Annotated in this window: 47 protein-coding genes and 2 pseudogenes; 24 read left to right on the forward strand and 25 right to left on the reverse strand. The window is 40.6% G+C overall.

Annotated features, from left to right (window positions below; translation table 11 throughout):
* Positions 1-110: 110 nt before the first annotated feature.
* Together RMY32_RS27160 and RMY32_RS27165 are read right to left on the reverse strand one after the other, a co-directional pair.
* Positions 111-881 (reverse strand): SIMPL domain-containing protein, encoded by a 771-nt coding sequence (locus RMY32_RS27160; RefSeq protein ID WP_322710564.1) that lies wholly within the window; start codon positions 879-881, stop codon positions 111-113.
* An 81-nt stretch (positions 882-962) separates the two neighbouring features.
* Entirely contained in the window at positions 963-1,112 is a 150-nt protein-coding gene (locus tag RMY32_RS27165) for a hypothetical protein (protein WP_322710565.1), read from the reverse strand.
* 153 nt (positions 1,113-1,265) lie between these two features.
* Between RMY32_RS27165 and RMY32_RS27170 the strand changes: the two genes are divergently transcribed.
* The 4 genes from RMY32_RS27170 (at position 1,266) to RMY32_RS27185 (ending at position 5,438) form a co-directional block, all read left to right on the forward strand.
* Positions 1,266-1,865, forward strand: a complete 600-nt coding sequence (locus tag RMY32_RS27170; RefSeq protein WP_322710566.1) for a cytochrome b/b6 domain-containing protein — start codon at positions 1,266-1,268, stop codon at positions 1,863-1,865.
* Between the two features lie 97 nt (positions 1,866-1,962).
* Positions 1,963-3,396, forward strand: a complete 1,434-nt coding sequence (locus RMY32_RS27175) for a bifunctional orotidine-5'-phosphate decarboxylase/orotate phosphoribosyltransferase (protein ID WP_322710600.1) — start codon at positions 1,963-1,965, stop codon at positions 3,394-3,396.
* Positions 3,397-3,516: 120 nt separating this feature from the next.
* The gene (locus RMY32_RS27180) at positions 3,517-4,617 is read left to right on the forward strand and encodes an AI-2E family transporter (RefSeq protein ID WP_322710567.1); all 1,101 of its coding nucleotides are present in this window, start codon (positions 3,517-3,519) and stop codon (positions 4,615-4,617) included.
* A 119-nt stretch (positions 4,618-4,736) separates the two neighbouring features.
* Positions 4,737-5,438: a serine/threonine protein kinase gene (locus RMY32_RS27185; RefSeq protein WP_322710568.1), complete on the forward strand. Its 702-nt coding sequence runs from the start codon at positions 4,737-4,739 to the stop codon at positions 5,436-5,438.
* On the opposite strand, the gene RMY32_RS27190 is transcribed toward RMY32_RS27185, so the two are convergent.
* The 4 genes from RMY32_RS27190 to RMY32_RS27205 form a co-directional block, all read right to left on the reverse strand.
* Entirely contained in the window at positions 5,427-5,555 is a 129-nt protein-coding gene (locus RMY32_RS27190; RefSeq protein ID WP_322710569.1) for a hypothetical protein, read from the reverse strand. The genes RMY32_RS27185 and RMY32_RS27190 overlap by 12 nt on opposite strands.
* Before the next feature lie 64 nt (positions 5,556-5,619).
* Entirely contained in the window at positions 5,620-6,600 is a 981-nt protein-coding gene (locus RMY32_RS27195) for an AbiJ-NTD4 domain-containing protein (RefSeq protein ID WP_322710570.1), read from the reverse strand.
* An 82-nt stretch (positions 6,601-6,682) separates the two neighbouring features.
* Positions 6,683-7,057, reverse strand: a complete 375-nt coding sequence (locus RMY32_RS27200; protein WP_322710571.1) for a DUF5615 family PIN-like protein — start codon at positions 7,055-7,057, stop codon at positions 6,683-6,685.
* Positions 7,054-7,371: a DUF433 domain-containing protein gene (locus RMY32_RS27205; RefSeq protein ID WP_322700173.1), complete on the reverse strand. Its 318-nt coding sequence runs from the start codon at positions 7,369-7,371 to the stop codon at positions 7,054-7,056. Before RMY32_RS27205 ends, RMY32_RS27200 begins: the two co-directional genes overlap by 4 nt.
* A 224-nt stretch (positions 7,372-7,595) precedes the next feature.
* Between RMY32_RS27205 and RMY32_RS27210 the strand changes: the two genes are divergently transcribed.
* Both RMY32_RS27210 and RMY32_RS27215 read left to right on the forward strand, forming a co-directional pair.
* Entirely contained in the window at positions 7,596-9,506 is a 1,911-nt protein-coding gene (locus RMY32_RS27210; protein ID WP_322710572.1) for a GTPase family protein, read from the forward strand.
* 321 nt (positions 9,507-9,827) lie between these two features.
* The gene (locus tag RMY32_RS27215) at positions 9,828-11,507 is read left to right on the forward strand and encodes an ATP-binding protein (RefSeq protein WP_322710573.1); all 1,680 of its coding nucleotides are present in this window, start codon (positions 9,828-9,830) and stop codon (positions 11,505-11,507) included.
* Between the two features lie 382 nt (positions 11,508-11,889).
* Here RMY32_RS27215 and RMY32_RS27220 read toward each other — a convergent pair whose 3' ends face one another.
* The 8 genes and pseudogenes from RMY32_RS27220 to RMY32_RS27255 form a co-directional block, all read right to left on the reverse strand.
* Positions 11,890-12,162: a type II toxin-antitoxin system RelE/ParE family toxin gene (locus tag RMY32_RS27220; protein WP_322700176.1), complete on the reverse strand. Its 273-nt coding sequence runs from the start codon at positions 12,160-12,162 to the stop codon at positions 11,890-11,892.
* A complete protein-coding gene (locus tag RMY32_RS27225; protein ID WP_322710574.1) occupies positions 12,149-12,361 on the reverse strand; it encodes a hypothetical protein in 213 nt (70 codons plus the stop codon). Before RMY32_RS27225 ends, RMY32_RS27220 begins: the two co-directional genes overlap by 14 nt.
* Positions 12,362-12,461: 100 nt before the next feature.
* Entirely contained in the window at positions 12,462-13,139 is a 678-nt protein-coding gene (locus RMY32_RS27230) for an MAE_28990/MAE_18760 family HEPN-like nuclease (protein ID WP_322710575.1), read from the reverse strand.
* A complete protein-coding gene (locus RMY32_RS27235; protein WP_322710576.1) occupies positions 13,139-14,227 on the reverse strand; it encodes a DUF262 domain-containing protein in 1,089 nt (362 codons plus the stop codon). The genes RMY32_RS27230 and RMY32_RS27235 overlap by 1 nt, the downstream gene beginning before the upstream one ends.
* A 262-nt stretch (positions 14,228-14,489) precedes the next feature.
* Positions 14,490-14,618, reverse strand: a pseudogene (locus RMY32_RS27240) (element excision factor XisH family protein); the annotation flags it as partial.
* A 55-nt stretch (positions 14,619-14,673) separates the two neighbouring features.
* Positions 14,674-17,304, reverse strand: a complete 2,631-nt coding sequence (gene acnB, locus RMY32_RS27245) for a bifunctional aconitate hydratase 2/2-methylisocitrate dehydratase (protein ID WP_322710601.1) — start codon at positions 17,302-17,304, stop codon at positions 14,674-14,676.
* Positions 17,305-17,591: 287 nt separating this feature from the next.
* Entirely contained in the window at positions 17,592-18,500 is a 909-nt protein-coding gene (locus RMY32_RS27250; RefSeq protein WP_322710578.1) for a DUF4351 domain-containing protein, read from the reverse strand.
* A 159-nt stretch (positions 18,501-18,659) separates the two neighbouring features.
* Positions 18,660-19,055, reverse strand: coding sequence for a hypothetical protein (locus tag RMY32_RS27255; protein ID WP_322710579.1), 396 nt, complete (start codon positions 19,053-19,055; stop codon positions 18,660-18,662).
* Positions 19,056-19,576: 521 nt separating this feature from the next.
* Here RMY32_RS27255 and RMY32_RS27260 point away from each other — a divergent pair.
* The 7 genes from RMY32_RS27260 to RMY32_RS27290 all read left to right on the forward strand — a co-directional run bounded on the left by RMY32_RS27260 (position 19,577) and on the right by RMY32_RS27290 (position 23,881).
* Complete coding sequence (locus RMY32_RS27260) at positions 19,577-19,885, forward strand: type II toxin-antitoxin system RelE/ParE family toxin (RefSeq protein ID WP_322710580.1); 309 nt, start codon at positions 19,577-19,579, stop codon at positions 19,883-19,885.
* Between the two features lie 22 nt (positions 19,886-19,907).
* On the forward strand, positions 19,908-20,201 hold the full coding sequence (locus RMY32_RS27265; protein WP_322710602.1) for a hypothetical protein: 294 nt from the start codon (positions 19,908-19,910) through the stop codon (positions 20,199-20,201).
* Positions 20,202-20,493: 292 nt separating this feature from the next.
* Positions 20,494-20,814, forward strand: coding sequence for a 2Fe-2S iron-sulfur cluster-binding protein (locus RMY32_RS27270; RefSeq protein WP_322692296.1), 321 nt, complete (start codon positions 20,494-20,496; stop codon positions 20,812-20,814).
* Positions 20,815-20,961: 147 nt separating this feature from the next.
* Positions 20,962-21,141, forward strand: coding sequence for a hypothetical protein (locus RMY32_RS27275; protein ID WP_094351499.1), 180 nt, complete (start codon positions 20,962-20,964; stop codon positions 21,139-21,141).
* Positions 21,142-21,268: 127 nt separating this feature from the next.
* Positions 21,269-22,324 (forward strand): DUF3326 domain-containing protein, encoded by a 1,056-nt coding sequence (locus tag RMY32_RS27280; protein ID WP_322710581.1) that lies wholly within the window; start codon positions 21,269-21,271, stop codon positions 22,322-22,324.
* 114 nt (positions 22,325-22,438) lie between these two features.
* Positions 22,439-23,035 (forward strand): CPBP family intramembrane glutamic endopeptidase, encoded by a 597-nt coding sequence (locus tag RMY32_RS27285; RefSeq protein ID WP_322710582.1) that lies wholly within the window; start codon positions 22,439-22,441, stop codon positions 23,033-23,035.
* Positions 23,036-23,260: 225 nt separating this feature from the next.
* On the forward strand, positions 23,261-23,881 hold the full coding sequence (locus RMY32_RS27290) for a CP12 domain-containing protein (protein WP_322670905.1): 621 nt from the start codon (positions 23,261-23,263) through the stop codon (positions 23,879-23,881).
* A 273-nt stretch (positions 23,882-24,154) separates the two neighbouring features.
* Here the strand turns inward: RMY32_RS27290 and RMY32_RS27295 are convergent, their stop codons facing one another.
* From RMY32_RS27295 to RMY32_RS27320, 6 genes are all read right to left on the reverse strand, one after another.
* A complete protein-coding gene (locus RMY32_RS27295; RefSeq protein ID WP_322710583.1) occupies positions 24,155-25,270 on the reverse strand; it encodes an LptF/LptG family permease in 1,116 nt (371 codons plus the stop codon).
* 482 nt (positions 25,271-25,752) lie between these two features.
* The gene (lptB, locus tag RMY32_RS27300; protein ID WP_322670907.1) at positions 25,753-26,481 is read right to left on the reverse strand and encodes an LPS export ABC transporter ATP-binding protein; all 729 of its coding nucleotides are present in this window, start codon (positions 26,479-26,481) and stop codon (positions 25,753-25,755) included.
* Between the two features lie 30 nt (positions 26,482-26,511).
* Positions 26,512-27,009, reverse strand: a complete 498-nt coding sequence (locus RMY32_RS27305; protein ID WP_322670908.1) for an LptA/OstA family protein — start codon at positions 27,007-27,009, stop codon at positions 26,512-26,514.
* Positions 27,010-27,389: 380 nt separating this feature from the next.
* On the reverse strand, positions 27,390-27,782 hold the full coding sequence (locus tag RMY32_RS27310; protein ID WP_322710584.1) for a DUF309 domain-containing protein: 393 nt from the start codon (positions 27,780-27,782) through the stop codon (positions 27,390-27,392).
* Positions 27,779-28,144, reverse strand: coding sequence for a ferredoxin thioredoxin reductase catalytic beta subunit (locus RMY32_RS27315; RefSeq protein ID WP_099100573.1), 366 nt, complete (start codon positions 28,142-28,144; stop codon positions 27,779-27,781). The genes RMY32_RS27310 and RMY32_RS27315 overlap by 4 nt, the downstream gene beginning before the upstream one ends.
* Positions 28,145-28,350: 206 nt before the next feature.
* Positions 28,351-29,511 carry a DUF58 domain-containing protein gene (locus RMY32_RS27320; protein WP_322710585.1) on the reverse strand — a complete coding sequence of 387 codons (1,161 nt, stop codon included), beginning with the start codon at positions 29,509-29,511 and terminating at the stop codon, positions 28,351-28,353.
* A gap of 210 nt (positions 29,512-29,721) precedes the next feature.
* Between RMY32_RS27320 and bchM the strand changes: the two genes are divergently transcribed.
* Entirely contained in the window at positions 29,722-30,408 is a 687-nt protein-coding gene (gene bchM / locus RMY32_RS27325) for a magnesium protoporphyrin IX methyltransferase (RefSeq protein WP_322710586.1), read from the forward strand.
* A gap of 196 nt (positions 30,409-30,604) precedes the next feature.
* Here bchM and RMY32_RS27330 read toward each other — a convergent pair whose 3' ends face one another.
* Positions 30,605-32,026: a WGR domain-containing protein gene (locus RMY32_RS27330; RefSeq protein WP_322710603.1), complete on the reverse strand. Its 1,422-nt coding sequence runs from the start codon at positions 32,024-32,026 to the stop codon at positions 30,605-30,607.
* Positions 32,027-32,569: 543 nt separating this feature from the next.
* On the opposite strand from RMY32_RS27330, the gene RMY32_RS27335 reads away from it, so the two are divergent.
* Positions 32,570-32,992 (forward strand): hypothetical protein, encoded by a 423-nt coding sequence (locus RMY32_RS27335; RefSeq protein WP_409884109.1) that lies wholly within the window; start codon positions 32,570-32,572, stop codon positions 32,990-32,992.
* A gap of 261 nt (positions 32,993-33,253) precedes the next feature.
* Here the strand turns inward: RMY32_RS27335 and RMY32_RS27340 are convergent, their stop codons facing one another.
* Positions 33,254-33,436 carry a hypothetical protein gene (locus tag RMY32_RS27340; protein ID WP_322710587.1) on the reverse strand — a complete coding sequence of 61 codons (183 nt, stop codon included), beginning with the start codon at positions 33,434-33,436 and terminating at the stop codon, positions 33,254-33,256.
* Positions 33,437-33,697: 261 nt separating this feature from the next.
* Between RMY32_RS27340 and RMY32_RS27345 the strand changes: the two genes are divergently transcribed.
* From RMY32_RS27345 to RMY32_RS27375, 7 genes are all read left to right on the forward strand, one after another.
* Positions 33,698-35,056, forward strand: coding sequence for an APC family permease (locus RMY32_RS27345; RefSeq protein ID WP_322710588.1), 1,359 nt, complete (start codon positions 33,698-33,700; stop codon positions 35,054-35,056).
* A 139-nt stretch (positions 35,057-35,195) separates the two neighbouring features.
* On the forward strand, positions 35,196-35,855 hold the full coding sequence (locus RMY32_RS27350) for an SAM-dependent methyltransferase (RefSeq protein WP_322710589.1): 660 nt from the start codon (positions 35,196-35,198) through the stop codon (positions 35,853-35,855).
* Positions 35,856-36,391: 536 nt separating this feature from the next.
* Entirely contained in the window at positions 36,392-37,795 is a 1,404-nt protein-coding gene (locus RMY32_RS27355; RefSeq protein ID WP_322710590.1) for a glycoside hydrolase 100 family protein, read from the forward strand.
* A gap of 515 nt (positions 37,796-38,310) precedes the next feature.
* Positions 38,311-38,613 (forward strand): hypothetical protein, encoded by a 303-nt coding sequence (locus tag RMY32_RS27360; RefSeq protein WP_322710591.1) that lies wholly within the window; start codon positions 38,311-38,313, stop codon positions 38,611-38,613.
* A 103-nt stretch (positions 38,614-38,716) separates the two neighbouring features.
* Complete coding sequence (locus RMY32_RS27365) at positions 38,717-39,184, forward strand: hypothetical protein (protein ID WP_322710592.1); 468 nt, start codon at positions 38,717-38,719, stop codon at positions 39,182-39,184.
* A gap of 346 nt (positions 39,185-39,530) precedes the next feature.
* On the forward strand, positions 39,531-39,866 hold the full coding sequence (locus RMY32_RS27370) for an NUDIX domain-containing protein (RefSeq protein WP_322710593.1): 336 nt from the start codon (positions 39,531-39,533) through the stop codon (positions 39,864-39,866).
* A gap of 231 nt (positions 39,867-40,097) precedes the next feature.
* Positions 40,098-40,742: a DUF938 domain-containing protein gene (locus RMY32_RS27375; protein WP_322710595.1), complete on the forward strand. Its 645-nt coding sequence runs from the start codon at positions 40,098-40,100 to the stop codon at positions 40,740-40,742.
* Positions 40,743-40,912: 170 nt separating this feature from the next.
* Here the strand turns inward: RMY32_RS27375 and RMY32_RS27380 are convergent, their stop codons facing one another.
* Entirely contained in the window at positions 40,913-43,171 is a 2,259-nt protein-coding gene (locus tag RMY32_RS27380; RefSeq protein WP_322710596.1) for a glycoside hydrolase family 10 protein, read from the reverse strand.
* A 378-nt stretch (positions 43,172-43,549) separates the two neighbouring features.
* Here RMY32_RS27380 and RMY32_RS27385 point away from each other — a divergent pair, with 378 nt between their 5' ends.
* Complete coding sequence (locus RMY32_RS27385; RefSeq protein ID WP_322710597.1) at positions 43,550-44,017, forward strand: DUF3592 domain-containing protein; 468 nt, start codon at positions 43,550-43,552, stop codon at positions 44,015-44,017.
* A gap of 6 nt (positions 44,018-44,023) precedes the next feature.
* On the opposite strand, the gene RMY32_RS27390 is transcribed toward RMY32_RS27385, so the two are convergent.
* Positions 44,024-44,296 carry a Precorrin-3B methylase gene (locus RMY32_RS27390; RefSeq protein WP_322710598.1) on the reverse strand — a complete coding sequence of 91 codons (273 nt, stop codon included), beginning with the start codon at positions 44,294-44,296 and terminating at the stop codon, positions 44,024-44,026.
* Positions 44,297-44,612: 316 nt separating this feature from the next.
* Here RMY32_RS27390 and RMY32_RS27395 point away from each other — a divergent pair, with 316 nt between their 5' ends.
* On the forward strand, positions 44,613-46,139 hold the full coding sequence (locus tag RMY32_RS27395) for a glycosyltransferase (RefSeq protein ID WP_322710599.1): 1,527 nt from the start codon (positions 44,613-44,615) through the stop codon (positions 46,137-46,139).
* A gap of 197 nt (positions 46,140-46,336) precedes the next feature.
* Here RMY32_RS27395 and RMY32_RS27400 read toward each other — a convergent pair.
* Positions 46,337-46,454 (reverse strand): annotated as a pseudogene (locus tag RMY32_RS27400) (IS630 family transposase); the annotation flags it as partial.

Consider the following 46,454-nt stretch of genomic DNA (forward strand, 5'->3'; position numbering starts at 1 on the left):
TGTCGCCTGACGATAATGAGCCAGTAGTTCTTCCGTACTCATGTGGTTAACGATCGCAATCCGTTTCGGCATAAGACGTAGATAGATACACTGCAACGATCCCAGCTTTATTATAAGTATTTATCCGAACTTGATATTAGAGGTAGATCGAGAATCACTCCTGAATTTGGAGAATAACTGATATCTAGAGAAACACTAGCTTTTACCGTCTGAGAACCACCAATTATAGGAGTTGTACTAGCTGTTGCAAAAGTCCTATCTGCTGTTAAATTAGACACCAAGGGAGATGGTCTAGGATTATCATCTGAGTTGATATCAATATCAATAATCTGTCCAGGGGTTAACTGCAAGGTACTAAAAACAGCCTGAGCTTGAGCTTTAGCATCTTTGACAGCTTCGCTGAGAACTTGCAGACGTGCCTGCTGCAATACTTCGTCTGAGGCAGTGAAGCTGATATTTTGTATGATATTTGCGCCTGCTTGAATAGCTTTGTCAATTGCTGCCCCAGATTGATTTGTTGGTAACTCAAACTCAAGTGTGTTCAGACCTTCAAAACCTGTTAGAGTTTGAGTATTATTTTCATAACTATAAACAGGATTTAGTTGAATAGATGTAGTTTGAAGTTCTTGCGCCCCAAGCTTTTGCAGGACATCAACTACCGCACTTGAACGTTGAGCAACAAGTTGTTGAACTTCGGTTGCAGTTTTTCCCTGTACTTTAATCCCCAATTCTACATCAGTTAAAGTGGTCGCAACATTGACCTCTCCTTGACCAGTAACTTCTAATATCTGAGGAGTTTTTGGAGCAGTGCTACCAATCAAAGAATCGGCGATCGCAATACCCAAATTTCTCACACCGATGAGATTATCTGTGTTAGCCATCTTATTCTCCTTGCTTAAAGGATGTTTGATACCTGTTGATGTTTTAATCTTAAATGATGTCTAAAAAGTAAACCGCGTTTATCACCAATACATACTGGATAAAAAACGCTCTCGCATTCGCCAGCCAAAATCCGATCGTTTGACAACTCTAGGGTCGTCAGAAAACCTCATTCCACCAAGAAAGAGCAATCCTGTACTGCTGCGCTGCTGATTTAGGTATTGGATTGACATCGGTCTACTGGTAATCAAACAGCAGATGGTAGACCATTAATGCCAAAATACTGAATCTAAATGATGGGAAAATAAAAGTGAGTAATACTCACCCAAGGTTGCTGGGCTATTTACCCAAGACAGATAAACAACAAATTTTATCAGTCAAAATTTATGACTTCCAACGTTCCCTCTCCAACTCGAAAGCGACCCACTCAAGCAATAGGAGCCAAAATTTTCCACTGGTGTAACATCATTAGTCTATTTATCATGCTCACCAGTGGACTACAAATTTACAACGCTAACCCTGTTTTTGGTGGACGCGCAGGTTTGCACATTCCTCCAATATTTACTTTAGGAGGTTGGCTTGCAGGAGGTAGACACTGGCATTTTGCAGCAATGTGGCTATTCTCGCTGAATCTGTTGTGGTATGGAATTTACATTTTAATTACCCGACGCTGGCGACATCGCTTTGTTGGTGCTAATGATTTGAAAGCATTACAAAAAACTCAAAATTCCCAACGCCTGATTTATGCTTGGCATCGGATTGCTTATACAGCAATTATTCCTATTTTGCTGCTGGCATTATTTACAGGGATAGGAATGTATAAACCTGCTCAATTTTCTTGGATTGTGGATTGCTTTGGCGATTGGCAAGCATTGCGAATTGTTCACTTTGCCTCAGTGCCGATGGTTATCTTATTTGTAGTAATTCACTATCAATTAGGGAAAAAAGCTGGAGGTACTCAACTAACAGAATCAATGTTTTTGTAAACAAACTATGTCAGGGAGATAAATAAACGAAAAGACAAATGACCAATGACTAATGACTAATGACTAATGACTAATGACCAATAACTCTTTAAAAAAAATGAACTTTTTTGATAAATTGAATAGAAATATCTTACAAAATCAAAGCTTACTATTTGTAGGACTCGATCCAAATCCAGAGATGATGCCTGAACGTTATGAATCTGAAGAACTTATTGCTGGTTTGGAAAAGTGGTTACAATTCATTATTGCGGAAACGTCTGATTTCATTTGTGCTTATAAACCGACACTTGGCTTTTACGAAGCATTAGGTATTCCTGGTTTAGAACTACTGTACAAAACTTTAGCAGCTATTCCAGCCCATATCCCAGTAATTTTAGATGCCAAACACAGTGACTTAAATACTAGTAGCATCTTTGCCCAGACTGTGTTTACAAAATGGCAAGTGGACGCAATCACTCTCAGCCCCTATACAGGACAAGATCACGTAGCACCTTTTTTAGTCTATCCTGATAAAGCGGTGTTTATTTTATGCTGTACTTCTAATTCAGGTGCAGAAGCTCTACAGCAATATCCGGCAAACGAATCACCCCTTTATTTACAGGTAGTAAAAGAATCAAAAACCTGGGGAACTCCAGAACAATTGGGTTTGGAAGTGGGAACTACAAATCCTGAAGTTTTAGCACTTATTCGAGCAGTTGCACCCGAACGAATTATGATGGCGCGTAGCATCTGGGCGGAGGCTCAAAACCTGAAACAAATTCTAGAAGCTGGCTTGAATAGTAACGGTGATGGTTTACTCATTCCTGTTCCTCAAGATATGTTAGTAAATATCGAATTATCAAAAGAAGTCCAGTCACTAAGTGCAGAAATCAATCAAATCAAAACTGAAATTATTTACGAAAATTCTACTTGTTCTGTGTGGTTTCCTGATGTTTGTTTTCTAAATCAGCACCCACACCAAGATTTGATTTTACAACTTTATGATATTGACTGCATTATGTTTGGCAGCTTTGTCCAAGCATCAGGAGCGATATTTCCTTATTACATCGACTTACGCAAAATTATTTCCAATCCCCAAGTTTTTAATCAAGTTCTCACAGCTTATGAGGATATTTTGAAGAATCTGAATTTTGATAGATTAGCAGGTATTCCCTACGGTTCATTACCGACTGCGACTGGTTTAGCTTTGCGCCTTCATTGTCCGATGATTTTCCCGCGTAAAGAAGTGAAAGCACACGGAACTCGGAGAGTAATTGAGGGTAACTTTCATGCTGGTGAAACAGTTGTAGTGGTTGACGATATTCTCATTAGCGGCAAAAGTGTCATGGAAGGAGCAGGAAAGTTGGAATCAGCAGGGTTAAAGGTTAATGATATTGTGGTATTTATCGACCACGAACAAGGAGTGAAAGATAGGTTACAGCAAAATGGTTATCGTAGCCATGCGGTTTTAACTATTTCGGAAATTACTAATACTCTCTATCAAGCAGGGAGAATAAATGAGGAGCAATTTTCAGCTTTTGCTGAAAGTTAATCATTGAAATAATGGGAAGTGGATCGTCGGGAAATATTTTTATTGTTTATTTCCTATTGAGCAAATTTAATTACTCGGTTCAATCTAGTAACTAGAATAATTTTCGTTTTGAAATTAATTATGAATTTTTCACTGAATCAATTACTTAGATGGTTAATTTTTACTTTGTTATTTCCTCTAGTATTTCTCAATGGTTGGCTAGCATTTTTGCTGGTGAAAAACTTTCAACCTGTCGTCACAATTCTTGTCTTGGCTACCTTGCTTGCATTTATTTTAAACTATCCTGTTTCGATTCTCCAACAGCGTCAAGTTAAACGCAGCTATGCAGTAGCATTAGTTTTTATATTAGCATTGGTAATTGTTGTGGCTTTGGGTATCATTTTAATGCCCATTGTTTTAGAGCAATTTAATGAAATGGTTAAAGTCTTTCCCCAATGGATTGATTCTAGCGAAGAAAAGCTTCAGATTGTAAATGATTGGTTTTTTAGGCACAAATTAAATGTGAATTTCAGTCAGTTATTAGCACGAATTAATGACCAACTACCAAATGAAATAGAGTTTATTTCAGATAAACTTTTAAGTATTATTATAGATACAATTGATAGTATTTCTGAGGCGTTAATTACAGTAGTGCTGACTTTTTACTTGTTGTTGGATGGCCCAAGAATTTGGGAGGCGATATTTAAGAAGTTACCTGGAAATATTGCCCAGCAGATAAGCCTGTCTATTCAGCAAAACTTTCAAAATTACTTAATTGGTCAGGTAAGTTTGGCTTTGTTGATGGGTGTTTCAATAACATTATTGTTTTTAGCTTTTCAAGTCCAGTTTGGTTTACTCTTTGGTTTGGGAGTTGGACTTTTGAGCTTAATTCCCTTTGGTGATGTCGTCAGTCTGGTTTTAATAACTTTAATAATAGCGTCACATGACTTTTGGCTAGCAGCTAAAGTTTTTGCGGTAGCTGTTGTTATCGATCAGTTAATCGATCAGGCGATCGCACCCCGTCTTTTAGGCAAATTTACTGGCATTAGACCAATATGGGTATTAATTGCTTTGCTTGTAGGAACCAATGTTGGCGGAGTCTTGGGTTTACTAGTTGCGGTACCTGTAGCTGGTTTTATCAAAGATGTAGCAGATGGTTTTTCTAAATCTGTTAATTCTGATAACCTGGGTGAGGGTGAAGCAGCATCAGAATTGTTGGTAGAAGAATCAATATCGCAATGAGTTGTGAATAAAAATTGCCATCTCTACTCTTAACGGGAAGTTACAACGATATCATTTAGGTCGTAATTCACTCAAGTCAACCTTATTCCCAAACCTCGTAAATTGGCTAAGGAATTAATATGGACAAATTGCTCCTAAAACAGTTAGTCAAAAACATTTATCAGGAACTACTGCCTAGATTACAGATTGAAAGTGTCAATCCCTATAATCCAATTAAGGTCAGTTATCTTCCGCAACCTTGGCGGCTGCTTGGCAAAGGAAACTACGCCGCAGTATTTTATCACCCCGATTCCCCTGACTGTGTAGTTAAGATTTATGCCCCAGGACGGCCAGGTTTTGAAGAGGAAGTAGAAGTTTACCACCGTCTAGGTTATCATCCAGCCTTTTCTGAGTGTTTCTACGCCAAGGATGGGTTTTTAGTCTTGAAACGGCTTTATGGAACAACTCTCTACGATTGTATGCACTTTGGTTTACTAATTCCCAAGCAGGTAATAAAGGACATTGATGAAGCTCTTGACTATGCGCGAAGTTGCGGACTCCACCCTCATGATGTCCACGGGCGTAATGTCATGATGTACCAAGGCAGAGGATTAGTTGTAGATATATCAGATTTCCTGCATCAAGAAGCTTGCTCAAAGTGGAATGACCTCAAAAAGGCTTACTACTGGTTATATTTGCCCGTGTGTTACCCACTGCGACTGCGCGTACCATACTTTGCCTTAGATATCGTCCGCAAATTTTATCGTCTGGGAATTTCTGTTAAAACTTTTTGTTACCAACTATCTCTAAGATTAACTAATATTAAGTATTTAAAACGTTAAGAGCGATCGCCAGAAAATTTTGTGCCGTCCAATTTTTGCTATTTTGGCACTTTCGTCATCAACACTTCGTTGATAAATCTTATTGTTGCTTGCGATCGCTGAATGTATCGAAGACAATTGCGTAGACAGCCAAAGGCGATCGCTCCTTATCTCCCAAATCTAATTAAAAAGTGATCGCACTCTAAATCTTCGATTTCAGGTAATTTATGAAAGACGTACATGAAAGTAAAAAGAACTTTGCATCAGCAATAGTTAGATCAGGCTCAGTCAACATAGCATGTCTGATACCTCCCTCATCACTTGTATATCCATACAGAGTTAAGAATGAATTTTTTAAAGCGGGATGTAAATTGTGAGAAACATCCAGAACCTTCAGAGCATCTGCTAAAGTTGCCTTTGGTTTTCCAGTAATGGCTTTTGCAAGACTTTCGACTGCGGAAATAGATTCTTTTATAGAGTTTCTGTAGTCAGGATTTTCCTTGTCGCTCATCAAAGCAAGGGAGCGCTTCAAATGGGTGGATACAGCAGGAAAGTTTTTATCATCTACTGCTTGCTCAAGCATTTCAATTTCTTGCTCATTGGTGATATCTATGAATACACCTCCGACAAATCTATAACCTGCCAGTTCTCTTTCTAATATAGAGTTTATCTCTTTTACAAGTTTTGGAGATTTAAAATAATTTATAGTTATTTCAAGAAAATCGTAAACTTCATACCATTGGCATTTTTGAAAATAATTTAATAACCATTTGACAGATGCTCTTGAGCTTGCAGGCAAGTTATCCAAAAGATACTTAAAATATTTTACCCAAATATATTCAATAAAAACATCTATAAGTTTGCCCGAATATGTGATAACACCTTTATATATGGAATTTGAGTATTCTGAAAATAACTTTGCACTTAATACATTCCAAAGAGAATTGCGTAGAGCATCATTCATACTATCAATTTGGATAATCTCAGATATTGGCTTCAAGCCTCGTCGTTGGCTAAAAGTCTTGGCTGAAACCTCAACTGCGAACATTTCAGGTAAATGTTGTTTTGCTTCGTATTCAGCAATTTTTTTAGGAGCATGTATATGACAGTATCCAGAAGAATTAGCTTTGAGCTTACATTTTTCTCTAGATTTAGTTATTGCCTTACAATTAGCTGATGACATACGAGATCACTTCAAAGATATCTTTATTAAGATAGCAGCCTTACCAATGAAACCTAGTATTAATTAAAACGCTGACAGTGGTTTAATAGCTTTTATCAATATAAGCACTCAAAAATACTAGTTGCTTTACCATCTCCTCAGCCGAACGAGTAGTAACCAACTTGAGTAACCCTTGTAACTGTTGCCCTACGGAATAGCGTTGTTGCTGCAACAAGATAATGCCAGCATGATTTCTTTCTGTGGCTAAAAACTCGTTATGTAAGCAGCAAAAGTCTCTTCGGTTGTAGCTATAGATAACACGCCCTTGCTCTGTTGCCCAAATTAGCTGCTCATCATCAGAATAGCTCTGCCTGCTCACATCGGCCACTGTCACAATATCCAAGTTTGCATTACAGAAAGCTTTGATTAGGGACTTCTCAACACTGTCCTCATCTAAATACAAACGAATTTGGCTCACTGTCTCTTCGCCGTATATTCAACTTCTAAACGGTCGTATTCTTCAATTTCTGCGGCAATCTCCGTGTCAATTACTTCCTGGTTAGCATAGTAGTAAGCTAGCGCTGCATAAACTTGTGCCAACATTAGCTGTGGTCTTTGGACAACTATCTCTTCTGGTTTCATGCCTGCGTTGAAATCGATCGCAATATTATGTACCGTAATCCGGTGTCCTGCAATCCGAGGGCGACCACCACAGGTTCCGGGTGTGCTGACAATCAGCGTGCCAATGTCGGTAATTGTTTGCATAGCTTGTTTACTAAATTTTGCTCTCATAGACAACTGAGCAATTTTAAACTTCTTCTAATCTAGAATATAAATATCCAGTTGTTTATTTAGCTACCTACAGCAAAATCAAACATTTATCCCTAATAATTAGGAGTCTACCATTAATCCCAGAAAACCAAACATCCTGCCTGCATTGGAGACGATAGACTCTTTATAAGAGTAATTTTGACAAAAACTCGAATTTCCCAATATTTCAAAGCAGGTATGGGGCAATGGTGCGGTTAAAACTGTGGCAGTGGGTAGTCTTAGCAATTCCGATCGCGTTTATCATCATTTTCTTACTGGTGTCTGCCGGTTCACAAATTCATGCGTGGGGCATTAATTGGATTTGGGGTATATTCACCGTTTTATTTGTTGGTTGGCGTTGGCTGCTAGTCAAATGGACTCAACCAGCTGTTAACGAGGTGGAAGCTGTATTAACTGAAGTCCGTGAAGAACTGGAATCGACAGCAGAGGATACAGCAGCGCTACCTGTGGGAAGTGACACCACAAAACTTGCACAAACCGCCCTTCAAGAAATTCTCCAAGCAGCACAAAGCGATCGCCCGATTTGGGAAGACTGGCAAACTTTTTGGACGCGATGTCAGGATTTAGTTGTAGCGATCGCTCATATCTACAATCCTGAAGTTCAATATCCCTTGTTGAATATTTACGTCCCCCAAGCTTACGGGCTGATTCGGGGAACGGTGGATGATATGGATCGGTGGATGCAAAAGTTATCCCCTGTCCTCAATCAGGTAACGGTTGGACAAGCATACCAAGGATATGAAGTCTACCGAAAGTTGGAACCATCGGCTCGGAAATTCTGGAAAGCTTGGAACTGGGCACAGTGGATCTTAAATCCGGTGGCGGCGGTGGCAAAACAAGCCAGTCAGGGTTCTAGTAACCAAGCAACTCAGCAATTATTGGGGAATTTGAGCCAGTTATTCCGGGAAGCTGCCTTGAGAAACTTATGCCGACAAGCGATCGCACTTTACGGACGTAGCACCTTACCAGTTCCAGCAACCGTAGTTTCTACTCCAACTTTACCCCAGGCAAAAACTCAAACACTCCGAGAAATCCTGACTCAAGCTCAACCAGCCGAGGCGGTTGAGCAAAAACCCGTGAATATTTTGCTGGTGGGGCGCACGGGATCGGGAAAAAGTAGCCTGATTAATACGCTATTTCAGGCGGATCTCGCAGCCGTTGATGTTTTACCCAGTACCGATCGCATTCAGAGTTATCAATGGCAGACTGAAAGTGGGGAAACTTTGACGCTTTTAGACACACCTGGTTACGAACAAGTCAACCGTGCCGAACTCCGAAATTTGGTGCTTGATTATGCCATCAATTCAGATTTGCTGCTGTTAGCTACTCCTGCCCTCGATCCTGCCCTGCAAATGGATGTAGACTTTTTGCAAGACATCAAAGCAGAAATTGCAGATTTACCTGCGATCGCGATCGTCACCCAAGTAGACCGGCTGCGTCCCATCCGCGAATGGCAACCGCCTTATGATTGGGAATGGGGCGATCGTCCCAAAGAAATTGCCATTAGAGAAGCCACTGAGTATCGCGCCAAACAGCTAGGAAACTTCTGTAATCTCGTTTTACCAGTGGTTACAAGCGACAGCAAAACAAATCGAGTTGCCTGGGGAGTAGAAGCGCTATCCTTGGGATTAGTGGATGCGATCGCACCTACCAAGCAACTCCGTCTTGCCCGCTTTTTGCGTAACCTAGAAACTCGCATCGTCGCCGCCGCCAAAATCATCGACCATTACACCTTCCAAATGACGACAACACAAGGATTAACGACATTGCTCAAAAGTCCCGTCCTTCAGTTTGTTTCTACCCTCTCAACCGGCTCTCCAGCTCTTGCGTATATGCTGGCAAAGGAAATTCCTGTGGAACAGTTACCGATTGTCATTGGTAAACTGCAAATGGGATATGAGCTTTTCTCACTCTTAAACCCCAACTCGGTCAACTTTGAGTTGCTAGCCCTTTGGCCGCTACTGCTGGAAAATTCCGCTGCACCCGATCGCAATGCTTGGGCATTTGGTCACGCTCTAGTGGAGTACTGGACTCAAAATCTGACGGTTGAACAACTCCGGGAGCGATTTGAGTATTATTTAGCGATCGCCAAATAATTTGTCTGCAATGGCGATGTCTACGAAGGATTGTGACGCATCTTCGATTTTGTTGCAAATACTACGTCTAAATAACGAGTTTAAGCTGTTACGTAACCACCGTCGATAAACACCAAAAGTTGCATTAATAAATAAAAGTAAATTACGAATATTTACTTAGCACTTTTGAAGAATTTCATACTATATAAGGAAAAGTAAAAATGCGGTAACAGATTGTACTCCCAATATCGAGGTTAAGATTACGATTAAAAGTAGGTGTCTGCTGAACCTACCCGTTTTAGCTAAGTTTTTATACCGATATCTTTTTGTTCGGAGTTCTTTATGAAAAATATATTACAAACCTCCATTTCTCAAGAACAGAATTCAGATCGGAGCTATAGCATTTCTTCTTACAACAGGCTGCTTTTGGTCGTGAAGGATTTGGCTTGTGTGCGGACTATTGAAGAAATTATTGAGATTGTGCGTTTGGCTGCTCGCGATCTCACAAATGCTGATGGAGTAACTTTTGTATTGCGGGATGGTGAATGTTGCCACTATGTCGATGAAAACGCCATTGGCCCGCTTTGGAAAGGTATGCGTTTTCCCCTCAAGTCTTGCATCTCCGGTTGGGCAATGCTCAATAAAAAAGCAGCCATAATTGAGGATATTTACCAGGATGCACGAATTCCGATTGAGGCGTACAAGGTAACTTTTGTCAAAAGTTTAGTGATGGTTCCGATTCGGGTTTCCGATCCTTTGGGTGCGATTGGAGCTTACTGGAGTACACCCCACTTAGCCACATCTGAAGAGATCGGAATGCTGGAGATTTTGACTGATACTACAGCAGTTGCGATCGCTAACGTGCAACTTTTCCAGAAATTGACGAACCAAAATGCCCTAAAAGACAAATTTATTGCCATGCTGGGTCACGAACTGAGGAATCCCGTTGCCCCCATCTCCAACGGCGTTCAGCTACTGAAGTTGAAGCTAGGACAGACTGGTGCAGTCGGAGAAACAGTTTTAATGATGCAAAACCAGATTAAGCACCTCTCGAAATTGATCGATGAGTTACTTGATGTGTCGTCCATCACTTATGGGAAGATTTCATTAAACCTTGAGAAGGTTAATCTGGTAGAATTAATTCGCCAAAGTCTCAATGACCATGCACAAGCAATCAAGAGATGGAACCTTAATGTAGTAGAAGACCTGCCAAACACGCCCGTGTGGGCTTATGTTGATTCCACTCGCTTCTTCCAAATCTTTGGGAACCTTCTTGATAACGCCTTAAAGTTTTCCCAGCCAGATGGAACGATCTGGGTGGATTTTTCAGTTATTCCAGGAGAAAATGGCTCAGGTAGTATCGCGGCCTTATCTGTAAGAGACTTAGGCATCGGCATAGAACCGACAATATTACCAGAACTTTTCGAGCCGTTTACCCAGGCCGATCGCAGTTTAGATCGTTCGCGGGGCGGGCTAGGTTTGGGACTTTCGGTAGTCAAAAGTCTTGTAGAACTTCATGGTGGTAATGTTGAAGCCTCAAGTAGAGGGATAAATTTGGGAGCAGAATTCAAAGTCACTCTCCCTATATGCGAAGAGATTACAGCCTCGGACGACGACCTAGAGATTACAGAGGCGGCGAAAAAATCGTTGAAGATTTTAGTTATTGAAGATAACGAGGATTCAGCCCTATCCTTACAAGCAGTACTTGAGTATTTTGGGCATGAAGTTGCCATTGCCAAGAATGGAATTTTAGGGGTAGAAACTGCAAAGAAGCTTGAGCCTCATGTGATTATTTGTGACATCGGACTTCCCGAAATGGATGGATTCGCCGTTGCACAAGAACTAAGTAAAGACTCCAAATTTACTCGCTCAATTCTGATTGCGCTTACCGGCTATGGTAGCCAAGAGGATCGGCAGCTTGCGCTGAAGTCTGGTTTCAAATCCCACTTAACCAAGCCTGTAGACTTTGACATACTGAAAGCAGAAATCGATCGATACTTTGATGAAGTATTATCAAGTTGACATTATCTTAACCGTCGATCTCCCCTCATAAGGTTTATTACATACATACTTAATACAAATCCGTTGCCTTGTTTTGGAACATACGCGATCGCATAGATTGACCTCTCCCCCAACCCCTCTCCGAAACGGAGAGGGCAGCCAGATTTCTCCCCCTTCCCTTGTAGGGAAGGGGGTTGGGGGGTTAGGTCTGTGTGCGAAGTGCAAGGGTGCGATCGCGCTGATAAAATGGTCAATTAGGTAAAAACATTGTTATCTTTGTACTCTTAAAGCTTGACTGTAAATGACATTTATAAAATCAATAAATTGTTGTCACACAGCATTTGCCGCTTTACTGGTATTAGGGTATATATACAGTAATGATGATAACAAGTTTTACAGTGCTTCAAGGAAAAATTCTGTAGATGTCTTTGCGGTGAGCAACTCGTTGGCAAATTAATGTTTTTGTTGCTTGATCGAGAGTAATGCCAATACGATAATCACCAACTCGAATCTTATATTTATCACTATAGCCTTTCAGCTTTTCAAGATATCCTAATTCAAAGGGATTCTCTGATTCAAGTTCTTGAAAGACAATAGGTTCTATGCGGCTTTGGATCTCAACTGGTAAAGCAGCAAGTTCTTTCAAGAACCTTTTGGTATATTCAACTTGCCACATTTTCTTCTTTTAGTAATTGATAATATTGTAGTGCTTCATCTTTTGATAATGGTTTTTCTTCCTCTACTTCATCAATGAGTTTTGCTAACCCATAATCTTCAAGAATTTCTTCAATTTTTTCAAATTCAGCGATAGGAATTTGTACGGCAATAGGTTGTTGATTGTCATCAATAACATAGCTTTTGTGAAGTTCAAGCATTTTAATAACTCCTATGTGTAGAAATCCATACGCTTACTATAAGCTGTAGTAAGGAAGCGGTTTTTTATATCTTATTTTCCACAAAAATCACCTGAACTAACTATTTTAAATATTCTTTGTTAGATAGATAACTCTCTATATTCTCTAATATTGCCTTTAAATAAGAAATAACTCTTTTTTTTATTTCCAATAATTCGTCCGCAGTAGCATCTCTACCAACCTCCTCAAATGATTTAAAACCATGTGCCAAATCATTTCTATTAGTCTTAACTGTTAGTAAATCGCTACCGTCTTTAGTTTTCTTAGAATTTGTTTTACACGAAAAACCATACATCTCAGATGTTTTTCGTATTTTTCTTGCATCAATATTACCTGAAAATAATTTTTCTTTATCAAAACTGCTAGATATTATATCACATGAAATATTGTTTATACTTTGTAAAAGAGTATCAGAAGAGTTGTTCTCCTTAAAATTCTTAATAATAATTTTTTTAATTTTATCTGTAGCATCATCAAAAGAAATATTTTTATTTTTAAATTCATCAAAAATTGTTGTAATAGCATTACGCATTGTGGATTCGACTAGATTATAGAGCAATAAAAATCCTGTTGCTTTAAGAGTTTTTTCTAAATCATTGTTTATTGATTTGGTTTTTGTATTCTTAGCATTACCCATACTTAATTTAATTGAACCTTGCTCTAGATTTTTCAACAATAAAAAATACCTACTAACTTCTTGAGCGCGTTCATCAAAATCTTGAAATAATGTACTTTTCATTAATTGCCTAGAAGCTGATCGCGAACATAATGAATACGCTTATTGACCTTATTTTGAGAACTATTTGCATCAGATTGAGTACAATCTTTAAATGCTTGAGAATCTAAAAAGCCAGTTGATTTTGGTACTAGATTTGGGTTTTCTCTTAATGCTAAGGCAATACCTACAGAGATTGATTCAAACTTGATTCGAGTTGTCGGTTCATAGCGATTTTTTATTTTTCGATAAATATGTAAAGCATTAGGAAAATGCTTTTCCACAAATTCTAACATCAAATAAAACTCATTTTTCATTGTATCAATACTTAGAGAACTAGATTTATTTTCTTGTTCTAAATAGTCATCCAAGAACTCATGAACTTTTCTGCCAGAGTAATTTTTATAATTATTTAAAAATGCAAAAAAACGTAAGACAAATTCTTGTGGATCTCTTTTATCAATTTCAGGTTTAGTAAATGAGCATAAATCTTGAAATTTTTTATTTATTGATAGTTCCTCAATTAAATCGAGAAACTTTCCTGGTTTACTTCCCCTGCGTTTCTCCATTTCATTTAATTCAACACTACCACTATTAATTCTCTCAAAAAGATCCCTTCTGACTTCTTCATCTGCTTCTTCTGTTAATTGAATCATTCTAATAGTAGTTCTGTTAAAACGCCTTTGGCGTTGTGGCGGTAAATCTTCAAAAGTAAACCCATTAAGAGTTTTTAATTTTTCAAGATTTTTTAATCTAAGTTCATTGTTAATAAACCTAGTTAAAGTGCGAATACGTTGTGTACCATCTATAATTTCTAAACGTGCTAAATCTTCTGATTCTGATATATCAGCAACAAAAATATAAGGTATCGGTAAACCTAAAACTACAGATTCAATAAATTTTGATTGTCTATCTTCATCCCAAGCCATTTCTCGTTGATAGTCTGGAATAAAGAATTCATTTTCATCTTCATCTTTGCCATATAAATATTTTTGAACAATTACTTCGATAGGGTATTCTAAGGTGTTGTAATCAACACGCTTTCTTTTATCACGAATTTCTTCTTCAGCCTTTTCTTTGCGTTCATCTGTAATTTCTAATTGAGTTACCATAACTTGACAATTTGTTTTCGTTAATGTTTAGTCTTAGAGATTTTTTTATTGATTTAACTAATTTGACCAAATTTTATCAGTTGGCTAGGTTAAAGGTGAATCTCGAAAAAAACATTTTATATGATCTAATAATTATACTAAACCCTAACTTCATTAAGCTTAGGTATCTTCTCCCCAAAAATCATATCATTTCCTAAAGTCACAACTCACTTTAGCTAAATTATACCAACTGTTGGTTTTCTCTACTTACAGACAGGATTTATTCACCAGCCATATCCGCAAACAGTTTAACTTCAGCATATTTGATTAGATAGGGATCAACTGTAATTGTTGAGCTATCTTTAATTAAGGCATTTTTTACGGCATTCTGGTAGATATCTTTTGCTGGCATTTTTACCCAGATAATAAAAATTAGGTGGGCATAACACCCACCTAATTAAACTATATTAAACTAACAACGCCTGCTCCTCTTTAGAAATCACGCGCCCTTCATCCTCAAAACCAGCAATTTGATCGAAGTTCAAATACTGATACAAATCATCTGCAAAAGGATGAATTCTACTCGCCACAATATCCAAATATTCCTGCACTGTCGGCAGCCGTCCCAGTAGCGCACAAACTGCGGCTAATTCTGCTGAACCAAGATACACTCGCGCATCTTTACCCATGCGATTATTGAAGTTGCGGGTAGAGGTAGAAAATACTGTTGTGCCATCAGCAACTCGCGCCTGATTACCCATACACAAACTGCACCCTGGCATTTCTGTTCTAGCACCCGCAGCCCCAAAAACGCTGTATACACCTTCTTCTTTTAATTGGTGTTCATCCATGCGCGTTGGTGGTGCTATCCACAAGCGAGTTTTCACTTCACCTGCGCCTTCCAAAACTTTCGCTGTTGCCCGATAATGACCGATATTCGTCATACAAGAACCGACGAATACCTCTTGCACTGGATCGTTAGCAACTGACGATAATAACTTAACATTATCGGGGTCATTGGGAGCAGCAACAATTGGTTCTTTGATTTCGTTCAAATCAATTTCAATGATTTCGGCATACTCTGCATCGGCATCGCCTTCTAATAACACGGGATTTGCTAACCATTCTTCCATCTTTGCCACACGGCGCAGCATGGTACGCGCATCTTGATAGCCGCGTGCGATCATATTTTTCAATAGCGCTACGTTGGAACGCAGATATTCGGAAATTGTCTCTACACTCAGCTTAATTGTGCATCCGGCACAAGAACGTTCGGCGCTAGCATCGGTGAGTTCAAAGGCTTGTTCAACTTTTAAATCTGGCAAACCTTCGATTTCTAAAATTCGCCCGGAGAAAACATTTTTCTTATTCTGTTTCTCTACTGTCAGCAAACCTTTTTGAATTGCTACGTAAGGAATGGCATTCACGACATCGCGCAGAGTAACACCTGGTTGCAATTCACCTTTGAATCTTACCAAAACTGACTCTGGCATATCTAAAGGCATCACACCCAAGGCGGCTGCAAAGGCTACCAACCCAGAACCGGCAGGGAAGGAAATACCCAAGGGGAAGCGGGTGTGAGAGTCGCCGCCAGTCCCCACGGTGTCGGGTAACAGCATCCGGTTTAACCAAGAGTGGATGATACCATCACCGGGACGCAAGGCGACACCGCCACGTTGGGCAAAGAAATCGGGTAGTTCGTGATGGGTTTTAATGTCTACTGGTTTAGGATAAGCTGCTGTGTGGCAGAAACTTTGTATCACTAAGTCTGCACTGAAACCAAGACAAGCGAGTTCTTTTAATTCGTCGCGGGTCATGGGACCTGTGGTATCTTGAGAACCAACGGTAGTAATGATGGGTTCGCAGGATGTGCCGGGACGCACACCAGGTAATCCGCAAGCTTTACCGACCATTTTCTGTGCCAAGCTGTAGCCTTTACCTGTATCAAAGGCTTGCTGGGGACGGGTAAAAACTGTGCTGTGTTCTAAACCTAGTGCAAGACGAGTTTTATCGGTAAGGGTACGTCCAATAAGTAGGGGGATGCGTCCACCTGCACGAACTTCATCGAGGATGGTATCAGGTTTGAGGTCAAAGGTGGAAATAACTTCGCCTGCTTCGTTGGTGATTTCGCCTTTGTAAGGATGGATGGTAATTACCATACCGGTTTCAAGTTTGGTGACATCGCACTGAATAGGCAAAGCACCGGCATCTTCTGCTGTGTTAAAGAAAATTGGCGCGATCGCACCACCTAAAACATAACCCCCAGCGCGTTTGTTTGGCACAAAAGGTATATCATTTCCCATGTGCCACAATACTGAGTTGATGGCAGATTTACGCGAGGAACCTGTACCAACTACATCCCCTACGTAAGCTACAGGATGTCCTTTTTTCTTCAATTCGGCAATGGTTTTCAAACTTCCCGGTTGCCGTGACTCTAACATCACTAAGGCGTGTAAGGGAATATCCGGGCGAGTTGTGGCGCTTTGGGCGGGCGATAAATCGTCGGTATTGGTTTCGCCAGGAACTTTAAAAACGGTGACAGTAATCGCTTCTTTTACTGTGGGGCGACTGGTAAACCATTCAGCTTCCGCCCAAGAGTCAATCACCCGTTTGGCGAAAGGATTGGTTTTAGACAACTCTAAAACATCGTGGAACGCGTCATACACCAAAAGGATTTTGCTTAAAGCGTTGGCGGCGTAAGCGGCGATGGGTTCCTTTCCTTGTCCGCCCATTACTAGAGGTGTTTCGGATGAGTCGGAGAGGGATACGGTGGGCCATTGCAGCAGTTCGATTAAAGATTGCACATTGTAACCACCTACCATCGTGCCCAGCAATTGCACCGCTTCTATGCGCGAAACCAAAGGACTGGTGATTTCCTTTTTAGCAATGGCGGTGAGAAATCCAGCTTTGACATAAGCTGCTGGATCGACACCAGGAGAAACGCGATCGCTCAATAAGTGTAATAATATCTCCTCTTGACCCTTTGGTGGATTTTTCAGTAATTCACATAATTCTGAGGTTTGCTTTGCATCCAATGGTAAAGGGGGAATACCGAGTGCTGCTCTTTCAGCAACGTGTTTACGATATTGTTCTAGCATTTTTATGTTCTCCATTGGGATGTTCTCCCTTCAATTATGAAATATTTTTAGGCAAGACTTGGCTATAAGAGTTTAGCTTATTTTTATGATGAAAGCCTTACTGGTAATTGGTTATTAGCAACTTTTTTATACTGAAATTTTGGAAAATATAAGGCAATAAAATTCGCTACTACACAAACTTTCGTCCATCTCCGTGGACTAAGAGTAAATCAAGAATTTTTAACCCACAGAGGTGGATTTTGTTTGTATAGCCGCAACTTCTAGTCGCTAGGTGTAGTAATAATAAATTAGATTGATTGTTGGTTTAACCAAGTTTCTAAATCAGCAACACTAGAAAAATCTAGCAATGCCTCTCCTAAATTTTCTAATTGTTCAATGGATAAGCCTTTAATTTTCACGATTAATGATGCATCAATTTCACCAATACGGCGATTTAGTAGACGCAGTATTAAGTCTTGCCTTCCTTCTTGCCTTCCCTTTTGCCTTCCTTCTTCTTTGGCTTGTTCTCTGTCTCTTTGATAAAGTGGTTCTAGCCGCATAATTAACTCCCTATCATCTGCTTCTAATTCTTGATTTACTCTCAAGTTTTCGCGCAAGTTGTAAACTAATTCGAGAGTTGCTTTTTGGTATGGATAATCTAATGGTAACGCTTGCAACTCGATAATCGCTTGTGACTGCACGCTTCCCCTACCTAAAAGCCTCAACCATAATGTCTCTGGTGTTTGGGGTAGTTGGTGTATTGCTACAATTGCTGTCCGTAAGGCATCTGGCAGAAAATGTACTCCTGATAACCAACTTGCTTGTTGCATAGTTCCAAAGCTAGACAACCTAGTTTCAGATACGGTAGGTGTCAGAATCCACAATTTAGGAATTTCCGAGTTTTGAAGTTTGGTTTTATTAGTTTTAGCTTCTCGTCGTAAAAGAGCTTTTACTTCTAATAATTTTAGAATACAGTCGCATATTTCATCGGTAGAAGCTGGATTACGGAAGGGTTCTATGAGTGCAGGATATTCCGCAAATCTTCCTAGCAAACCTAGTATTTCTATATTAGAGCTTTGCTGTTTGGTAGGAGTGAATAAAACATCTATTTCTTTTATCTCTCCTGAAACTTTTTCTGATGCCTTGACTTCACCGTAATTTTTTAATAATTCTTCTAGATAGTCTTTGGCGAATTTATCGTGTATAAAACGGGTCATTCAATTTTAAGATTGCGGAAATTTTGGGTTTAGGCAATTTTTTATTATATAGTAGTTTCGATCCATTTATTAAAAAATAGATCCCGAATTCATTAAAGAAGTCAAGGATCTATACACGATGATTTTTCAAAAAATTGTTGAAAGGAGCGTGCAATTTTACTAGGTAGTTATTGCATTTTCATCTGATGTTTTATTTTGATTAGATTTTAACCGTGTCAATCTGCTTTTCCGAATCCGTTCGCTGTCTCGAACCCCACCTGAAAGTTCATATTCATTACTGTTTTTGCCGTACTTGAAACCAACCCCTGCCAGCATTTTGTCTGAAATATGACTTAAGGTTTTTTCCATTTCATCTAGCTTTTTTTTAGAAGAGTCAATCATAGCTATAGCAGCGTTATAATTATCAAGCATATTATGAAACTGCTTTATTAATTGAGTCAGGTTTTGCAGGTTGTAAGTATCATCGAAATTGATATTTGGATCGACCGCTTTTAGTCCGGCAACTCTAAACTCAGCTTTTTTTAGAACCAGGGAAGTACGTTTTTTTCGAGTCATCAATTTACAATTTTCAAAGCTTTACAAAACTATTTTGTCTCAACTGACCTGGATTTTGGTTCAGCAAAAAGCGCATTTTTTAGTAAAAGTTTTTATTTATGTCCGTGATTTCTCGGAATTTAATCATCAAAGGTTGATTTTCAGCAAAATATATTACGTTTAAGCAACAGACAATAGGGCACAGCATTGCTGTGCCCCTACAAATGGTCTGTCTTCTATGTCAACTGCGATCGCTGTAACCTCAAGCCTTAATGTTGTAACCTTAAGGCTTAATGTTCTAGTGTTAAGGCTTAATGTTGTAATCTTAAGCCTTAATGTTGTAATCTTAAGCCTTAATGTTCTAGCTTTAAGGGTTAATGTTGTAACCTTAAGGCTTAATGTTGTAACATTGATGACCAAAGTTTGTTTGTAAGTGCAATCTTCGATACATATAGTAAAATTGCTCATCATAGCTGCAAAATCAGCCTTAAATCATATTGTCGCAGCAACGGACGCGATCGCGCATTTGGGAAAATTTCAACATGGAAGTTCAACCAAAAGAAATCAGGAATTATTTAAGATTTGATGGTATAGATATTTTTTCTGAGTGGTTTGACTCTCTGCGGGATAGAAAAGCAAAGGCTAAAATCCGAGCAAGACTTGACCGAGTAGAGGAGGGTAATTTAGGTGATTGTAAATCAGTTGGTGATGGTGTTTTTGAACTTAGAATAGACTATGGTTCTGGCTACCGCATATACTTTGGGCAGGAAGGGTCAATAATTATTATTCTTTTGTGTGGTGGCGATAAAAGCACTCAAGATAAAGATATTGCTAAAGCTAAGGAATATTAGAAAGACTATAGGAGTAGAGATGATGCATAGAAGTACCAGCTATCACGAAAAACTGATTCAAGACTTAAAAAATCCACTAGAAGCAGCAGTTTATATTGAAGTTGTTTTAGAAGAAAGCGATCCGAAAATGTTAAGTAAGGCATTGAAAAATGTTATAGAAGCGTATGGTGGCGTCGAGCGGCTTTCTGCACAAGTCAAGGAACTTTACAATAAACTTGACCAAATGCTATTAGAGAAAGGCGAAATTGAGTTTTACAGTTTAAATTCTTTGTTGGATGCTTTAGGGTTACATTTTGCAGTAACAGTAAAGCCGTAACCTTAATGTTGTAACATTGATGACCAAAATTTGTTGGTGAGTGCAATCATCGATACATAAGTGTATATTGTTGATTTACAGCGATGCCTGCGGCGGGCTTTGCCTACGCGCATATTATTTATAGTAAATTTAACTAATAATTAAATTAATTATAGTAATTAATGTGACTAGTCTAGAAAATATTTGCTATGCAACCAGGATTTAACCTAATATCTATGGTAAATATCTAGATATTTTTAACTAATTCAGATAGAATAATAAATTTGTCTGTTGCGTCACGCTTTCTTTGTCTATGCCCAAAACTTACACTGTAGAAATTAATCATCAAGGCAAAATTCATACCTTGCAAGTTCCCGAAGATGAAACGATCTTATCAGTTGCCGATGCTGCTGGTTTGGAACTGCCGAGTTCTTGCAATGCAGGTGTTTGCACAACTTGCGCCGGTCAAATAAGCCAGGGAACCGTGGATCAAACTGATGGTATGGGCGTTAGTCCAGATTTACAAAAGCAAGGTTACGTATTGCTTTGTGTTGCCAAACCCCTTTCTGATTTGAAAGTTGAGACAGAAAAGGAAGACATAGTTTATCAATTACAATTTGGTAAAGACAAATAATCTGTGAACAGTTATCAGGATATCGGATAATTATTCCTAACTGAATAACTGTTTGCTAAGATTACCAAATCCGATAAATTACATAAGTATTTCATCGTAGATGAAGTCAGCTATTATAGAAACTACAAATCAACAGGATTTACCAAAATGACGACTCATTTTATTACCGCAGAAATTGATTTACAAGAAACTCCCGCAGAGTTACTAGAAGTAATTGAAACAGAGTTAAAGAAACAAGGCGAACCTCTGCGTTGGGCAGTTACTTCTGTGGATGCTGACGAACAAAAAGCTACAGTTGAAGCCGTTGTTACGACAGTTAAGAGTTAGGAGTAGAGACGCGATTAACCCTTGTCTGTACAAGAGTTAGGAGTTAGGAGTTAGGAGTTGATGGCAAGTGAATCATAAACTCATCACTCATTACTCATTACCCATTACTCATTACTCATTACTCAATATGTACACCGCTATCTTAATTGTACCAACTGGCGTTGGGGCTGCCATTGGGGGTTATGCAGGAGATGCTTTACCTGTTGCCAAAGTTATAGCACAGGTTTGCGATCGCCTAATTACTCACCCCAATGTCCTCAATGGCGCAAGTTTGTATTGGAATCTCCCCAATGCTTTTTATGTTGAAGGTTACGGACTTGACAAATTCGCCTCTGGATGCTGGGGATTGCGTCCAGTCCGCACTAATAAAATAGGTTTGCTTTTAGACCAAGGCATTGAGCCAGAGTTACGGCTACGACATATACAAGCCGCCGATGCAGTTAGAGCAACTCTGGGATTAACCTTAACAGATTATGTAATTACAGATGCGCCATTAAATGTAGAATTACGGACTACAGCATCGGAAGCTAGTTGGGGAACAATTGGCAACCCGGATAGTTTGTTACGGGCAGCTGAGATATTAATTAAAAAAGCGGGGGCAGAAGCGATCGCAGTTGTAGCCCGTTTCCCCGATGATATGGATGAGGAGGCAGTACAAAAATATCGTCAAGGTGAAGGCGTAGATTCTTTAGCGGGTGCAGAAGCCGTAATTAGCCATTTGCTAGTGCGAACCTTTCAAATTCCTTGTGCCCATTCACCCGCCCTTTTAAGCGAACCTCCGCAACCAGATTTATCTCCCCGTTCCGCCGCCGAAGAATTAGGTTATACCTTTTTGCCCTGCGTCCTTGTAGGATTAAGTCGTGCCCCACAATTTATAATAGAGAGAGCGATCGCATCAGAGAAAGGAGATATTTGGGCTGATGAAGTGGATGCTGCGATCGCACCTGCAACTGCCTGTGGTAGCAGTGCCTTACTGAGTTTAAGCCAAAAACGATGCCAAATAATTACAGTAGAAGAAAATAAAACTCTAATAAAAGTTCCTCCCCAACCGTTGGGGATCAAATCTATACAGGTAAACTCATATTTAGAAGCAGTAGGTGTATTGGTAGCACATAAAGCAGGCATCAATCCCTCCGCTCTCCGTCCCAAATTATTACCTTTGCAGTCAGTAATTAAAAGTTAGGAGTTTGGAGTTTGGAGTTTGGAGTTATGCCCAATGCCCAATACCCAATACCCAATACCCAATGCCCAATGCCCAATGCCCAATGCCCAATGCCCCCTCTCCCTTTAAAAACCTGTGATTGAACAACAAAAGCAAGAGCCAGAAATTCCATACCTAACGCGCATCCAAGTACTTGGGGCGATGGGAGCGACTGCAATCATTTTGTTGATAGTCGCTAAACTTTCGTTATACTTTGGCAACTTTTCGCTATTTTCTTGGGACTTGAATCCAAGAGAAGCGCTGTTAGGTGTAGGGTTAGGGTCTATGCTCACTGTGTTAAGTGGCTTAACTTACCGCCTATGGACTGCCTATCGTAAGAGTGCAGATTATTACCTAGAAATCGTACTGAAGCCTTTAGCTTTACCAGATTTAATTTGGCTGGGGTTGCTACCCGGATTGAGTGAAGAATTGTTATTTAGAGGTGTGATACTACCAGCTTTAGGCTCCGATCTGACAGCTGTAATTGTATCTAGTCTTTGCTTTGGCATCTTGCATTTTAGCGGTTCCCAACAATGGCCTTATGTAATTTGGGCAACAATTGTCGGGATGATATTGGCATATAGCGCCCTGCTTACGGGCAACTTGTTAGTGCCGATTGTTGCTCATATTATTACCAATTTGATTTCTAGCTATTTCTGGAAAATGCGGCGATTTTCGGCAATTAAAAAATAAATATTTATTGAGCCGCAAAATATTATCACAATTTATGCTTGGTTTTTGGGCATTGGTTACATTGGATAACATCATAAGTTGACAACTGGTCTAATTTATTGTTGTAGCTGGGCAAAAGTTCCACTTTTTTTACTTTCTAGTTAGAGCAAACTTTGCGCTGCAACGCTTCGATACGTCCATAAAGGCGCAGTGCTGCACCGGACTATTAACCAGGAGACTACAACAATGATGAAAGCTGAAGATATCATGACCAAAGACGTAGTTACCATTCGCGGTTCGGCAACTGTTGCTGAAGCGGTGGGGCTGATGAAGGATAAAGGATTGCGGGCGCTGGTTGTGGATCGTCGCTATGACAATGATGCTTATGGCATTGTCACAGAAACAGATATTGTTTATAAGATAACAGCCTACGGGAAAGATCCAAAGCAAGTGCGGGTTTATGAAATTATGAGCAAGCCCTGCATCGTGGTCAATCCTGATTTGGGTGTGGAATATGTAGCGCGGTTATTTGCTAATACTGGTATTCATCGCGCGCCTGTGATTCAAGGCAAGCTGTTGGGGATCATCTCGATTACCGACATTTTGACTAAAAGCGACTTTGTGGAAGCGCCAAAAGCGCTACTGCTGGAGGAGAGAATTCAAAAAGCAATTGAGCAAGCTCGTGCTATTTGCACCGAACAAAGTGCTTATTCTAAAGCCTGTGCAGCTGCCTGGGATGAGGTAGAAGAACTTCAGGCAGAAGCAGCTCATCAAAAAGCTGAAGGTATGATATCAGCTAAAGTTTCTTTTGAAGAATACTGCAAGGAAAACCCCAATGCACCAGAATGTCGAAATTATCACCCGTAATTGAAGTGGGAGGATGAAGGAGAATAATAGACATCTGGTGAAAAAGGAATATAGAAATGTAGCACTGCTATGTTTCTACAAGGGTTATGGATAACGCATATTTAATTTCACCAGATGTTTAATAATTGTTTGTCTACTTCCGCATCCTCTTCAATTCATACCAATTTTAAAAAAAAATGCGACAGATACATAGGAACATACCTTTGTTCTGTTTAGCTTTCCTAATTTTGAATTTTGAATTTTGAATTTTGAATTTTGAATTTTGAATTGGTATTACCTTCTCGCAACTCGCATCAATAAAAATAAACCTATTCCCAAAAAAAGAAAGTTGGGCAACCAAGCCCCCATAAACGGAGAAAGGACACCTGCTTGTGCCATCGCCCCACTAACAAAGAATATTAAGTAGTACGAAAATATAACTATGACACTAATCCCAAAGCTGGTACCTCTCCCCGTTCGCTGGGGTATGCTTCCCATCGCTGCACCTACCAAACCAAAAACTACGCATACAAAGGGCAAAGAGATTTTTTGTTGAATCCGCACTTCAAGTTTACGAATTTTTTGGCGATCGCCACCAAGATTTTCCACTTCTAGTTGCTGTAGTGCTTCGGCAATATTCATTTCACCATAATCGCGGCTTTTTTCTGCCAGACTTAATGGCGTGCGCGGTAGTTGCAGTTGTTGGTGTTCAAATCTGACGATGTTACGATAAGAGCGATCGGCAGCAACAAAATAGATCGTGCCGTTGTAAAAATCCCAAACATTTTGAGAAGGATTCCACTGAGCCGATTCTGATACCACAATTTGATTCAGATTTTTGGTTGAGCGATCTATAATTGTCAACCCTTTCATCCGCTTACCATCAAATTGGTCGGCGTAAAACAAGCGTGTCAATATCCGATTTTTAGAACCATCCGGCTGGACAACATCCTGGTATTCAGGATAGAAAATATTTTGCTGTTTAAAAGTGGGCTTGTCTGATTTGAGCGCTTTATCCAGAGTCATCGCCGCTTGATAATTGGCTGCTGGTGCAATTTCTTCGTTAAACACAAATGTCATTCCTGTGACTACAAGACTTAACATCACAGCAGTTAGCACCATGCGATAGACACTTACACCACAACCACGCAAGGCAATTAGTTCGCTCTCGCTAGAAAGACGACTGTAAGTCATCAAAGTAGCCAGCAGCGTAGACATGGGAAAGGCTAAAACGATAAAGTTGGGAAATTTTAACAAAAAAACTTGAATAGCAATGTCTATAGGTAGCCCAGATTCGACAATTTTTCTAACGAGATCGAATACAGCATCAATAGTGACGCCAATTGATGAAAAAGCTCCGACACCAAAGAAAAACGGCGCTAACAATTCGCTGGCAAGATAGCGATCCATGATCGTAAAAGGCAGCAGCGAATAGAGACTATTAAAATACGTGAGCTTCTTTGATATCATAAGCAATTTTAAAATTTAGATATTGGCAACCCTGGCAAAGCAAAGTATACAGCAGGAGGCAGGAGGCAGGAGGCAGGGGGTAGGGGGCAGAAGGAAGGAGAAAATAATCTTTATATTTGGTCTTGAAGTTTAGGCTCTCTACCTCACTTAATTGCAAACTGCTGTATCTAGTTTATTCAGTATCAAAGTTTAATTCTCAATAGCTGAGAAAGCAGAACTAAAATGAATTCATATATAGGACTCATATTTGATTTTTAAGGGAGCTAGGTACACCTTTATTCCTTCTTAAGAGTCCCCAGTCCCCAGTCCCCAGTCCCTGGTCTCTACGAGTAATTCTCCAAATCAAATCGGATTGCTATATTCATGCTGAAGAATCAAAAATCAAAATGTCTTTTGAGATTATTGACTAAATAATTGTTAATTTAGACTTGAAAATTATCCCCCAAATAATATTGCCGCACGAGGGGATTGCTGTAGAGTTCGTCAGCAGCGCCAAAAGCAAGAATTTGTCCCTCACGCATGATATAGGCGCGATCGGTGATCGCCAGGGTTTCACGGACATTATGATCTGTAATTAAGATACCCATGCCGCGATCGCGCAGTTGTGCTACGATTTGCTGAATTTCTGAGACTGCGATCGGATCGACTCCGGCAAATGGTTCATCCAAAAGTAAAAATTTTGGCCCTTCTTGTCCAGCAGCTAAAGACCTTGCTAATTCCGTCCGCCGTCGCTCACCACCAGAAAGTTGAATTCCTTTACTCCTAGCTAATTTTTCCAACCGAAACTCCCGCAGTAAAGTTCTGAGTCGCCTTGCCCATTCCCATCGTGGCACATGAGTTTGTTCTAGCACCAACAGAATATTATCCTCTACCGACAGTTGGCGAAAAACACTGGCTTCTTGGGCTAGATAACCAATACCCAGTCTTGCCCTTTGATGCATTGGCATTCCCGTTACGTCTACATTACCCAGCCAAACTTTTCCTTGATTGGGTTTTTCTAAACCTGTGGCAATGTAAAAAGTCGTCGTTTTACCAGCCCCATTGGGGCCTAGTAAACCAACGATTTCGCCCTGAGCAACAGAAAGATTGACACGATTGACAATTACTCGCTTGCCGTAAGATTTGTGAATATTCTCTAAAACAATTTTCACGCTGGAAGCACCCTTTCTTGGTGGTAAATGCTAATTAGAAGGCTTCAAAGGTGGTGTTTTTGGGGCAGGTGTCGCAGTTTGTCCATTATTATCTGATTCTTGCACCATGTAGATGGACTCTACCTGACGGTTGGATTGGGGTAAAGCAACAAATCGCCCTTCATCAATTAAATAGGTTACTTTCTCTGCTCGGATACTGTTACCGCCCTGTTGCAAAATATAGACATTGCCACTGAAATCAATTCGGCGTTCTTTACTAAAATACTGTGCTTGGGCAGATGTTGCCTGAAGTTGGCGAGCCGGATACAACATTTGCACATTACCGCGAGCAGTGATTACTTGATTTTTCGCGTCATATTCTTGCACATCAGCGCGGATAGTCAGGGGGCGATTTGCCTGAGATGTTTGTGCAGTAGCGGTTTGCACTTGGGTAGGGAAGGCAAAAGCGCCCAAAAGTGTAGCTGGCAGCATTAAAGCTAATCCAAAGCGACGTATCTGGGATAAGGGCAATTGATAGCAGGGCATCATAGCAATTGGGGATTTAGGATTTCAGCTTGCATTCTAATTATCTCAAGTACTTTATCCAGATTATGAAATATACAATCTGGAGTGATTTCTGATAACTACTGGCTGAAATAGTGACGCTACCCCCAACCTCAAGGTTTCAGGTAATTGACATCTGAATGAAAATGACGTAGGCACAATAGTCTTTTTTTAACAAAGACGCTACGCGTATAAGTAATGAGTAATGAGTAATGAATAATGAGTGGATGAAGGCACAATACTGTTTTTTTAACAAAGACGCTACGCGTAGCTTGCTTCCACGTAGTAGTACGGGAAGCCCTCGGCTAGATGAATTTTGTTTACCAAGGATTTCGGGTAACGCATAATTAATTTCACTCCTATGTCTAATCAGTCGTTAGCACAATTTTAGGCAAAGATAAGACTTGATTTTCGCCCAGATTGCCAGCAGCAATCAAGTCTTGCCCTATTTGTTGTAATGTCGTCAACAACACTGCGCTCTCGCTCAATAGCTCATCTACGTCAACGCCGCTGTAACTAGATGGGTAACGGCGTAGGCGATTGCTGCCTTCTCCCAATAGAATTACAGCACCTCGCCAGTTCCGATTTTCCAAATGATACAGTGCCACAGCAATTTGGAGAATTCCTTGATAAAAGCTTTTTTCCGGTTCGCTAGCTTCAATCCACAAAGCCTCTAAAGTGTCATGACAAGCGTAGAACTGTCCAGAATTGAACTGTTCTACGCCTTGCCAAAACTCTTGGGGGATGATTTCGCTCATCCCATGCTGTCTCGTACTTCTTTGATTGTTTCCAGAGAGATTTCTTGTTTATCTCCAGCAAACTCGTTGTCAGGGGTGAGGAATAACATACAATGGCACTCTTTGCGTTCTCTCATTGGCACACAAGGACAGTTCCAATATGTGGCGTGAATTTCAGCTTCTTTATCTTCGTAATGGCGACAAGGACATAAAGGCGCACCCAGGTCGTCTTTATGTTTGGCTAATCCTTCAATCACAACTGCGGTGACAGAAGGTTCAGAACAGAAGTATGTTCCAGTACGCTTGGCGTATTGTTCGGAAAAATGCCGCATTGCCTCTAGGCTTTTATCGCTGGATTTTGTGTTATGTTCTGATGCGATCATGTCGTTCATAATTTAAATATTTCTTTGCATTGTACCTCAGCCTCATGTGGGGATTACTGGGTGTATTTCCCCAACCTTTTCCCCTCAAATTGTTTGACATTTGCTCAAAGGCTGATATATCTGCTGTCCTGGGATCGGAGAAAATCTCAGAAATTGCAGAAGTTGAACTTGTCAGTGGTCTTTGAAATTATAAAATTTGAATTGATTTATGAATGTAATGTTTTTTGTAGCTGGGGTTGCAGTGGATTATCGCTTTGCAAAACTATACCAGGGTGTTCCCAATTAATTACCTCTGGTTCTGCTGGTGAGGAAATATTTGGCCATAAAACCCAGCGACTACCTTGAGGAAGAGTAGCAAGGCTCAGGGGGTTTTGAGTCAGCCAAATCAAAGGATAGCTTTTAGGAACAACTGAACTGGCATCTTCTAAGGCTGTAGTTGCTGCTAAGGTTTCTAGAAAAAAGCGATCGCCTTTGATTAAATTTGTTGATGCTGTCCACAGTTGCACTTGTAATTCTTGTTGCTGTGCATAAAAATACAGCGATGCTGCGGCAATTACTGCTTGTTCAAAGTTTTCTTCTTCCCAATTGCTAGCACTGTCAAGGGCAATCACTATTTCTTGTCCACCTGTGACCATTTCTAACTCCCGCACCCTTAATTCGCCATAGCGGGCGCTAGTCCGCCAATGAATCAAGCGAGTAGGATCTCCTAGACGGTAGGGACGGAGCGATCGCACCAGCCCGGTTGTGGCTGTTTGCAAGGGTTTACCACGAGGATCGCCCTTTTTGCTCTCTTCTTGTCCCATTTCATCTATTAAGGGACAGGTAGCCAAGGGTAACACTGTGGGATAAACGATCGCTGTGGCAGCACAATCACGCTGACGGCGACACCAAAACAATCCCAAAGGCGCACCAGAAGCAAGTTCAACTGTGTGCCAGCGATAAACACCCCGACGCACAGTCGGGTGATAATATACCCAACGGTAACTACCTTGGCTAGGAATTGTTTCGATTGCCTTTTGTACTGGTTTCCCTAAGACGAAGGGCAGTATATCTTCAACTTGCAATAAACTTACAGGCTGCTGTGTCTGATTGCAGATTTCTAATTCTACCGTTAGATCGTCACCTGCTGATACTGGTTGCATAGGACGGCGGGTGATGGATAGATTTGTGAGCGATCGCGGCGGTAAGATGGCTGCTACACCCAAAAGGGCAAAACTAATGCCGCTAATGGCGTAAAGCCAACCAGCCATCGTATTGATACCTGCGCCAAAAAAACAAATAGCTGTTGCTGCTAGTACCCAACCGCCGTATGCAGGGGCACAAGCGCGGGTTTCTAACCAATTGGTGATGGGTTTAATAATTTTCATGTTTCTTTTTTAGCCCAACACCACCCCAAATTCACAGGGTCTTAGAATATGCCAAAAAAACCATGATAGTAATATTTATTAAGCGTCAAGCAATTTGAAGCGTGCTGGATTCAGGGGGCAACTATCATCTAGAAAAATCTGGAAGACCGCTCTTATGGGTTCCTATCAATGATAATTTTAAGCATTGGGAACCCCTAAAAATCGAAGTTTATGAATGCAGCCGACGACAAAACGATTGTTCGCGAGTATTTCAATTCCACAGGGTTTGACCGTTGGAAACGAATCTACGGCGATGGCGAAGTCAACAACGTCCAATTAGACATCCGCAATGGACACCAGCAAACTGTCGATACAGTTCTCGGTTGGCTGAAGGCTGATAACAATTTACCAGAGCTATCAATCTGTGATGCTGGGTGTGGTGTCGGTAGTCTCAGCATTCCCCTAGCAGTAGATGGTGCTAAAGTCTATGCCACCGATATTTCGGAAAAAATGGTAGAAGAAGGCAGAGATAGAGCCAAGCAAACTTTGGGAAATAACGAAAATCCGACTTTTGCCGTGCAGGATTTAGAATCGTTGAGTGGGAGCTACCATACCGTTATTTGCCTAGATGTTCTCATCCATTACCCTCAAGAAAAAGCCGATGAGATGATATCTCACCTCTGTTCTTTGGCACAGTCGCGGATAATTCTCAGTTTTGCGCCGAAGACCTGCGCCCTGAGTATACTCAAGAAAATTGGCAGTTTCTTTCCTGGGCCAAGTAAAGCCACTCGTGCTTATTTACATCGTGAGGCTGATGTGGTGAAAATCTTAGAAAGCAATGGCTTTTCTTTGCAACGACGGGCAATGACGAAAACTCGCTTCTATTTTTCTCGCCTACTGGAAGCTACACGCAATTAAGGTTAAAATCGCAGCAAAGGTATAATACAATACGGTTCGGATAAGCAGGGGCAGGGGCAATACGGTTCGGTTAAAGGGGAAAGGGGAAAGGGAAAAGGTATTGGTTTTGAATACATCCTTTTCCCCCTGCTCCTTATCCCCAGAGGAGACCCCACTTTCCCCTTAAAAGAGCCAAGTTGCCTTGGCAGACTACTTGTTAAACTAATTTTTGAATATCACCATAAGCACGGTAGAATCCGCCACTTGCTGATTCACGTATTTCTTGAACAAGGTAACGCGCACCTTCAATACGAATATCCTTGGGAAACTGAACTTTCCAGTTGTGGTTGTAACCATCAGAAACAACACGAACTCTCAATTTACTTCCTTCTCGAAAGCATTCAACAATAACCCCAGAGCTTGTATTTGTAGTAGTTTCTAGAACAGATGAGGGTGCAACTCCTTCACCTAATGGTGCTTTAATTACTACAGCTTCGGGAACTGTGCCTGTTTGAGCAGAGCCAATCGCAGTTTCACTAGCATCAATGCAAGCCAAATAACCATCTGTTGTAACAATATAAATATAATTGTTGAAAAACTGCATAGATAAAGCCGAGCCACACCCTGTAGAAAGCTTCCAATGACGCTTTCCTAGCTCATCAAAGCAGTAAATGGAAGAACTATTATCTCCAGCAAACACATACTTGCCGTTAAGTGCGGTAGCGCAAGAGTAAACTGAGGCATCACATTTGAAAACGGAGCCAACTTCCCCATTTTTATTAAAGGAGTAAACTTTATGGTCGCTTGTTCCGGCATAGACTGTTGATGCCTCTTGCCAGCCAAATAATACGTTGCCTTGAGTTTTTTGATGCCATAACATCCGACCTTCAAGGCGAGAGTACATAGTCACGCCTTTGCTATGACCGTGATAAATCCCTGATTGGTCACAACGTACCATCCAGCCGGAATCACCTTGACTGAGACGAGTCCACTGTGATTCATCATCATGATCAATTGTTGTTACGCCACCATTGGCATCAGAGACGGCTAACAATCCATCTTTGATATCTAACCAAAAAATATCGACATTTTCATCAATTTTATAGCTCAGACGTGGTAGCTTGCCGGTCAGGTCGTAAACATTGCCGTCATCGCAACCAGCATAAATCCAAATATCATCGGCAACTAAACATTTAACGCCATCAGGAAGCTTAAACCGATTGATCGCTTGACCTTGATGATTCAAAGCAAAAACTTGACCTGCTTGATTCCCAACCCAGCAACGTTTGGCATCAATGAAAATTCCAAAAGCAGCTGAAGATGAAGCAAACTTCCAAATAATCGGAGCTTGTTTTGCGGTGGAAATAGTGCTGCTGACTTGGCGGCGTGTCACAGGACGCTTCTGGCGAACACCCATAACAGCTACCTTATAACCTTTTTTGAGCTTTTCTTTAATTTTTTTACTAGCCTCTGCTTTCGCATTCTCAGAAGTTGGATAAGCTTTTGTTTGAGTTTGCCCACAGTCGCCAATACGACCGTAACGTATAGTTAATTGGTTATCTTGAACTATCACTTCATAAAACTTGTGAGAGCTTCCACTAGCTTCGGAAAGCTCTAAATATGTCTTTTCTTCTTGGATAACTTCTCTCATAAAATCAATACCAATGTTTAAATATACAGACAAGTTTGGGATATGCAAATTAGCTACAGAATTAGACTTTGCCCCAATCTATTGTGGGAAGTATTTTGAGCTTTCAGCACTGATCTAGATCACGAGTTAAGAAAAGTTGTACAAGTTATTTATAATACTCTCTATATAGTATAATTACTGACACTGCTGAGCTAATACTGACATAACGAGGTTTTGTCGAGCGAGACCAAGTCCTATTTTTTGGACTAGAGTACAATATTTCTCAATAAGCAAGTAAATAGATCGGGACTTATGCAACTGGTACAGAGCGATCGCTATTTTATAGTACTTAAGTACATCGGTGGTGTTGCAAGGGTCAGCCAGATACAATTACTACAACCGTTTTTAACGATTATATTCTCTAGGCTATTATTTAGGTGCACAAATTACGCCATTGATGCTGATAATCTTTGGTATCGTGATTGCTGTAACATTTTTTGAATAAAATTAAGAGATTAACTTGGTATTTTTCTAAGCCTTGGCAGTATAAATATGGAATTTTTTAACAGGATTCCTTTAATGCCTTTAATATTCCTCTTATTGGCTTACATTCTTCTGGGATGGTATCTTGCTGCTAATCATATTATTTGGTTAGTAGGAGCTTTTGTTGTTGCTATAGTTATAGCTGTAGCAAGAAAAAGTTTTTCTTGGTTAGAGCGTTTAGTCGAGTTTGGCTCGAAAATTTTAGTTGTTATCTTGTTTTTAAGTATATCAATTGCTTTAGTAGCAACTTGGTCGATATTATTAAGGCTCTTTATGATACCCTTAGCCACTACGCTTTTAGCTGATTTAGAAATGCGCTTTTCTGGCTACAATAAACTAGATTCATTTTGGGTTATAACTGTCCTAGCTGTATTGGGTTTGGTAGTAGGTGAAATAATAGACATTTTACTTTTTCCCAGTAGCAGATACTAAAGAATTAGGGATTAAGAAGCCGATACATTATTTATTAATTAACAACGCACATATATGCATCCATACTTAAGCGAAACTATGGAGCGATCGCTGTCTTGAGTACAGCAGGGTGCAAATAAAGTATCAATTTTCAATCACTGAAAGGTGTGGAGTATAAAAATTACGTATAGCAGTACCAGCTTTTTAATCAAATAAGCACGATTACCTGTTATGAGTCAATCATTCTTTAGATGAGTATAAATCTCACTAGTGGAAGACGTTTTACCAATTAAGATTTTCTAATGTATTTGCAGAGTGCTGTTGTCTGGCAAAAAAATTTAGAGCGATGCTTACAGTGGTAAGCATCGCAGGGAAGTTAATCTTAATGTGATTAGATGAATATAACTGAAAATCTGCTGTATCGCTGGTAAGTGTCACTTTCTCATCACATTTATTGTTAACCATAGAAGTACAGGTAAAATAACGATTTATTTAAGGTCTTATTGAATCGTGAGTTCCCAAATGTGGAGTACATACAGCAGTTTGCAGCTAAATGAGGTACAGAACCAAGGATTCACAAATCAAATTATTCTTCTGCCTCCCGCCTCAAAACCAGTGACTTTGTACCTTATGCAAAAGAAAACTGCTGTAATAGATGATTCCTCTGTTGAACAAAGACTGTAAAACAAAGCCAAAAGTCCCAACTCAACACTATAAGGAAATAATGTGAGTAGACGTAAAAACTACAATTTGCTCGATCAAACAACATCAACGGAACTAGCAACACCCAAACCATCCCTGACATTATCAGACGCAGTGGCTCTAATTGTCGGTATTGTCATCGGAGCGGGGATTTTTGAAACTCCGGCTCTAGTGGCCAGTCAAGCAGGTAGCGATATTGCTGTACTGCTTTTTTGGCTAATGGGTGGTGTGGTATCTCTAGTAGGAGCGCTATGCTATGCAGAGTTAGCTACTGTCTATCCTGACGTTGGTGGTGCATACTATTATTTGAAACGTGCATTTGGGCAAAGAGTCGCCTTTTTATTTGCTTGGGCGCGGATGACAGTGATTCAAACTGGTTCCATTGCTCTTTTAGCATTTGTTTTTGGCGATTATGTTTCTCAGATATGGCGGCTAGGCACGTTTTCGTCTTCTATATATGCAGCCATAGCGATCGCACTTTTAACTGCTTTGAACATCGTTGGTTTGCAACAGGGTAAGTGGACACAAAACTTACTGAGTGCTGCAAAAGTTCTAGGTTTGTTGCTGGTAGTCATTATTGGGCTTACCGCCATTCCTAATTCTGCCACTCCTGTAGAATCTGCATCATCAGGAACCTGGGGACTAGCGATGGTGTTTGTGTTGCTATCTTACGGTGGTTGGAATGAAGCGGCTTACATCTCCGCAGAAATTCAAGACGGACGACGTAATATTGTGCGATCGCTAATGTGGAGTATTGGTATCATTACAACCATTTATCTGCTAATCAATCTGGCTTACCTGCGGGGACTGGGATTAGCAAATATGTCACAGTCAGAAGCAGTAGCCGCAGATTTAATGCGCTCTCTTTGGGGTGAACCGGGAGCTTTGTTTATCAGTGTGCTGATTGCGATCGCGACTTTGGGAGCAACCAACGCCACAATCTTTACTGGAGCGCGTACCAATTACGCACTGGGACAGGATTTTTCGCTATTTGGTTTTATGGGACGCTGGCAACAACGTCCTAGCAGCCCTACCTATGCCTTATTCTTGCAAGCAGCGATCGCCCTAGCACTGGTTTTTTTAGGCACGCTCACCCGCAAAGGCTTTGAAACAATGGTGGATTACACTGCCCCGATATTTTGGTTTTTCTTTTTGCTCTCCGGCGTATCACTGCTGGTATTGCGCACACGCGAACCCCATATAGTTCGCCCTTTCCGTGTGCCATTTTATCCTTTCACTCCATTACTGTTTTGCGCCGTTTGCACTTACTTGCTGTACTCAAGCTTGGTTTATACAGGTGTGGGAGCGATCGCAGGTGTTTTAGTCGTGGCAGCAGGTATTCCTCTGTTGTTCTGGAATAACTACCGTCAACGTAGGACGTGAGACGAGTGAGCAGGGGAAAATCAATTCAAAATTCAAAATTCAAAATTCAAACATTTTAGAACTTCTACCTCTCTGCCTCTTCCCAATGCCCAATGCCCAATGCCCAATACCCAATAACTATTGACAAAGGAGAAAATTCATGGAGTTCAAAAAAATTCTGTTTTTACTGGTTACAAGCGTTAGTATTACCAGTTTAGGAATTGCTGGGTGTACGCCGCAACAAGATTTGGAAGCCGGAACACAACAACCTTCTACTTTAACAGGTCAGACTGAAACCGAAACACCAGCGGCGACAACTCCCACAACTCAAGTCCAAGAACGTCCTGGAGATGTTCCTTATGTACCTACACCACAGCCAGTGGTAGATGCAATGTTACAAGTGGCAAAAGTGGGTAAAAATGATGTGCTTTACGATCTTGGTAGTGGTGATGGCAGAATTGTCAATACTGCGGCACAAAAATTTGGTACGCGCGGCATCGGTATAGATATTGACCCCGATCGCATCAAAGAAGCTAATGCTAATGCCCAAAAGGCAGGAGTAACCGATCGCGTCAAGTTTGTCCAACAAGATTTGTTCAACACTGATTTGAGTCAAGCAACAGTAGTTACACTTTATTTACTGCCAGAGATCAACGCCAAACTTCGTCCCAAGCTGTTCAAAGAACTCAAACCTGGGACTCGCATTGTTTCCCACGCCTTCGATATGGGTGATTGGAAACCACAGCAGACTCTCAATATAGAGGGCAAAACTGTTTACTATTGGGTAGTCCCTGAACAAGTGCCAGCAAATTTGCGATAGAGATTAATAGCAATTCGTAATTAAAAGGTGTCAGATTCAAGTTAATACCAATTTGAAAAAAGAATACGACAAATAGACCATTTGTAGAGACGCGATGAATCGCGTCTTTACCCAAGATTGAATTGGTATAAGTTTCCATCTCTTGAATCTGTAGCCTCATTTTTGAGCTTTAGCAGCTTAAGCAAGAAATATGATAGGCTTAAAAGGAAAGAATGTTTTAATTACAGGTGGAACATCAGGTATAGTCCATTCCACGAAGTTACTACAGCATACTTTGACCGAGTAATTGCAGTCAATCTCCGGAGTGCTTATCTCTGCGCCCGTGAAACTATTAAACACTCCTTGCCCCCACTAATTGTCTTTAATTTTGAATTGATAATTTTGAATACTTCGACAAGCTCAGTATAAGTTTTGAATTGGAGCGAAGCGACTTGACTCTATATGCTTGACTTTCGGGAATCTTGGTCAGCTTGAGGTTAGGCTGGCGTACTTTCCACAATTAAGCCGATACATACCATTAGTGGAATTCAACGCCTATGATTAGCGCGATCGATAAGAACAGTCAGATGGAAGCAGAAGCCTGGGAATTATTGGAAAATTCTGTAATTTATTACCAAGGAAAACCCATTGGTACTGTAGCCGCCAAAGATGCAAAGGCAGATGCACTCAATTATGACCAGTGCTTCCTCCGCGATTTTGTCCCTTCTGCCTTGGTGTTTCTCATGCATGGCAAAGCAGAGATTGTGCGTAACTTCTTAGTAGAAACACTGAAATTACAAAGTCATGAAAAGCAGATAGATTGCTTTGAACCGGGAGCGGGATTAATGCCTGCCAGTTTCAAGGTTCATTCTAAGGGGAACGAGGAATTTTTGGTCGCTGATTTTGGAGAGCAAGCGATCGCTCGTGTTCCCCCAGTTGATTCTTGTATGTGGTGGATTCTCCTGCTACTAGCTTATGAAAAAGCTACAGGTGATTTAACTCTAGCGCGTCAGCCAAATTTTCAAGCCGGAATCAAACTAATTTTGGATCTTTGCTTAGTACATCGGTTTTCCATGTACCCGACAATGTTGGTTCCCGATGGCGCATTTATGATTGACCGTCGCATGGGAGTTTACGAACATCCTTTAGAAATTCAAGTGTTATTCTACGCGTCTTTGAGAGCTGCTAATGAATTGCTTTTACCAGATGGGGATGGCGATAGCTACCTTAGCAAAGTCAATAGGCGATTGGGATCTTTGAAATATCATATCCGCAACTATTATTGGCTAGACCTAAAGCGATTGGGGGAAATTTATCGTTACAAAGATAACGAATTTGGAAAAGAAATTGTTAATAAATTCAACATCAATTCAGAATCAATTCCTAGTTGGTTGACCGAGTGGTTGCCCGAAACTGGAGGATATTTAGCGGGAAATTTGGGGCCGGGACGGATAGATTTTCGCTTTTTTGCTTTGGGAAATCTGATGGCAATTTTAACTTCCTTAGCTAGCGTTAAAGAATCTCAAAGCATTATGAATTTATTTGCCCAACGTTGGCAAGACTTAATCGGCTATATGCCGGTTAAAATTTGCTTTCCCGCAATGGATGGTTTAGAGTGGAGAATTGTTACAGGATGTGACTCTAAAAACAGGGCTTGGTCTTATCACAACGGCGGTAACTGGCCGGTTTTACTGTGGTTATTTACCGCTGCGGCATTGAAAGCCGGTCGAACAGAACTTGCTCAAGCAGCGATCGCTATTGCCGAAAAGCGTTTATTTAGAGATAAATTCCCGGAATACTACGATGGTAACAATGGTCGTTTAATTGGCAAAGAAGCCCGAATTTATCAAACTTGGAGCATTGCCGGATTGCTAGCTGCTAAAAAGCTTGTGGAAAATCCAGAGTACTTGGAATTAATCAGTTTTGCAGAGGGTCTTGAAGGCCCAGGCTGTAGCCTGTAGGTAAATTGTAGAGACGGCGATTCATCGCGTCTCTTGCCTGAACCGAACAGTATTGGGTAGTCAATACCTGGCAAAGTTTGGCCCTAAAAATGATTTAGTGGTGTAATTATACAGGGTGTTTCTGCTAACTAGTACAACTCGGTGTCAATCCAGTTACCATCTCAATTCAGCAGACAATAGGCAAACAAGTTGTTTTGAGCAGCTGGTTAAAGACAGACAAACTTTCGGCTGTACTAGCTATACTGACATAACATTACAAGCGGCTAAACTTTTGGTAAGTATAAGTTAGTAAATAGTAGATTTGTACCATAAAAATCCTGAGTAAAAGGTGACAGCGATCGCACAGCCTACTTTTTTATCAGGGAGTACGCCAACGAATGACCCTGCCTCTGAATATTCTTCTCAAATATCCGATAACTGATACACTATAGTTGTAAGAGGTATCTGAAGTGTCATACTTAATAATATCAACAGATAGTCTTTGCATAATTATCACGTTTTAACGTGTATTAACCATGAAAACTACTTCAGATTTAATTCCAGAATTTGAAAAACTATTCAGACAAAAATTACAACTAAATAATTGTAAACTTAGAAAGAAAAGACAAGATAATAATTATGAAATTATTACTCCAGCTAAAGACATTTTTTTGATGTATTGGTCTGAGTTTCCAGAAGTTAACTTAATATATCAGGCTGTAGGGGTACGCACTCAGCAGACTAGTGTTTATGAACGAGCTATCCGCTCCCACATTAGTTCTAGTTTGAGTATTATTCAGGAGAATCCTCACTCTGAATCACCATTATTGGTAAAATAGCTGATGCTCAGATAACACAGATAATATCTACTAAGCTCTCGCCAGTTTTGTTATATGACTGACGAGAGTTAATCGCCGAAAATGTGTCGATCGAGAGATAAAAATGCAATCCGAAAAAAATCAAGATCGGCTAGATTATAAAACCTTGTTAGCCAATGCAAAGCAAGCCTTAAAAGTTGAATATCAAAAATCAGCCGCTTTATCATCCCAATTGAAAGCCATCAAAACTCAGTTAGAACAAGTTATGGCTGAAAACAAAACTCTGAAAGAAAGTGCCTATGAAGATGTAGTTAAGCACTTTGAGGCGCGTACTCAAGCGGCAGAAGCACTGGCGCTAAAAACAGAAGTACGCCAAAAATTCCTGGAAGCCAATGGTTGTAAGGATGATGAGAGCTTCGATGCTCTATGGGATATTATTAAAAATAAGATTCAGATCCAAGACAATGAAGTGAGAATCGTTGCTCAAAATGGCACTCCTAAGTTCACCTTAACAGGCAGCATGATGACTTTGAGAGATTTTATTCAATCCCTCAAACAAGATCCAATTTCGAGAAAATTTTTCTTGAGCTAGAGAGCCAAATTCATGAAGGCCTCTGGCTAAAAATAAACTAAAGATTCTAGTGAAAAGTTATTTATCTTCGTCTCCGTCTCCTGACGACCGTTTGATTTGACTTTGTTAAGCATTCCACTCCAAAGCAATGCACTCTTAAATACTTATCAGTTCAGGACAAAAGGGAAGGGAAAAGGGAAATAAAAAACCTTTAACCCTTCCCCTTTTCCATTTTCTCAAAACTCGATTTAGAATCACAAATTCACAAAGCGAAAAGTATTAAATTCCCTTCAACATTTTAGATTGCGTACAGTTGTTAACATTGGTGTATATTTTAATTAGCCAATTCAAATTCCAGAGAGATTTAATGATGATACAAGATGATGAAATACTCGACATTGTAGATGAAAATGATTGTGTAATTGGGCAGGATAAACGTTCGCAAATATATCGCCAAAGACTGTGCAATTTTAGAGTTGTCAATGCTTTTGTTATTAATTCATTAGGTCAACTGTGGATACCTCGACGTTCTGCACACAAAAGTATCTTTCTTCTTTGTCTTGATGTCAGTATGGGGGGTCATGTTGAAACCGGAGAAACCTATGAAGATACTCTACAACGCGAACTTAAAGAAGAATTGAACTTAGAGTTAAATATACTTAATGTTCGACTTTTGGGATATTTAACACCACATCAATATTAAGTATCTGCTTTTATGAAGGTTTATGAAATCAAATTAGATTGTAATCCAGAGTACAATAAAAATGATTTTATTGAAAGTTTTTGGTTATCACCTAATGATTTAATAAAATGGTTGTATGACGGCGAGCCTGCAAAAAGTGACTTGCTCAAACTTGTGCAAATATTTTATCAAGATTAAGTAGAGTTCTTCGTTTAATATTTGTTCCGATTAATTATAAATATAACGATCCAGATGACACCACAAGACGCACGACGAAAATACGCACCAGCAACCGAGCGTAACCGCGAACCAATTCTAGAAGTACTTTTACAAGTGTTGCCGGAGAGTGGCACTATTTTAGAAATAGCAAGTGGTACTGGCGAACACGCAGTTTTTTTTGCATCCAAGCTCAAAGATTATCTGTGGCTCCCAACCGATGTAAATCCACAATCAAGAGCCAGCATTATTTCATGGACTGAACACAATGTATGTGATAACGTTTATGCACCGCTTGAGCTAGATGCAAAAGAACCAGTTTGGGCTGTGGAAAATGGTGGATTGGATTGGCTGAATACGAAGCCAATTGTGGCCATTGTCAACATCAATATGATTCACATTTCACCTTGGTCAGCCTGTCTGGGGTTGATGGCAGGGGCAGGTCGTATCCTAAAAGCAGGAGGTATCCTCTATTTGTATGGCCCCTTCAAACAAGGTGGAGAACATACAGCTGCGAGTAATGCAGCTTTTGACGAATATTTACGCACTGAAAACCCAGAGTGGGGTGTGCGTAACTTGGATGATGTCATAGCAGTAGCTAGGGCACAAAATCTGATATTGCAACAGATTTACCAAATGCCAGCTAATAATCTTTCAGTAGTGTTTCAACGTTCAGGGTAACTGAAAGTTTAGGGTTCAAAACCCTTCATTTGAATGAAGGGTTATTGGTGTAAATCATTGGTCTTTCAAGACGCGATAAATCGCGTCTTTACATCAGGGTTTTGGCCATTGTTTGCGTAAGTCCCGGGTTAATTGAATGCTATCTGAGTAAGCAAGTTTTTACTTTCTTGTCACCGCCGACTGCGAAAACCCTGTTTACCATTAACTTGGTCAAAGAGTACATCGTATTTATCAAACAAAGCGATTCCAGGATTTACGAATACAGCCAGTTCTGATTGTGGCGAGATACTCAAATTCCAGCGATTAAATCCGTCACGGGTTCCTGGTGTCAAACTGTAATCAAAAATGCCATTAATTCCTACTTTTACAGCATTTGCTGACCCTAATACTCCGGGTTTGAGTTTACCTGCTGTCGAAGCTGACTTGAATTGAGTCAAACCATTAATAGTTCCAGTATCAGCGATCGCTCTGCTATTACACAAATTTTTCGCAGAACTCCCAGCAAGAGTTAAACAAACTTTGTTCAGTCGAGAGTCCCATCTTTTACCCGGTACACCATTAATTTCGGGTTGTTGACTCCAAGAAGCCATTTTAAAACCTGCTTGATTTTCGGCAGTTAAACCGAGAATTAAGTTGCCATTATTATTACTACCACCATTGCCAACGACAATAAATCCGTTACTCAGATTCCCTGATAATTTTCTCAACGGGTTATAGGGAAGTGATTTTTCAAAATAGTTAACACCGATAATTCCCGAAAATGGTACACCACTGTTTGCTGAACACTTAGGTTTGTCGGCGCTACATTGGCGACTACTAACAACCTGTACAGGAACAGGTTCGGCGGTGGGAATCAAACCAAACCGGACATTAGTGTAAACTAATTCTCCTTCCAGGATAGTACCATCACTTAATACTTCCTTGATATTTTGACCTGTTCTTTGGATGGGAGAATTACCTAAAAACTCTTTAGGAACTCTTAGCCCTGCTGACCCTGTATCTAATAAAATACGTTTTGGTTGACCATTTGCGATCGCAACTTCCAAAAAATAACCGCGAACACGTTGTCCAAGGGAAGGTTTTAGATATAAAGGTAAGCTTATGCTGTTAAAAGTTGGCTGGCGGGGTGTATTTTGTGAGATATCGCGCAACGCTGAATTTGGGAAAAGAGCCGCAAATGCCGACTGGCGTTGCTCTGCTGGTTCAGGGGCAATATCCCAAAGGCTTTCGTAGTAGAAAAAACCGATACCTAAACCGCGTTGTTGCACTGCTTCTACCTGGGATTTGATTTGTGGGATAGCGACTGGACGATTTCGTAAACCCGCCATAATCCCGATACCAGTTGGAATAATTTGTTGGGTTTCTAAAATTTCTGGACGGGTAATTTGAGCGATAAAACTTTCCACATCATTACGGTACACCTGCATCACCAACTCATCGACAATACCTAACCGTACCCAGTTGAGCCAGTCTTGCAGTTGCATTTTATAGGCGAAATTATAGTAATTAGGAGCAACTGAAAAAATCGCATTCGATTTTTTGGCTTTCACTGTTTGGTAAAGGTCTACCATAAAGGCAGTAATTTTATCTGCCCGCCATTTTATCCATGCTTGGGCTTGGGGATTGGGTGGTGGAGGATTCCCAGTTTCTTGAGTATATAGACTAATCGTGTACTTATCGTAACCAAAATCCACAGGTAAACTCGTATGGTCGTCAAATTGAACGCCATCAGCATCGTATTTAGCGATAACTTCCACGACAAGTTCCCTGATAAAATTTTGCACTTCCGGGTGAAAGGGATTCAACCACGCTACTTCACCCGCAGCACTAATTGAAGTTTGAGTTCCATCCCTTTTTTGGGTTAACCAATCTGGATGCTGCGATGCAAGTTCCGAAGTTAGAGGAACCATAAAACCAAATTCAAACCAGGGTATTGCTAGTAACCCTTGTCTGCGCGCTTGAGTAATAATGTCTGCAATTACATCTTGTCCATCTGTTCCCTTGAAGAAAAAGGGTATCCCCTCTTTCTGCATGATCGCACTGGGATATTGTGTATAACCATCATTCCAAACTACGGGATAAACAGTATTAAAGTTTAACTGCCGCAGTTGGCTCATCGCTGCTTGCACCTGCGAACGATTTCTAAAAACACTAAAATCGTTACCACTTAGCCACACTCCCCGAATTTCCTGACGGGGTTGAGCAGGTAGTTGGGCAACGGCAGGCGCAAAACTATTTAGTAGCAATACTAGAAAGAATGATATCAGACATAATAATGGCAGCAGACGCTTTTTCAAAATCCACGGCACTGTCTGTTGACTCGTTACCTTGCTTAGACCTACTAGTACTCGTCTGTGTACAGGCTTAAATAGTAAGTTAGTTAGAATTGCATTAATTTCTCTACTTTTTTCCCAAAACTGAGTTGTCATTACTTTTGCTTACTAAATGAGGTTATTTGGTTATATTTAATACCATACAAACATTAAATTACTACATCAGAAAAACTGATGCAGTAATTTAGCTGCAAGATAGTTGACGCAGTTATCAGGTTAGTGGTGCCAAATAGAAATGTTTCAAATGTAAGCTATAGTCGAGATTGTGATGAAATTTATCGTAAATCACTCGTGTTTAAGACCCCTACCTCTACAGGTAGCGCAAAGTCAAAGCCACTCCGCCTCCGCTCGTTTTCAGTCGGGGTTTAAATCCCCGTACTTCGGCTACGCTCAGTAACCGTCTGAAAATGTCTAAAATGTTTAAATTTTGAATTTTGAATTTTGAATTGTTAATGTTGTGCCATCGTCAAACCCATGAATTTCAAACCTCACCAAAATACTTTTGATGACAAACTAAGCGCAAGTATTGGGCTGGTGATTGGATTGCTGTTTATTGGCGGTGGTTTTTGGGTACGTAACATCATTGCACGCGAAACTGCAACCCTAAACGAAACACGCGGTACGGTGGTAGACAGCATCAGTCGTCGCGATCGCAGCAGTACAAACAATAATGATAATGAGCAAAAAGAAACCTATGCGCCAGTTATCGAGTTTCTAGCCAACGGTAAACGCACTCGCTTTACAGGCAGTTATGAGTCTTACCGCTCCAGCAACGGCCAGATGGTAGTGATACGTTACAATCCTCAACAACCCACAAGTACTGCGCGTGTCGTGAATCCGTTGGAAGGTTTAGTACCTTGGGGAATGTTTGGGATGGGTGGGTTAGCTGTGGTTTTTAGCGTGGGCGCACTTTTGCCTGTACGCTGGTCTTCAAGTGGGTAATATAAATTAGATAGATTTTGATTTTCGTGCTGACTTTGGCGGCGTTCGGTGTGCGCCAAAATATTTCTCACTGCGGTAACGCAACCACACCCGCAACACTTGCGGAATCTGGTCTTTTTGTTCTTTAGTCAGAGTATTGTAAAGGGCTAAAGCGCGATCGCGTTCGCCCCGACAAGCAGCATTGTTGTGAGCATCCCAGTAGCTACGGGCTACTCGAATCCGCCGACAGACTTCTTTAATCAGCGCCTCTCCCGTCAATGGAATGTCTTGCTTGGTCATACTCAAATGCTATGAATTTCTAATGCCATCCTAGCAAGTCAGATTTATCTGGACACTTCAAATATGTCATTCGGTATATGTGCGCGTACCGCAGTAATGATTAACTTTAAGCATTAGGAAAATGACTGTACTGGTTGAATTTAAGCTCAAGGGAATCAATAAAAGTCCTTTGACTTACTTTTTGATGGTATGTACCTACAGTCTTACTGCCTGCGTTTTTCAGCCTTGAGAGTTTTTAACAAGCTCACTAAGCTGTTATGCTGCCATCTTCAGGCAAAATCTTTAGTAGAAATTAACCTGTATTAGGAAGCGGGCAATGCACATTGGATTTCTCAACCCTCAAGGCAATTTTGATTCAGGCAATAGTCACATCACTAAACACCCAGATTTTGGGGGTCAACTAATTTACGTTAGGCAAGTCGCTATAGCCATAGCTCAAATGGGTCATAAAGTTGATATTATCACCCGTCAAATTATTGACCCGGAGTGGCCAGAGTTTGCCGAAACGATTGACACTTATCCAGGGATCGATAATGTCCGCATTATCCGCTTACCAGCTGGGCCAAAAGAATTTCTCTCTAAAGAATTGTTATGGCCTCATCTTGTCGCTGATTGGGTACCCAACATCTTGAAATTTTATCAACAGGAAGGTAGCTTACCCGATGCTATGACTGCTCACTACGCTGATGGAGGACTGTGTGGCGTTCTAATTGAAGAGGAGACAGGCATACCTTTTACCTTTACTGCTCATTCTCTCGGCGCTCAAAAGATCGACAAATTGGAAGTTACCCCAGAAAATCTCACAGGGATAGACGAGCAATTTAATTTTAGATATCGCATTTTAGCCGAACGCCTGAGCATGAATCGCTCGGCGGTTAATATCACCAGCACGCGACAAGAACGTTTTGAACAGTATTCTCATCGAGTCTATAGTGGTGCAGTGGATGTAGACAACGAAAACCGCTTTGCAGTGATTCCACCGGGAGCAGATTTCTCGGTTTTCGGTGCAGAAGCGCGTTCTGAAAACGAGGAGGCTACTTACGAGTTCATTCAGGAACGATTGGCACGGGACATTGCAGAAGACCGTCGAGATTTGCCCGTCATTTTAGCATCCAGTCGATTAGAACTGAAAAAAAACATATTGGGGCTAGTGCAAGCTTTCGCAATCAGTCCAACACTTCAGGAACGAGCTAACTTGGTGCTAATTACAGGGGCGCTGGACAATCCTTTACGAGAAGAGACTAGCGACGAAATCGCTGAAGAAGTATTAGCCCCGATTCGGGAAGCGGTCAAAGAAAACGACTTGTGGGGCAAAATCAGTGCATTTAGCTTGTTACATCAATCTCAAGAGTCACTAGCAGCAACCTATAGATTTATGGTTAAACGCCGCTCAGTATTTGCGCTGACCGCACTCTACGAACCTTTTGGGCTTGCTCCCTTAGAAGCAGCAGTAGCAGGCTTACCAGTGGTAGCAACCAAGAACGGTGGCCCTAGCGAGAGCTTGCAACAAGGAGATCGGGAATATGGCGTACTCGTCAATCCAGAAGACCCTGCTGATATTGCACGGGGCTTGGAGCGGTTGCTATGTGATGCTCAAGAGTGGGAGTATTTTGCCCAAGCTGGTCAGGAACGGGTGTTGAAGAAGTACACTTGGGAATCTACTGGTGAAAACTACCTGTCTTTGCTTGAGCAAATTGTGTCTTCACCGGAAAGCCCTCGCGCTGAACTCCTTCCTATCCATCCCTACTTCCGTAATCCAGAATCGCAGACCGATGTTTCTTTGGAAGAATTGGGCGAACTCTACTTTGGATCTAATCAAAAGGTACTAAGGAATGCGGATTAAATAAAGTGCAAAACTAAGGTCAAAGCAAAAGTTGCTACAGACTGCGCGAAACACCGAAACGTCAAAGCAGAAGTTCTTGCAGGGAAAGCGGAAGCTTTTACAGACTGCGCGAAACACCGAAACGTCAACTCTGGAGCAACATTTTTTGATGGATGCTAAATGTGGAATTCAGGTAGCTATAGCAACCGCCAAGGCGGTTAAGCCGCTGTGTGAAGCACAGCTTCCATCGCATCTCTCAGACAGCCAAATTGAATTATTTGCTTACGAATTCGGCTTTTTAACCATGACCAACATCGCTCAATTTTGTTAAGCTCG

The organism is Nostoc sp. ChiSLP03a (assembly GCF_034531215.2).
Lineage (GTDB): Bacteria > Cyanobacteriota > Cyanobacteriia > Cyanobacteriales > Nostocaceae > Nostoc.

Coding starts and splice junctions, on each gene's coding strand:
- acnB (WP_322710601.1), bottom strand. CDS start 17,304: ATGCTAGAACAATATCGTAAACACGTTGCTGAAAGAGCAGCACTCGGT.
- RMY32_RS27305 (WP_322670908.1), bottom strand. CDS start 27,009: ATGATGCCCTGCTATCAATTGCCCTTATCCCAGATACGTCGCTTTGGA.
- RMY32_RS27215 (WP_322710573.1), top strand. CDS start 9,828: ATGAAAAATATATTACAAACCTCCATTTCTCAAGAACAGAATTCAGAT.
- RMY32_RS27350 (WP_322710589.1), top strand. CDS start 35,196: ATGGAGTTCAAAAAAATTCTGTTTTTACTGGTTACAAGCGTTAGTATT.
- RMY32_RS27355 (WP_322710590.1), top strand. CDS start 36,392: ATGATTAGCGCGATCGATAAGAACAGTCAGATGGAAGCAGAAGCCTGG.
- RMY32_RS27250 (WP_322710578.1), bottom strand. CDS start 18,500: ATGACCCGTTTTATACACGATAAATTCGCCAAAGACTATCTAGAAGAA.
- RMY32_RS27390 (WP_322710598.1), bottom strand. CDS start 44,296: ATGACCAAGCAAGACATTCCATTGACGGGAGAGGCGCTGATTAAAGAA.
- RMY32_RS27290 (WP_322670905.1), top strand. CDS start 23,261: ATGATGAAAGCTGAAGATATCATGACCAAAGACGTAGTTACCATTCGC.
- RMY32_RS27165 (WP_322710565.1), bottom strand. CDS start 1,112: ATGTCAATCCAATACCTAAATCAGCAGCGCAGCAGTACAGGATTGCTC.
- RMY32_RS27365 (WP_322710592.1), top strand. CDS start 38,717: ATGCAATCCGAAAAAAATCAAGATCGGCTAGATTATAAAACCTTGTTA.
- RMY32_RS27225 (WP_322710574.1), bottom strand. CDS start 12,361: ATGCTTGAACTTCACAAAAGCTATGTTATTGATGACAATCAACAACCT.
- RMY32_RS27205 (WP_322700173.1), bottom strand. CDS start 7,371: ATGAGAGCAAAATTTAGTAAACAAGCTATGCAAACAATTACCGACATT.
- RMY32_RS27340 (WP_322710587.1), bottom strand. CDS start 33,436: ATGGTTAACAATAAATGTGATGAGAAAGTGACACTTACCAGCGATACA.
- RMY32_RS27385 (WP_322710597.1), top strand. CDS start 43,550: ATGAATTTCAAACCTCACCAAAATACTTTTGATGACAAACTAAGCGCA.
- RMY32_RS27320 (WP_322710585.1), bottom strand. CDS start 29,511: ATGAAAATTATTAAACCCATCACCAATTGGTTAGAAACCCGCGCTTGT.
- RMY32_RS27160 (WP_322710564.1), bottom strand. CDS start 881: ATGGCTAACACAGATAATCTCATCGGTGTGAGAAATTTGGGTATTGCG.
- RMY32_RS27185 (WP_322710568.1), top strand. CDS start 4,737: ATGGACAAATTGCTCCTAAAACAGTTAGTCAAAAACATTTATCAGGAA.
- RMY32_RS27395 (WP_322710599.1), top strand. CDS start 44,613: ATGCACATTGGATTTCTCAACCCTCAAGGCAATTTTGATTCAGGCAAT.
- RMY32_RS27255 (WP_322710579.1), bottom strand. CDS start 19,055: ATGACTCGAAAAAAACGTACTTCCCTGGTTCTAAAAAAAGCTGAGTTT.
- RMY32_RS27370 (WP_322710593.1), top strand. CDS start 39,531: ATGATGATACAAGATGATGAAATACTCGACATTGTAGATGAAAATGAT.
- RMY32_RS27175 (WP_322710600.1), top strand. CDS start 1,963: ATGAACTTTTTTGATAAATTGAATAGAAATATCTTACAAAATCAAAGC.
- RMY32_RS27375 (WP_322710595.1), top strand. CDS start 40,098: ATGACACCACAAGACGCACGACGAAAATACGCACCAGCAACCGAGCGT.
- RMY32_RS27195 (WP_322710570.1), bottom strand. CDS start 6,600: ATGTCATCAGCTAATTGTAAGGCAATAACTAAATCTAGAGAAAAATGT.
- RMY32_RS27280 (WP_322710581.1), top strand. CDS start 21,269: ATGTACACCGCTATCTTAATTGTACCAACTGGCGTTGGGGCTGCCATT.
- RMY32_RS27265 (WP_322710602.1), top strand. CDS start 19,908: ATGCATAGAAGTACCAGCTATCACGAAAAACTGATTCAAGACTTAAAA.
- RMY32_RS27275 (WP_094351499.1), top strand. CDS start 20,962: ATGACGACTCATTTTATTACCGCAGAAATTGATTTACAAGAAACTCCC.
- RMY32_RS27315 (WP_099100573.1), bottom strand. CDS start 28,144: ATGATCGCATCAGAACATAACACAAAATCCAGCGATAAAAGCCTAGAG.
- RMY32_RS27270 (WP_322692296.1), top strand. CDS start 20,494: ATGCCCAAAACTTACACTGTAGAAATTAATCATCAAGGCAAAATTCAT.
- RMY32_RS27230 (WP_322710575.1), bottom strand. CDS start 13,139: ATGAAAAGTACATTATTTCAAGATTTTGATGAACGCGCTCAAGAAGTT.
- RMY32_RS27170 (WP_322710566.1), top strand. CDS start 1,266: ATGACTTCCAACGTTCCCTCTCCAACTCGAAAGCGACCCACTCAAGCA.
- RMY32_RS27260 (WP_322710580.1), top strand. CDS start 19,577: ATGGAAGTTCAACCAAAAGAAATCAGGAATTATTTAAGATTTGATGGT.
- RMY32_RS27220 (WP_322700176.1), bottom strand. CDS start 12,162: ATGTGGCAAGTTGAATATACCAAAAGGTTCTTGAAAGAACTTGCTGCT.
- RMY32_RS27295 (WP_322710583.1), bottom strand. CDS start 25,270: ATGGATCGCTATCTTGCCAGCGAATTGTTAGCGCCGTTTTTCTTTGGT.
- RMY32_RS27235 (WP_322710576.1), bottom strand. CDS start 14,227: ATGGTAACTCAATTAGAAATTACAGATGAACGCAAAGAAAAGGCTGAA.
- RMY32_RS27335 (WP_409884109.1), top strand. CDS start 32,570: ATGGAATTTTTTAACAGGATTCCTTTAATGCCTTTAATATTCCTCTTA.
- RMY32_RS27360 (WP_322710591.1), top strand. CDS start 38,311: ATGAAAACTACTTCAGATTTAATTCCAGAATTTGAAAAACTATTCAGA.
- RMY32_RS27180 (WP_322710567.1), top strand. CDS start 3,517: ATGAATTTTTCACTGAATCAATTACTTAGATGGTTAATTTTTACTTTG.
- RMY32_RS27210 (WP_322710572.1), top strand. CDS start 7,596: ATGGTGCGGTTAAAACTGTGGCAGTGGGTAGTCTTAGCAATTCCGATC.
- bchM (WP_322710586.1), top strand. CDS start 29,722: ATGAATGCAGCCGACGACAAAACGATTGTTCGCGAGTATTTCAATTCC.
- RMY32_RS27310 (WP_322710584.1), bottom strand. CDS start 27,782: ATGAGCGAAATCATCCCCCAAGAGTTTTGGCAAGGCGTAGAACAGTTC.
- RMY32_RS27380 (WP_322710596.1), bottom strand. CDS start 43,171: ATGACAACTCAGTTTTGGGAAAAAAGTAGAGAAATTAATGCAATTCTA.